The organism is Kitasatospora sp. NPDC088783 (assembly GCF_044750705.1).
Taxonomy (GTDB): Bacteria; Actinomycetota; Actinomycetes; order Streptomycetales; family Streptomycetaceae; genus Kitasatospora; species Kitasatospora fiedleri.
In genome coordinates, this window is sequence record NZ_JBIVKJ010000014.1 from 1 (window position 1) to 57,671 (window position 57,671).

46 protein-coding genes (1 of these 46 running past the window's edge) are annotated in these 57,671 nt (G+C 74.4%); 28 read left to right on the forward strand and 18 right to left on the reverse strand.

All coding sequences use genetic code 11. From position 1 onward, the window contains the following. Positions 1 to 131 precede the first annotated feature (131 nt). The gene (locus tag ACIP60_RS30195; RefSeq protein WP_400690254.1) at positions 132 to 1,010 is read left to right on the forward strand and encodes a phosphatase PAP2 family protein; all 879 of its coding nucleotides are present in this window, start codon (positions 132 to 134) and stop codon (positions 1,008 to 1,010) included. Between the two features lie 9 nt (positions 1,011 to 1,019). Here ACIP60_RS30195 and ACIP60_RS30200 read toward each other — a convergent pair whose 3' ends face one another. The 6 genes from ACIP60_RS30200 to ACIP60_RS30225 form a co-directional block, all read right to left on the reverse strand. Further along, entirely contained in the window at positions 1,020 to 1,877 is an 858-nt protein-coding gene (locus ACIP60_RS30200; RefSeq protein WP_400690257.1) for a winged helix-turn-helix domain-containing protein, read from the reverse strand. Between the two features lie 169 nt (positions 1,878 to 2,046). Further along, entirely contained in the window at positions 2,047 to 3,054 is a 1,008-nt protein-coding gene (locus ACIP60_RS30205; protein WP_400690260.1) for an ABC transporter permease subunit, read from the reverse strand. After that, positions 3,051 to 3,950: an ABC transporter ATP-binding protein gene (locus tag ACIP60_RS30210; RefSeq protein ID WP_400690264.1), complete on the reverse strand. Its 900-nt coding sequence runs from the start codon at positions 3,948 to 3,950 to the stop codon at positions 3,051 to 3,053. The genes ACIP60_RS30205 and ACIP60_RS30210 overlap by 4 nt, the downstream gene beginning before the upstream one ends. After that, complete coding sequence (locus ACIP60_RS30215) at positions 3,947 to 4,336, reverse strand: GntR family transcriptional regulator (protein ID WP_400690267.1); 390 nt, start codon at positions 4,334 to 4,336, stop codon at positions 3,947 to 3,949. The genes ACIP60_RS30210 and ACIP60_RS30215 overlap by 4 nt, the downstream gene beginning before the upstream one ends. A gap of 172 nt (positions 4,337 to 4,508) precedes the next feature. Continuing rightward, a complete protein-coding gene (locus ACIP60_RS30220; protein ID WP_400690269.1) occupies positions 4,509 to 5,063 on the reverse strand; it encodes an acetate uptake transporter in 555 nt (184 codons plus the stop codon). Between the two features lie 303 nt (positions 5,064 to 5,366). Further along, entirely contained in the window at positions 5,367 to 8,024 is a 2,658-nt protein-coding gene (locus ACIP60_RS30225) for a SpoIIE family protein phosphatase (protein WP_400690272.1), read from the reverse strand. A 414-nt stretch (positions 8,025 to 8,438) separates the two neighbouring features. Between ACIP60_RS30225 and ACIP60_RS30230 the strand changes: the two genes are divergently transcribed. The 8 genes from ACIP60_RS30230 to ACIP60_RS30265 all read left to right on the forward strand — a co-directional run bounded on the left by ACIP60_RS30230 (position 8,439) and on the right by ACIP60_RS30265 (position 20,980). Further along, the gene (locus tag ACIP60_RS30230) at positions 8,439 to 12,902 is read left to right on the forward strand and encodes a HAMP domain-containing protein (RefSeq protein ID WP_100840724.1); all 4,464 of its coding nucleotides are present in this window, start codon (positions 8,439 to 8,441) and stop codon (positions 12,900 to 12,902) included. Positions 12,903 to 13,103: 201 nt separating this feature from the next. Continuing rightward, positions 13,104 to 13,739, forward strand: coding sequence for a two-component system response regulator (locus tag ACIP60_RS30235; RefSeq protein ID WP_400690504.1), 636 nt, complete (start codon positions 13,104 to 13,106; stop codon positions 13,737 to 13,739). Positions 13,740 to 13,860: 121 nt separating this feature from the next. After that, positions 13,861 to 16,581, forward strand: a complete 2,721-nt coding sequence (locus ACIP60_RS30240) for a DNA translocase FtsK (RefSeq protein WP_400690274.1) — start codon at positions 13,861 to 13,863, stop codon at positions 16,579 to 16,581. A gap of 157 nt (positions 16,582 to 16,738) precedes the next feature. Then, positions 16,739 to 17,596 (forward strand): helix-turn-helix domain-containing protein, encoded by an 858-nt coding sequence (locus ACIP60_RS30245; protein ID WP_400690277.1) that lies wholly within the window; start codon positions 16,739 to 16,741, stop codon positions 17,594 to 17,596. Positions 17,597 to 17,678: 82 nt separating this feature from the next. Next, the gene (gene rimO / locus ACIP60_RS30250) at positions 17,679 to 19,160 is read left to right on the forward strand and encodes a 30S ribosomal protein S12 methylthiotransferase RimO (RefSeq protein WP_400690280.1); all 1,482 of its coding nucleotides are present in this window, start codon (positions 17,679 to 17,681) and stop codon (positions 19,158 to 19,160) included. Next, the gene (gene pgsA, locus ACIP60_RS30255) at positions 19,157 to 19,789 is read left to right on the forward strand and encodes a CDP-diacylglycerol--glycerol-3-phosphate 3-phosphatidyltransferase (RefSeq protein ID WP_400690283.1); all 633 of its coding nucleotides are present in this window, start codon (positions 19,157 to 19,159) and stop codon (positions 19,787 to 19,789) included. Before rimO ends, pgsA begins: the two co-directional genes overlap by 4 nt. Continuing rightward, positions 19,782 to 20,294 carry a CinA family protein gene (locus ACIP60_RS30260; RefSeq protein WP_400690285.1) on the forward strand — a complete coding sequence of 171 codons (513 nt, stop codon included), beginning with the start codon at positions 19,782 to 19,784 and terminating at the stop codon, positions 20,292 to 20,294. The genes pgsA and ACIP60_RS30260 overlap by 8 nt, the downstream gene beginning before the upstream one ends. A 317-nt stretch (positions 20,295 to 20,611) precedes the next feature. Then, positions 20,612 to 20,980 carry a helix-turn-helix domain-containing protein gene (locus tag ACIP60_RS30265; RefSeq protein WP_030457965.1) on the forward strand — a complete coding sequence of 123 codons (369 nt, stop codon included), beginning with the start codon at positions 20,612 to 20,614 and terminating at the stop codon, positions 20,978 to 20,980. Between the two features lie 334 nt (positions 20,981 to 21,314). Here the strand turns inward: ACIP60_RS30265 and ACIP60_RS30270 are convergent, their stop codons facing one another. Then, positions 21,315 to 25,946, reverse strand: a complete 4,632-nt coding sequence (locus ACIP60_RS30270; RefSeq protein ID WP_400690289.1) for an ATP-dependent helicase — start codon at positions 25,944 to 25,946, stop codon at positions 21,315 to 21,317. Between the two features lie 149 nt (positions 25,947 to 26,095). Between ACIP60_RS30270 and ACIP60_RS30275 the strand changes: the two genes are divergently transcribed. From ACIP60_RS30275 to ACIP60_RS30295, 5 genes are all read left to right on the forward strand, one after another. Continuing rightward, on the forward strand, positions 26,096 to 27,733 hold the full coding sequence (locus ACIP60_RS30275; protein ID WP_400690291.1) for a S8 family serine peptidase: 1,638 nt from the start codon (positions 26,096 to 26,098) through the stop codon (positions 27,731 to 27,733). Positions 27,734 to 27,775: 42 nt separating this feature from the next. Then, positions 27,776 to 27,970, forward strand: coding sequence for a DUF3046 domain-containing protein (locus tag ACIP60_RS30280; protein WP_100840424.1), 195 nt, complete (start codon positions 27,776 to 27,778; stop codon positions 27,968 to 27,970). Positions 27,971 to 28,004: 34 nt separating this feature from the next. Next, entirely contained in the window at positions 28,005 to 29,438 is a 1,434-nt protein-coding gene (locus ACIP60_RS30285) for an AI-2E family transporter (RefSeq protein ID WP_400690295.1), read from the forward strand. A 116-nt stretch (positions 29,439 to 29,554) separates the two neighbouring features. Further along, entirely contained in the window at positions 29,555 to 30,046 is a 492-nt protein-coding gene (locus ACIP60_RS30290) for a SigE family RNA polymerase sigma factor (RefSeq protein WP_400690297.1), read from the forward strand. 651 nt (positions 30,047 to 30,697) lie between these two features. Further along, positions 30,698 to 30,961 carry a hypothetical protein gene (locus tag ACIP60_RS30295; protein WP_400690300.1) on the forward strand — a complete coding sequence of 88 codons (264 nt, stop codon included), beginning with the start codon at positions 30,698 to 30,700 and terminating at the stop codon, positions 30,959 to 30,961. Positions 30,962 to 31,017: 56 nt separating this feature from the next. Here the strand turns inward: ACIP60_RS30295 and ACIP60_RS30300 are convergent, their stop codons facing one another. Further along, positions 31,018 to 32,013 (reverse strand): zinc-binding dehydrogenase, encoded by a 996-nt coding sequence (locus ACIP60_RS30300; RefSeq protein ID WP_400690302.1) that lies wholly within the window; start codon positions 32,011 to 32,013, stop codon positions 31,018 to 31,020. Between the two features lie 49 nt (positions 32,014 to 32,062). On the opposite strand from ACIP60_RS30300, the gene ACIP60_RS30305 reads away from it, so the two are divergent. Next, positions 32,063 to 32,587 (forward strand): MarR family winged helix-turn-helix transcriptional regulator, encoded by a 525-nt coding sequence (locus tag ACIP60_RS30305; protein ID WP_400690305.1) that lies wholly within the window; start codon positions 32,063 to 32,065, stop codon positions 32,585 to 32,587. 169 nt (positions 32,588 to 32,756) lie between these two features. Here ACIP60_RS30305 and ACIP60_RS30310 read toward each other — a convergent pair whose 3' ends face one another. Beyond that, the gene (locus ACIP60_RS30310) at positions 32,757 to 33,200 is read right to left on the reverse strand and encodes a MarR family winged helix-turn-helix transcriptional regulator (RefSeq protein ID WP_400690307.1); all 444 of its coding nucleotides are present in this window, start codon (positions 33,198 to 33,200) and stop codon (positions 32,757 to 32,759) included. 135 nt (positions 33,201 to 33,335) lie between these two features. On the opposite strand from ACIP60_RS30310, the gene ACIP60_RS30315 reads away from it, so the two are divergent. From ACIP60_RS30315 to rny, 4 genes are all read left to right on the forward strand, one after another. Then, a complete protein-coding gene (locus ACIP60_RS30315; protein ID WP_400690309.1) occupies positions 33,336 to 33,728 on the forward strand; it encodes a nuclear transport factor 2 family protein in 393 nt (130 codons plus the stop codon). A 207-nt stretch (positions 33,729 to 33,935) separates the two neighbouring features. Next, on the forward strand, positions 33,936 to 35,051 hold the full coding sequence (recA, locus tag ACIP60_RS30320; RefSeq protein WP_400690312.1) for a recombinase RecA: 1,116 nt from the start codon (positions 33,936 to 33,938) through the stop codon (positions 35,049 to 35,051). A gap of 4 nt (positions 35,052 to 35,055) precedes the next feature. Further along, complete coding sequence (locus ACIP60_RS30325) at positions 35,056 to 36,051, forward strand: regulatory protein RecX (protein WP_400690315.1); 996 nt, start codon at positions 35,056 to 35,058, stop codon at positions 36,049 to 36,051. 193 nt (positions 36,052 to 36,244) lie between these two features. Further along, positions 36,245 to 37,648: a ribonuclease Y gene (rny, locus tag ACIP60_RS30330; RefSeq protein ID WP_400690318.1), complete on the forward strand. Its 1,404-nt coding sequence runs from the start codon at positions 36,245 to 36,247 to the stop codon at positions 37,646 to 37,648. A 64-nt stretch (positions 37,649 to 37,712) separates the two neighbouring features. Here rny and ACIP60_RS30335 read toward each other — a convergent pair whose 3' ends face one another. The 5 genes from ACIP60_RS30335 to ACIP60_RS30355 form a co-directional block, all read right to left on the reverse strand. Then, on the reverse strand, positions 37,713 to 39,386 hold the full coding sequence (locus tag ACIP60_RS30335; protein ID WP_400690321.1) for an FAD-dependent monooxygenase: 1,674 nt from the start codon (positions 39,384 to 39,386) through the stop codon (positions 37,713 to 37,715). A gap of 107 nt (positions 39,387 to 39,493) precedes the next feature. Next, a complete protein-coding gene (locus tag ACIP60_RS30340) occupies positions 39,494 to 40,321 on the reverse strand; it encodes an amino acid ABC transporter permease (RefSeq protein WP_400690324.1) in 828 nt (275 codons plus the stop codon). Next, a complete protein-coding gene (locus ACIP60_RS30345; RefSeq protein ID WP_100840413.1) occupies positions 40,318 to 40,968 on the reverse strand; it encodes an amino acid ABC transporter permease in 651 nt (216 codons plus the stop codon). The genes ACIP60_RS30340 and ACIP60_RS30345 overlap by 4 nt, the downstream gene beginning before the upstream one ends. A gap of 40 nt (positions 40,969 to 41,008) precedes the next feature. Then, complete coding sequence (locus tag ACIP60_RS30350) at positions 41,009 to 41,923, reverse strand: glutamate ABC transporter substrate-binding protein (protein WP_400690328.1); 915 nt, start codon at positions 41,921 to 41,923, stop codon at positions 41,009 to 41,011. A 75-nt stretch (positions 41,924 to 41,998) separates the two neighbouring features. Further along, the gene (locus ACIP60_RS30355) at positions 41,999 to 42,781 is read right to left on the reverse strand and encodes an amino acid ABC transporter ATP-binding protein (RefSeq protein WP_400690331.1); all 783 of its coding nucleotides are present in this window, start codon (positions 42,779 to 42,781) and stop codon (positions 41,999 to 42,001) included. Between the two features lie 416 nt (positions 42,782 to 43,197). Between ACIP60_RS30355 and ACIP60_RS30360 the strand changes: the two genes are divergently transcribed. After that, positions 43,198 to 44,007: a response regulator transcription factor gene (locus tag ACIP60_RS30360; RefSeq protein ID WP_400690334.1), complete on the forward strand. Its 810-nt coding sequence runs from the start codon at positions 43,198 to 43,200 to the stop codon at positions 44,005 to 44,007. A gap of 6 nt (positions 44,008 to 44,013) precedes the next feature. Beyond that, entirely contained in the window at positions 44,014 to 45,438 is a 1,425-nt protein-coding gene (locus tag ACIP60_RS30365) for a HAMP domain-containing sensor histidine kinase (protein ID WP_111555743.1), read from the forward strand. Positions 45,439 to 45,480: 42 nt separating this feature from the next. Here ACIP60_RS30365 and ACIP60_RS30370 read toward each other — a convergent pair whose 3' ends face one another. Continuing rightward, on the reverse strand, positions 45,481 to 46,518 hold the full coding sequence (locus ACIP60_RS30370) for a TAXI family TRAP transporter solute-binding subunit (protein WP_400690337.1): 1,038 nt from the start codon (positions 46,516 to 46,518) through the stop codon (positions 45,481 to 45,483). Between the two features lie 105 nt (positions 46,519 to 46,623). On the opposite strand from ACIP60_RS30370, the gene miaB reads away from it, so the two are divergent. Both miaB and ACIP60_RS30380 read left to right on the forward strand, forming a co-directional pair. Next, positions 46,624 to 48,153 carry a tRNA (N6-isopentenyl adenosine(37)-C2)-methylthiotransferase MiaB gene (gene miaB, locus ACIP60_RS30375; protein WP_111555745.1) on the forward strand — a complete coding sequence of 510 codons (1,530 nt, stop codon included), beginning with the start codon at positions 46,624 to 46,626 and terminating at the stop codon, positions 48,151 to 48,153. Positions 48,154 to 48,384: 231 nt separating this feature from the next. Then, a complete protein-coding gene (locus ACIP60_RS30380; protein ID WP_400690341.1) occupies positions 48,385 to 49,077 on the forward strand; it encodes a hypothetical protein in 693 nt (230 codons plus the stop codon). A 9-nt stretch (positions 49,078 to 49,086) separates the two neighbouring features. On the opposite strand, the gene ACIP60_RS30385 is transcribed toward ACIP60_RS30380, so the two are convergent. Beyond that, the gene (locus ACIP60_RS30385; RefSeq protein ID WP_400690344.1) at positions 49,087 to 49,395 is read right to left on the reverse strand and encodes an antitoxin; all 309 of its coding nucleotides are present in this window, start codon (positions 49,393 to 49,395) and stop codon (positions 49,087 to 49,089) included. A 108-nt stretch (positions 49,396 to 49,503) separates the two neighbouring features. Here ACIP60_RS30385 and miaA point away from each other — a divergent pair, with 108 nt between their 5' ends. The 5 genes from miaA (at position 49,504) to hflX (ending at position 56,201) form a co-directional block, all read left to right on the forward strand. Next, entirely contained in the window at positions 49,504 to 50,481 is a 978-nt protein-coding gene (gene miaA / locus ACIP60_RS30390; RefSeq protein ID WP_400690346.1) for a tRNA (adenosine(37)-N6)-dimethylallyltransferase MiaA, read from the forward strand. 252 nt (positions 50,482 to 50,733) lie between these two features. Next, positions 50,734 to 51,219 (forward strand): hypothetical protein, encoded by a 486-nt coding sequence (locus ACIP60_RS30395; protein ID WP_282202716.1) that lies wholly within the window; start codon positions 50,734 to 50,736, stop codon positions 51,217 to 51,219. Between the two features lie 137 nt (positions 51,220 to 51,356). Next, entirely contained in the window at positions 51,357 to 52,235 is an 879-nt protein-coding gene (gene dapF / locus ACIP60_RS30400) for a diaminopimelate epimerase (protein ID WP_400690349.1), read from the forward strand. A 176-nt stretch (positions 52,236 to 52,411) separates the two neighbouring features. After that, positions 52,412 to 54,700, forward strand: coding sequence for a RelA/SpoT family protein (locus tag ACIP60_RS30405; RefSeq protein ID WP_400690352.1), 2,289 nt, complete (start codon positions 52,412 to 52,414; stop codon positions 54,698 to 54,700). 1 nt (position 54,701) lies between these two features. Next, positions 54,702 to 56,201, forward strand: a complete 1,500-nt coding sequence (gene hflX, locus ACIP60_RS30410) for a GTPase HflX (protein WP_100840403.1) — start codon at positions 54,702 to 54,704, stop codon at positions 56,199 to 56,201. Between the two features lie 92 nt (positions 56,202 to 56,293). Here the strand turns inward: hflX and ACIP60_RS30415 are convergent, their stop codons facing one another. Continuing rightward, complete coding sequence (locus ACIP60_RS30415) at positions 56,294 to 57,439, reverse strand: trypsin-like serine peptidase (RefSeq protein WP_400690356.1); 1,146 nt, start codon at positions 57,437 to 57,439, stop codon at positions 56,294 to 56,296. Positions 57,440 to 57,495: 56 nt separating this feature from the next. Next, positions 57,496 to 57,671: the end of a trypsin-like serine peptidase gene (locus ACIP60_RS30420; protein WP_400690358.1), read on the reverse strand. It continues 982 nt past the right edge of the window; the window shows 176 of its 1,158 coding nt (coding positions 983-1,158); its start codon lies off the right edge, out of view; it ends in the stop codon at positions 57,496 to 57,498.

Here is a 57,671-nt window from a genome sequence, read left to right on the forward strand (position 1 = left end):
CGCCGATGGTACTGCAGGGGGGACCCTGTGGGAGAGTAGGACGCCGCCGAACAATCTTTGTGGGAAAGCCCCCTGACGGGATGTCAGGGGGCTTTTTCGCGTTCCCGGGAACGGGCGGGTAGCCTTCGCCAATGCAGAACCTGACGTTGACGTGGCAAACCTCGGCCGGTGCCTCCGCGGCGCTGTACGCTGCGGCGTTCGCGGTCAGGCAAGGGGTGGCTCGGCGGGCCGACGGGGAGGTGCGGCGGCGTCGGGCGGGGGTGGCGGCGGACGCGCTGCGGGAGGCGGGGACGCTGCTGGCGTTGTTCGCGCTGTGGCAGGTGGTGGGGCACCTGTCGTTGGTGGGCACCGGCCACGCGTTGGAGCGGGCGGAGTGGATCCACCGGACGGAGGGGGAGTTCGGGCTGCCGGACGAGGCGTCGTGGCAGCGGGCGGTGGTGGGGCATCCGTGGCTGGTGCAGGGGGCGAACTACTACTACGCGACGATGCACTTCGGCGTGATGCTGGTGGTGCTGCTCTGGCTGTTCCTGCGGCACCGGGCGCGGTACGCGTGGGTGCGGACCACGGTGGTGGCGACCACGGCGGTGTGCCTGCTGATCCAGTTCATCCCGGTGGCGCCGCCGCGGATGCTGCCGGGCAACGGGTTCGTCGACCTGGCGGAGCAGTACGGGCAGTCGGTGTACGGCAGCGCGGTCGCGGGGGTGGTGGCGGACCAGCTGTCGGCGATGCCCTCGGTGCACGTGGCGTGGTGCGTGATCGCGGCGGTGGCGGTGGTCTCGGCGGCGCGCGGGCCGTGGCGGTGGCTGATGGTGCTGCACCCGGTGGTGACGGTGTGGGTGGTCGTGGTGACGGCGAACCACTTCTGGGCGGACGGCCTGGTGGCGGTGGTGATCCTGCTGACCGTGTACCTGGTGCAGGCGGCGGTCTCGGGGTGGCGCCAGAAGGAGGAGGACGGGCCGCAGGCCGCGACGGCGGGGCCGGGGGAGCGGGAGCCCAGCGCGGCCCGGTAGGGCCGGAGGTCAGCCGGGCTGGGCGGAGAGCAGGGCTTCGGCGAGGGCGGTGCGGTAGTAGCGGCCGGTGGTGGTGCCGGCGATCAGGCGGGCGTCGAGCAGGACGGTGAGGTGGTCGTCGACGGCGGCCGGGCCGAGGCCGGTGAGGGCGGCCAGCTGGGTGGTGTCGCGCGGGCGGTCGAGGCCGGCCAGGAGTTCGGCGCGGGCGCTGCCGAGCAGGCGGCCCAGGCTGGCGGGCGGGGTGCGCGGGCCGGGGACGGGGGCGGCCGAGGTCGGGTAGACGAGGGCGAGCCGGTTGCGCGTCTCGTCCGGGCAGAGCCAGCCGTGGCGGGCGCTGGTGGGGACGAGCAGCAGTTCGGGGGAGGGGTGCGGGGGCGGCGGGAGGTCGGGGGCGGTGAGGCGCAGGCGGCCGTCGGGGAGCCAGCGGTGGTGCGGGCCGGGGTGGGGGAGGGCGGCGGGCCAGCCGTGGCGTTCGGCGCGTTCGCGGCGGGCGGCGAGGTCGGCGCGGAAGGCGCGCAGGCGGGCGGGCCATTCGGGGCGGACGACGTGCTGCCACGTCCAGTCGAGGAGTTCGGTGAGGTCCGGTGGCAGGTCGGCGCCGGTGAGGTCGAGCAGCCGGGGGTCGGCGTCCGGGTCGGGGACGGGCAGGCGCAGTTCGCCGGGCCAGTCGGAGGCTTGGCGGGCGCTGGGCCGGGGGGCGGGCTGCCGGGTGGCCGCGAGGTGGGCCCGGAAGGCGGGTTGGTGGGTGGCGAGCCAGCCGCGGCGCCACGGCTCGGGGCGGATCTCGGCGAGGATGCCGACCGCGGCGACCGTCTCGACCAGGGGTGAGAGCGCGAAACGGCATGCGGCGAGGGACTCCGTGCCCACCAGCCAATGACCCATCCGTTCCCCTCCGCACGCAGACAGTAGCAACCCGAGGTGAACGGGTCAGGCGATTGCGGGAGGTGCGGGGCGGACGGGAGCGGCGGCCGGAGCGGACTGGCCGGTCCGGCCGCCGCGAGTACGGGCGGGCAGGCGGGTGCGGGCGGGTGGTGCGTCAGCCGCGGCGGCGCAGACCCCACGCAGTGAGGGCGGCGAGGGCGGCGGCCAGGACGAGGTACAGCCCGGTCTCGGCGAGTTGGAACGTCCAGTAGCGGTCGGCCGGCTGGTAGTCGACGGCGACGTACAGGTCGGACTTCTTCAGGCATCCGAGGTCCGGGGGGAGGCCGGCGGAGCCCGCGCAGGGCTGGGTGCCGAGGGTGAGGACGCGGCCCGTCGCGTCGCGGACCGGCTGCGGGGCGGCGCCGGTGAGCACCCAGCCGTCGGGGATGTCGAGGACGGCGATCATCCGGGAGTCGGGGGCGAGGGTGGAGCCTTCGAAGCCCGCCATCCGGGCGCTGCCGACCGGGACGGCGCCCAGCGAGGTGAGTACGTGGACGGGCTGCTGGAGGTGCGGGCGGACGGCCAGCGGCACCAGGACCTGGACGGCGGCGAAGACGGCCAGGGTGACGGCCGCCGCGGCGAGGGTGCGGCGCAGGAACAGGCCGGCGCAGGCCCCGAGCGCGACGGCGAACGCGGCGTAGCCGAGCGGGACGAGGCCGCGCAGGTCGAACAGCAGCGGGTGGAAGCGGTCGTGGTCGCGTTGGTCGAAGGGGACGGCGTACCAGGTGACCAGCAGGCTGAGCAGTCCGGTGACGAGGACGGCTGCCGCGGTGGTGATCAGCAGCCTGCCGGCCAGCCAGCGGCCGCGGTGGACGCTCTGGGTCCAGGCCAGCCGGTGGGTGCCGGTCTCCAGTTCGCGGGCGATCAGCGGGGCGCCCCAGAACGCGCCGATCAGCGCGGGGGCGAGCAGGACGAGCGCGCCGGCGGCCAGGTACGCGCTCTGGTGGCTCTGGAGCAGCCGGTCCGCGTCGACGCACCGGCCGTCCGCGCAGCCGACGGGCAGCCCGCGGAGGCCGTCGCGCAGCCGGAGCCCGCTCACCACCAGGTAGCCGGAGGTGACGGCGAGCAGGGCGGCGGCGGTCAGGAACTGGGCGCGGTACTGGCGCCAGGTCAGCCAGGTCATCGTTGCGGCTCCGGGACGGGGCGGGGGGCGGCGGGTTCGGGTTCGGGTTCGGACGGGTGGGACAGCAGGTGCAGGACCAGGTCCTCCAGGCCGAGCGGTTCCATCACCCAGGACGGGTCGTCGACGGGGCTCTCGGCGCGGACGGTGAAGGTGCTCTGGCGCCCGGTGTGTTCGGCCCGCAGGACGTGCATCCCGGCGGGCAGGGTGTCGGCGCCGCGGCGGGTGGTGGTGAGTCGGAAGTGGGTGGCGAGCAGGTCGTCGGTGCCGCCCTCGGCGCGGACCCGGGAGTCGGCGAGCACGACCAGGCGGTCGCAGACCCGTTCCAGGTCGGAGAGCAGGTGGGAGGAGAGCACCACGGTGGTCTGCGGTTCGGACTCGGCGACGAACTCCATCAGACCCTGCAGGAAGACGCGCCGGGCCAGCGGGTCGAGGGCGGCCACCGGTTCGTCCAGGAGCAGGAGTGCGGGCCGCTTGGCGACGGCCAGGGTGAGGGCGAGCTGGGCGCGCCCGCCGCCGGAGAGGCGGCCGGCCTTCTGCGCGGGGTCGAGGCCGAACTGCCGGACGCGGCGGGCGGCGAGGGCGGCGTCCCAGCGGGGGTTGAGCTTCGCGCCCATCCGCAGGTGGTCGGCGACGGAGAGCCCGGCGTACACGGGGGTGTCCTGGGCGACGAAGCCGACCCGGGCGAGTCGGCCGGGCGGGGCGCCGAACACCTCGATGCTGCCGCTGGTGGGGGTGAGCAGGCCGCAGGCGAGTTGCAGCAGGGTGGACTTGCCGGCGCCGTTCGGGCCGACCAGGCCGACGACGCTCCCGGCGGGGACGCTCAGCGTGCAGTCGGTGAGGGCCGGGCGGCGGCCGTAGCGCTTGTGCAGCGCCCGGGCTTCGACGATCGCGGTCATCGTTCCTCTTCGGTGGGGCTTCGGACGGTCTGGCGGAACAGTGCCTCGATGGACTCCTCGTCCAGCCCGGCGGCCCGGGCGGCGGTCAGCCAGCGGCGCAACTCCCTTCGCAACGGATCGTGTTCGGACACGGCGGGGGTGCCGAGGGTGCCGGTGACAAAGGTGCCGACGCCCGGTTTGGGGGAGACCAGTCCTTCGTTCTCCAGCTGGCGGTACGCCTTGAGCACGGTGTTGGGGTTGATCGCGACCTTCGCCGCGACCTCCTTGACCTTGGGCAGCCGGTCCCCCTCGGACAGCAGGCCCAGCCGCAGCGCCTGCCGCACCTGGTGGACCAGTTGCAGGTAGGGGGCGACGCCGGACCGGGGCTCGATGTGGAACTCGATCACCGCAACCTCATTTATCTAGGTTCCTAGCACTATGGAACTGGCGGTCTGTCGGACTGTCAAGTCCTTTCTTCGGAGAGGCAGTTGACCTGCGGACATGCCGGAGCCCGGGCGCCGTGGGGGTGGCGTCCGGGCTCCGGGGTGAACGGCGGTGCGGTGGTGCGCGGTGCGGTGGTTACCTGACCGGGAGGGCGACCCGGCCCCAGCGGCCGTCGGTCAGGGCGGCGGTGGCCGAGTACCAGGCGGCGAGGCCGGCGACGGCGGCGACCCAGCCGCCGACCTTGGCCCAGCCGGAGGCGTCGGCGAAGGCTCCGATGGCGCTGAGCACCAGGGAGACCGTCAGCAGGCCGTACACCGCGCGGGTGAGCAGGCCGGCGCCCCAGGAGGCGGCGGTCAGGGTGAGCGCCAGCAGCGCCCACAGCAGCAGGAACAGGCCCGCGGTGTTCTTGCCGGCCGGGCCGGCGGCGGCCCAGGTCGCCCAGAAGGCGCCCAGGGCGGTGAACGCGGTGCCGCTGAAGCGGTCGCCGCCGCGGAACTGCCAGAGGCCGGCGACGAACAGCGTCACGCCGCCGACCAGGTTGGCCAGCGTGGCGGCGCCGCCGGCCGAGGTGTCGCTGAGGACACCCGTGCCGAGCAGGCCGTACGCCAGCAGGGTCAGACCGAGGGCCAGGTAACCGAGCGGACCCGCGTCAGCGGATCGGATGTTCGCCCCGGGGGCTTCGTTGCTCACCGGAGGCTCCTTTCACTCTGCGCCAGGGCATGGCGGGATCACGGTGAAAAGTGGGGTGTGCGGAAGGTGGTGCCGAGTGCCGGGTCGTGGGCGCACCGAAGAGAGGGTGCGGCGGCTGCGGCGAGTGAGAGAACCGGCGGCCGAGCCGCTGGTCGTGCCCTCCGGGGTGGAAGCCCCCGGTGCTTGCGGTGTACCCGGCCGCCGGGTTCCGTACCCGCGCGCCTCACGCAGGATGAGCAAGTGTGAGCAAACCGTGACCGGTTCTGACACCGGCCCGTAACCGGTTCGAAAACCGGTGATCGGTCAGCTCTGCCGCTGGGTCGGGATGCGCAGGGTCAGGATGGCCATGTCGTCGGACGGCGGCTCGGGCGCGAACCGCTCCACCGCCCGGTGCACCCGGGCCGCGACGGCGCCCGCGGTCAGGCCCGCGCAGCCGGTCAGCACCTCGGCCAGGCCGTCGTCGCCGAGCATCCGGCGGCCCTCCCGGCGCTCGGTCACGCCGTCCGTCACGCACAGCAGCACCTCGCCCGGGGCGAGGATCAACTCCTCGGCGACGAGGTCGAGTTCGTCCATCACGCCGAGCAGCGGCTGCGGCGAGGCGGCCTGGTCGACCTGCCCGTCGGTGCGCAGCCGCAGCGGCAGCGGGTGGCCGGCGCAGACCAGCGACAGGACGGTCGAGCCGTCCTCGCGGGGCGTCAGCTCGCCGTAGAGCAGGGTGAGGAAGCGGGCCCGGCTGCCCTCGTCCAGGATCGCGGCGTTCAGCCGGGTGAGCACCTGCGGGGCGTCGAGGCCCTCGCGGGCCAGCAGGCGCAGCGAGTTGCGGGCCAGGCCGGTGACCGAGGCGGCCTCGGGGCCGGTGCCGCAGACGTCGCCGATGGCGAAGCCGTAGGTGCCCTCGCGGATCGGGAACAGGTCGTAGAAGTCGCCGCCGACCTCGTTGCCCTCGCCCGCGGCCTGGTAGAAGACCTCCACCTCGACGCCGGGGATCTTCGGCAGCTCCGGCGGCAGCAGGGCGCGCTGGAACGCCTGGCTGATCGCGGTGCGCTCCGAGTACAGGCGCGAGTTGTCCAGCGCCAGGGCGGCCCGGCGGGAGAGGTCCTCGCCGAGCTCCAGGATCTCCTGGCGGAACCGGACGCCGTGCCGGGTGCCGAGCACCAGCAGGCCGATCACGCGGTTGCGGGCGGACAGCGGCATCACCACCGTCTCGCCCAGCTCCGGCCCGACCGGGTGGCCGAGGGCCCGGGCGGTCTCGGCGGGCGCGGACCACGGGCGGGCGCCCGGGCTGGGCACCGCCTCCGGGGCGGGGGACTTGTCGAGCAGGGCGCGCAGCGCGTCGATCCGGTCCTCGTCCTCGTGCAGCACGAAGGCGAGTTCGGCGCCGGCCGCGGCGTCCGTGCCGGTGGTGTAGACGGCGCACCAGGAGGAGAGGGTGGGGACGGCCATCTGCGCCATCAGGGCGAGCGTCTGCTCGTGCTCCAGGGTGCCCGCGAGCAGGTCGGAGGCCTCCACCAGGAAGGACAGCGAGCCGCGCCGCAGCCGCTCCAGCTCGCCGAGCCGGGCGCTCTCCAGGGCCAGCGCGATCCGGTCGGCGGCGAACTGCAGGCGCAGTGCGTCCTCGTTGTCGTAGCGGCCGGGGGCGGCCGCGGCCACCCCGAGCGAACCGGTCAGTCGGCCCTCGACCTTGAGCGGGACGGTGATCAGCGAGCGCAGGTCGGTGCCGTCGAGCAGCGGGGCGGCGCCGGTGGGGCGGACCGCGAGGTCCTCGTGGACGGCGGGCAGCCGGGCCGAGTCGAAGCGGCCGGCCCCGGCGTCGATCGGCAGCCGGGAGAAGCGGCGGGCCGGGCCGGCCAGGCCGGTGGCGGCGCGCAGTTCGAACTCGGTCTCGTCCTCGCTGGTGAGCAGCAGGTAGGAGGCGTCGGCGTCGAGCAGGTCGCGGGCCCGCTCGACGATCCGCTGCAGCAGGCTGGACAGGTCGTCGGGGGAGACCGGGCCGACCAGCAGGTCCAGCGGCTCGACGGCGGTGCCGGCGCTCTCCACGGCGGCCCCGGGGGTGCCGGGGCTGCGCAGCACCGCGCGGTCGGCCTCCCGGACCAGCACGCACAGCACGGTCGGGGTGCCCTGGCTGTCGCGCAGCCGCACGTGGGTGCCGTACACCTCCTGCACCGCGCCGTCGCCGCCGCGCACCGCGTACGAGCCCTCCCAGCGGGCCAGCCGCAGGGTGTCGCCAAGGCCGAGGCCGGGGGTCTGCGGCCAGACGGCCAGTTCGGCCCAGGGGCGGCCGAACACGGCGTCCGCCGGCCGGTGGAAGAGCGTCTCGGCGTCGGCGTTCCAGTGCCGGACCCGCCCGTGGTCGTCGAGCTGCACCACGGCGACCCGGACCGGGCCGTCCGTGGTCGGCAGCTCGCCGCCGGGCAGGCTGGGCAGCGCGTACCGGGTGCCGGGCCGCTGCTCGGGCAGGGCGAGCCGGAACCAGACGGTCTTGCGGCCGGCCGCGTACTCCACACCCCAGCTGCTGGACAGCGCCGAGCACATCAGCAGGCCGCGGCCGCCCTCGCCGTCCGGGTCGGCGTAGCGCTGCGAGTTCATCGTCACATTGGCGAAGGAGGGCAGGCCGCGCTCCGGGTGCCGGTCGCTGACCTCGATCCGGACGGTGTCCTCCTCGCGCAGGCAGGCCACCTCGGCGGCCGTCCCGGCGTGCACCACGGCGTTCGTGACCAGCTCGCTGACCAGCACCACGGCGTCGTCCACCACCTCGGGCACGCCCCAGCCGAGCAGGGCGTCCCGGACGAAGCCGCGGGCCGCGGCGGCCGACCGGTCGACCGGTTCGAAGGTGGCGGCTGCGCGCGCGGTGACCACGGCCACGGCTCCTCTGCTGCTGGTCCGGCGGACGGTCCGGGCGGACGGTTCGGGCGGTACTGCGGGCGCGGGGCGGCGTCGCCTCGGCCCGGTGCGGCCCTCCACCCTACTTTCCGGTTGGTACCCAGCGGGGCCGGGGCGTCGAAACAGGCACCTGGGGGTGATTTCGTTCACCACTTTCCCTGCTCGCCGGGAAAACCCCGGGCAACCGGTCCGACACCGGCTGCCGGTGCTGCCACACTGGGGGGTCCGCGTGCCGTCACCGCCGCAGTACGGTCGACAGGGACGGCGCGGGAGCCGACCGGCCGGACGCCGATCCTCCCGCGGCGGTGAACCGAGTCAGGACCTGGGAGGGCCCCGTTGAGTTCGGCGACCAAGGACGTGTCCGGTACGACGACCGCCGCTGCGCGCGGCGCCCGCCCGGTGCCGCCGTCGCGGGCCGGCGGCGGGCGGCGCCCGGGGCCGGGGCGCGGCGCGGAGCCCGCGGAGCTGCGCAAGCTGCTGACCGCGCTGACCGCGATGCGCGACGGCAACTTCCGGCGCCGGCTGACCTTCCCGGGCGACGGCCTGCTGGCCGAGATCGCCGCGGTGTTCAACGAGGTCGCCGAGCGCAACCAGCACCTCACCGGTGAACTGGCCCGGGTGCGGCGGGCGGTGGGCCGCGAGGGCCGGCTCTCGGAGCGGCTGGAGACCGGGGTCGGCGAGGGCGCCTGGATGGCGGCCGTGGACAACTGCAACGCGCTGATCGACGACCTGGCCCGGCCGATGGCCGAGGTCGGCCGGGTGCTGTCCTCGATCGCCGAGGGCGACTTGACCCAGACCATGGAGCTGCGCTCGCTGCACACCACCGGGGCGAGCTACCCGCTGCGCGGCGAGTTCCTGAAGGTCGGCCGGACGGTCAACGGCCTGGTCGACCAGCTGTCGGAGTTCACCGACGAGGTGACCCGGGTGGCGATCGAGGTCGGCACCGAGGGCAAGCTCGGCGGCCAGGCCCGGGTGCGCAGCGTCTCCGGCTCCTGGAAGGACCTGTCGGACTCGGTCAACACCATGGCGGGCCGGCTGACCGCGCAGGTGCGCAACATCGCCGAGGTGACCACCGCGGTGGCCCGCGGCGACCTGTCGCGCAAGGTCACCGTCGACGTCGACGGCGAGATGCTGGAGCTGAAGAACACCGTCAACACCATGGTGGACCAGCTCAACTCGTTCGCCGCGCAGGTCACCACGGTGGCCCGCGACGTGGGCACCGAGGGCCGGCTCGGCGGCCAGGCGCAGGTGTCGGGCGTGGCCGGCGTGTGGCGCGACCTCACCGACTCGGTGAACTTCATGGCCGCCAACCTGACCGCGCAGGTCCGCAACATCGCCGAGGTGACCACCGCGGTCGCCAAGGGCGACCTGTCGCGCAAGATCGAGGTCGACGCCCGGGGCGAGATCCTGGAGCTGAAGAACACCATCAACACGATGGTCGACCAGCTGTCCGGGTTCGCCGAGCAGGTGACCCGGGTGGCGCGCGCGGTGGGCACCGAGGGCATCCTCGGCGGGCAGGCCCAGGTGCCGGGGGTGGCCGGCGTCTGGAAGGACCTGACCGAGAACGTCAACTCGATGGCGAACAACCTGACCAGCCAGGTCCGCAACATCGCGCAGGTCACCACCGCGGTCGCCAGGGGCGACCTGTCGCAGAAGATCCAGGTGGACGCCCGGGGCGAGATCCTGGAGCTGACGAACACCATCAACACCATGGTCGACCAGCTCTCCTCGTTCGCCGACGAGGTGACCCGGGTCGCCCGGGACGTCGGCACCGAGGGCATCCTGGGCGGCCAGGCCAGCGTGCCCGGGGTCTCCGGCACCTGGAAGGACCTCACCAACTCGGTGAACCTGATGGCCAACAACCTGACCAGCCAGGTGCGTTCGATCGCCGAGGTGACCACCGCGGTGGCCCGCGGCGACGTCTCCAAGAAGATCACCGTCGACGCGAAGGGCGAGATCCGCGAGCTCGTCACCACCGTCAACACCATGGTCGAGCAGCTGTCCGCGTTCGCCGACGAGGTCACCCGCGTCGCCCGCGAGGTCGGCACCGACGGCATCCTGGGCGGCCAGGCCCGGGTCTCCGGCGTCTCCGGCATCTGGCGCGACCTGACCGACAACGTCAACCTGATGGCGTCCAACCTGACCAGCCAGGTCCGCAACATCGCCGAGGTCGCCTCCGCGGTGGCCCGCGGCGACCTGTCCAAGAAGATCGCCATCGACGCGGCCGGCGAGGTCGCCGCGCTGGCCGGCACCCTGAACACCATGGTCGACCAGCTGTCGGCCTTCGCCGTCGAAGTCACCCGCGTCGCCCGCGAGGTGGGCACCGACGGCATCCTGGGCGGCCAGGCCGGCGTCCCGGGCGTGGCCGGGATCTGGAAGGACCTGACCGAGAACGTCAACCTGATGGCCAACAACCTCACCGGCCAGGTCCGCAACATCGCCCTGGTGATCACCGCGGTGGCCCGCGGCGACCTCTCGCAGAAGATCGACGTCGACGCCCGCGGCGAGATCCTGGAGCTCAAGACCAGCATCAACACCATGGTCGACCAGCTCGGCGCGTTCGCCGACGAGGTCACCCGGGTGGCCCGCGAGGTCGGCACCGACGGCCGGCTCGGCGGCCAGGCCCGCGTCCCCGGCGTGGCCGGCACCTGGCAGGACCTCACCGAGTCGGTGAACGAGCTGGCCAACAACCTGACCCGGCAGGTGCGCGCGATCGCCCAGGTCGCCACCGCCGTCACCCGGGGCGACCTGTCGCCCCGGATCAACGTGGACGCGTCCGGCGAGCTCGACGAGCTCAAGGACAACATCAACCAGATGATCGCCAACCTGCGCGAGACCACCCGGACCAACAAGGAGCAGGACTGGCTCAAGTCCAACCTGGCCCGGATGTCCGGCCTGCTCCAGGGCCGCCGCGACCTGTCCGCCGTCGCCTCGCTGATCATGAGCGAGCTGACCCCGGTGGTCTCCGCCCAGCACGGCGCCTTCTTCCTCGCCCAGCCCGCCGGGCGCACCGCCGAACTCGTCACCGAGGACGACGACGAGAACGACATCGTGCTGCGCCTGATCGGCTCCTACGGCTACCACCGGCGCACCATGCCCACCACCTTCCGGCTCGGCGAGGGCCTGATCGGGCAGGCCGCCGTGGAGAAGCGGCCGATCGTGCTCAAGGAGACCCCGCCCGGCTACCTGAAGATCTCCTCCGGCCTCGGCGAGTCCTCCCCGGCGCACGTGGTGGTGATGCCGGTGCTGTTCGAGGGCCGGCTGCTCGGCGTGATCGAACTGGCCACCTTCTCCAGCTTCACCACCGTCGCGCTGGACTTCCTGAACCAGATCGCCGACCAGATCGGCGTCACCGTCAACACCATCTCGGTCAACACCAAGACCGAGGGCCTGCTGCTGGAGTCCCAGCGGCTGACCGCCGAACTCTCGATGCGATCCGCCGAGTTGGAGGCCCGCCAAGAGGAACTGGAGCGCACCAACGAGGAGTTGCAGGAGAAGGCCGAGCAACTCGCCCAGCAGAACCGCGACATCGAGATCAAGAACAGCGAGATCGAGGAGGCCCGGCAGATCCTGGAGGAGCGCGCCGAGCAGCTCGCCCTGGCCTCCCGCTACAAGAGCGAGTTCCTCGCCAACATGTCGCACGAGCTGCGCACCCCGCTCAACTCGCTGCTGATCCTGGCCAAGCTGCTCTCCGACAACAACGAGGGCAACCTGTCGGCCAAGCAGGTCGAGTTCGCCGAGACCATCCACGGCGCGGGCAGCGACCTGCTCCAGCTGATCAACGACATCCTCGACCTGTCCAAGGTCGAGGCGGGCAAGATGGACGTCCGCCCGGCCCGGATCGCGCTCGTCCAGCTGGTCGACTACGTGGAGGCCGCGTTCCGGCCGCTGGCCGCCGAGAAGAACCTGGACTTCGCGGTCCGGGTCTCCCCGGACCTGCCGGTCACCCTGCACACCGACGAGCAGCGCCTCCAGCAGGTGCTGCGCAACCTGCTGTCCAACGCGGTGAAGTTCACCGACGCCGGCGCGGTCGAGCTGATGATCCGCCCGGTGGCCGGCCAGGAGATCCCGCAGCACGTGCGCGAGCAGCTGCTGGAGTCCGGCACCATGGCCGACCCGGACGAGCCGCTGATCGCCTTCTCGGTCTCCGACACCGGCATCGGCATCCCCGGCAACAAGCTCCGGGAGATCTTCGAGGCGTTCAAGCAGGCCGACGGCGGCACCAGCCGCAAGTACGGCGGCACCGGCCTGGGCCTGTCGATCAGCCGGGAGATCGCCCGGCTGCTCGGCGGCGAGATCCACGTCGAGAGCGAGCTGGGCCGCGGCTCCGCCTTCACCCTCTACCTGCCGCTGCGCAGCGAGGGCCCCGAGCCGGTCACCCTGGAGCGCGGCGGCGCCCCGCGCGCCCTCGAAGCCCCCCGCACCCCCGCCGAGCAGTGGACCCAGGAGGCTCGCGGCCTGGTCGAGGAGCGCCGCCGCTCCACCGTCGAGCGCCGACGCCCCGCCGACGCCCCCCGCCCCGCCGAGGAGACCGTCCCGCGCCAGGGCGAGCCGTCCCGCCCCGCCGCCGCCCCGCCGCGCTTCGACGGCGAGCGGGTGCTGATCGTCGACGACGACATCCGCAACGTGTTCGCCCTCACCAGCGTGCTGGAGCAGTACGGCCTGACCGTGCTGTACGCCGAGAACGGCCGCGAGGGCATCGAGATGCTGGAGCAGCACGAGGACGTCGCCCTGGTGCTGATGGACATCATGATGCCCGAGCTGGACGGCTACGCGACCACCGAGCAGATCCGCCGGATGCCCCGGTTCTCCGGTCTGCCGATCATCGCGCTGACCGCCAAGGCGATGAAGGGCGACCGCGAGAAGAGCCTCCAGGCGGGCGCCACCGACCACATCACCAAGCCGGTGGAGACCGACCACCTGCTGGCGGTGATGCGCCAGCACCTGCCTGTCAGGTGACCGCCGCCCGCGGGGGCCGCTCCGGCTGGCCCCCGCGGGCGGGAACCCGGTAGGGTCACCCGTCGTTGCCAACAGTGACCGTACGGTGACGCCCGGCACCGGGCCTGTGGCAGGCGAGGGGGTACGGCTAGCATGACCGGGGCAGTGATGGGCGGCACGAAGGTGCCGGCCCACGGGAAACAACCGGCAGGAGGGCGGGTCCTGGTGCAGAAGGCGAAGATCCTCCTGGTCGACGACCGTCCGGAGAACCTGCTCGCCCTGGAGGCGATCCTCTCCGCGCTCGACCAGACCCTGGTGCGCGCCTCCTCCGGCGAGGAAGCGCTCAAAGCTCTGCTCACCGACGACTTCGCGGTGATCCTGCTGGACGTCCAGATGCCCGGCATGGACGGGTTCGAGACCGCGGCGCACATCAAGCGCCGCGAGCGGACCAGGGACATCCCGATCATCTTCCTGACCGCGATCAACCACGGACCGCACCACACCTTCCGGGGCTACGCGGCCGGCGCGGTCGACTACATCTCCAAGCCCTTCGACCCGTGGGTGCTGCGGGCCAAGGTCTCCGTCTTCGTCGACCTGTACCAGAAGAACACCCAGCTCAAGGAGCAGGCCGCGCTGCTGCGCCTGCAACTGGAGGCAGGCGGGGAGCCGGCCATCGGCGGGGCGCTGCTCGGCGAGCTGTCGGCCCGGCTGGCCGCCGTCGAGGAGCAGGCCGAGGCGCTCACCAAGCAGCTCGACGCGGGCCCGGACGGCGGCGCCGCCGCCACCGCCGCGCACCTGGAGCGGAAGATCGCCGGCCTGCGCGGGGCGCTCGACGCGCTGCGCCCCGGCTCCCCCTGACGGGACGTCGGCGTCGCCCGTCCGGGTGGTTCCCGGGCGGCTGACGGCGCGTCGGCGACACAACCCGCCGAAGTGCGCCCGCGCATGTCCCCGGCCCGGGCGCGCCGGTAGGCTGCCCCCCATGGCCACACGAACGCCCGGAAGCGCCGCACGCACCAGCAAGCCCGGGCCGGCCAAGGGCGCGCCGGCCAAGAAGGCGCCCGCCAAGGCCGCCGCGGCCAAGGCGCCCGCCAGGAAGTCCCCGGCGAAGAAGGCCGCCCCGGCCCGGCGGGCCCCGGCCGCGCCGCCGCCCCCGCCGGCCCCGCCGAGGCGGCCGATACTCTTCCGCGCCCTCCGCGCCCTCTGGCTGGGCCTGGCGCACCCGGTGGGCGCGCTGTTCCGCGGCTTCGGCCACGGCGCCCGAAACCTGCACCCCGAGCACCGCAAGGACGGCGTGGCGCTGCTGCTGCTGGCGCTGGCCCTGGTGACCGCCGCCGGGACGTGGTTCAGCCCGCAGGGCTGGCTCGGGGAGGCCGCCACCAACGTGGTCTCCGGCCTGTTCGGCCGGCTCGACGTGCTGGTGCCGTTCCTGTTCGGCGCGCTCGCCGTCCGGCTGATGCGCCACCCCGAGCTCCCCGAGGCCAACGGCCGGATCGCGATCGGCCTGAGCACCCTGGTGGTCGGCGTCCTGGGCCTGGTGCACATCGGCTGCGGCGCGCCCGCGATGGGCGCCGGAGCCACGAGGATCCGGCAGGCCGGCGGGCTGATCGGCTGGGCCGCGTCCACCCCGATGATGGCCGCGGCCGGCCCGCCGCTGGCCGTCCCGCTGCTGCTGCTGGTCGCCTTCTTCGGCCTGCTGGTGGTCACCGCCACGCCCGTCAACCGCATCCCCGAGCGGCTGCGGCTGCTCGGCGTGCGCCTGGGCGTGGTCGAGCCGCTGCCCGGCGACCCGGAGGAGGCCGGGGCGTCCGACGCCGAGCGGGCCTACTCCACCGCCCCGCCCGAGGACGCCGACCCGGACGCGCTGCCGATCACCGTCGAGAGCGACGAGCTCTCCGCCCGCCGCCGGCGCCGCCGCCGCAAGGGCGAGGGCGACGGTGGCCTGGAGCCCACCGAGCCGCTCCCGCTGGAGAAGGACCCGTACCAGACCCGGGACATCGCGGCCGGGGTCGCCGCCGACCTGGACGGCGCGCTGCTGTACGGGGTGCCCGGCTCGCCCGCGGTGGCCAGCATGATCGGCCAGGTCAAGGACAACACCGCGCCCCCGGAGGAGCCCTGGACGCCCGAGGTGCCCGCCGCCCGGGCCGCGGACGCCCCGGCGGCCGCCCCCGGCGCCCCGGCCGCCCCCGAGGGCCACGGCGCCGCCCCGGCCCGGATGGAGCAGCTCCGGCTCTCCGGCGACGTCACCTACGCGCTGCCCCCGCTGGACCTGCTGGAGCGCGGCGCCCCGGCCAAGGCCCGGTCCCAGACCAACGACGACGTGGTGGCCCAACTCAGCGGCGTGTTCGCCGAGTTCAAGGTCGACGCGCGGGTCACCGGCTTCACCCGCGGCCCGACGGTGACCCGCTACGAGGTCGAGCTCGGCCCCGCCGTGAAGGTCGAGCGGATCACCGCGCTGGCGAAGAACATCGCCTACGCGGTGGCCACCCCCGACGTGCGGATCATCTCGCCGATCCCCGGCAAGTCCGCGGTCGGCGTGGAGATCCCGAACCGGGACCGGGAGATGGTCACCCTCGGCGACCTGCTGCGCTCGCGCACCGCCGCCGAGGACACCCACCCGATGGTGGTCGGCATGGGCAAGGACGTCGAGGGCCACACCGTGATGGCCAACCTGGCGAAGATGCCGCACGTCCTGGTGGCCGGCGCCACCGGCGCGGGCAAGTCCTCCTGCATCAACTGCCTGATCACCTCGGTGCTGGTGCGCGCCACCCCCGACGAGGTCCGGATGGTGCTGGTCGACCCCAAGCGGGTCGAGCTGACCGCGTACGAGGGCATCCCGCACCTGATCACGCCGATCATCACCAACCCGAAGAAGGCCGCCGAGGCGCTCCAGTGGGTGGTGCGCGAGATGGACATGCGCTACGACGACCTGGCGGCCTACGGCTTCCGGCACGTCGACGACTTCAACGCCGCCGTCCGGGCCGGCACCGTGCAGCCGCCGCTCGGCAGCGAGCGCGAGCTGTCGCCCTACCCGTACCTGCTGGTGATCGTCGACGAGCTGGCCGACCTGATGATGGTCGCCCCGCGCGACGTCGAGGACTCGGTGGTCCGGATCACCCAGCTCGCCCGCGCCGCCGGCATCCACCTGGTGCTGGCCACCCAGCGCCCCTCGGTGGACGTGGTCACCGGCCTGATCAAGGCCAACGTGCCGTCCCGGCTGGCCTTCGCCACCTCGGCGATGGCCGACTCCCGGGTCATCCTCGACCAGCCCGGCGCGGAGAAGCTGATCGGCAAGGGCGACGCGCTGTTCCTGCCGATGGGCGCCTCCAAGCCGGTCCGGATGCAGGGCGCCTTCGTCACCGAGGCGGAGATCGCCAAGATCGTCCAGCACTGCAAGGACCAGCTGGCCGCCCGCTACCGCGACGACGTGGTGGTCGGCGGCGGCCCCAAGAAGGAGATCGACGAGGAGATCGGCGACGACCTCGACCTGCTGATCCAGGCCGCCGAGCTGGTCGTCACCACCCAGTTCGGCTCGACCTCGATGCTCCAGCGCAAGCTGCGGGTCGGCTTCGCCAAGGCGGGCCGGCTGATGGACCTGATGGAGTCCCGCGGCATCGTCGGCCCCAGCGAGGGCTCCAAGGCCCGCGACGTGCTGGTCAAGCCGGACGAACTGGACGGTGTACTGGTGACCCTCCGGGGGTAGGCGGCGGGCGGCCGCACGACCGGAGACCGCGGTGACCGCCCGTCAAGTTCTGCTGCGAGACTGTGGCACGTTCGGGCCCCCTCCGGTTGAGAAACGTTCCGCCCCCACCCCTAGACTGGTGCTTCAGCAGGTGGCCTCCGCTCGAAAGGCGTGCCCAGTGACCATCGGCAAGTCCCCCCGCAGTTCCGCCCCCGACGCCTCCGCGCCCGCCGCCGCCGAGGAGCCGAGCCGTACCGCCGGCGGGCCGAGCATCGGGCGGCTGCTCGCCAGGGCCCGGATCGACGCGGGCCTGACGGTCGACCAGGTCAGCACCCGGACCAGGATCCGGGTGCCGATCGTGCACGCCATCGAGTCCGACGACTTCGACCGCTGCGGCGGCGCCTTCTACGCCCGCGGCCACCTGCGGCTGCTGGCCCGCGAGGTCGGCCTGGACGGCGAGGCGCTGGTCGCCCGCTACGACGCCGAGCACGGCGGGGCGCCCGCGCCGACCGCCGGCCAGCTGATCGACTCCGGCCCGATCAAGGTCAAGGACCACAACCGGCCGAACTGGACCGCCGCGATGGTGGTGGCGATCCTCGCCGTGGTCATGCTGATCGGCTACAACCTGGTCGGCTCCTCGTCCTCCGCCGGCGACCAGCCCGGCGCGGCCAGCGCCCCGCTGCCCTCCGGCGTCCCCGCCCCGGCCACCGCCTCCCCGTCCGCGCAGCCGCCGGCCCCCGAGAGCAGCGTCGCCGCGATCGCCGCCGCGCCCGCCGACAAGGTCACCGTCAAGCTGGTCGCCGGGTCGGACAAGAGCTGGGTCACCGCCAAGGACGGCAACGGCAAGTCGCTCTACTCCAACAACCTGGAAGCCGGCCAGGACCAGACCTTCACCGACGCCAAGAAGATCACCCTGGTGATCGGCAACGCCGGGGCCGTCCACCTGTTCGTCAACGGCAAGGACCTCGGCCCGGCCGGTCAGGACGGCCAGGTCGTGCACCTCACCTACACCCCGGGCGACCCGCAGGCGGGCTGAACCGGGACGATCCGCCCGCCGAAGCGAACCGCGCGCCCTCCGGAGGGAACTCCACCGGGGGGCGCGCGTTAATCTTGGCGTCATGCCTGAAACCCGCACTGTCGCCCTGGTCACGCTCGGATGCGCCCGCAACGAGGTCGACTCCGAGGAACTCGCCGGGCGACTGGAGGCCGACGGCTGGCGGCTGGTGGACGACGCCAGCGAGGCCGACGTCGCCGTCGTCAACACCTGCGGGTTCGTCGAGGCCGCCAAGAAGGACTCCGTCGACGCCCTGCTGGAGGCCAACGACCTCAAGGGGCACGGCCGCACCCAGGCCGTGGTCGCCGTCGGCTGCATGGCCGAGCGCTACGGCAAGGAACTCGCCGACGCCCTCCCCGAAGCCGACGGCGTGCTCGGCTTCGACGACTACGCCGACATCTCCACCCGCCTGAACACCATCCTCTCCGGCGGCCACGTCGAGGCCCACACCCCCCGCGACCGCCGCAAGCTGCTCCCGCTCACCCCGGTCGAGCGGCAGGCCGCCGCCGCCGAGATCGCGCTGCCCGGCCACGGCGCCCCCGCGGACCTCCCCGACGGCCTGGCCCCCGCCTCCGGCCCGCGCACCCTGCGCAAGCGGCTGGACGACGCCCCGGTCGCCTCGATCAAGCTCGCCTCCGGGTGCGACCGCCGCTGCTCGTTCTGCGCCATCCCGGCCTTCCGCGGCTCCTTCATCTCCCGCCGCCCCGGCGACGTGCTGGGCGAGGCCGTCTGGCTGGCCGGACAGGGCGTGCGCGAGGTGGTCCTGGTCTCCGAGAACAACACCTCCTACGGCAAGGACCTCGGCGACATCCGCCTGCTGGAGACCCTGCTGAGCGAGATCGCCGCCGTCGAGGGCATCGAGCGGGTCCGGGTCAGCTACCTCCAGCCCGCCGAGATGCGCCCCGGCCTGATCGACGTGATGACCGGGACCGACAAGGTCGTGCCCTACTTCGACCTGTCCTTCCAGCACTCCGCGCCCGCCGTGCTGCGCCGGATGCGCCGCTTCGGCTCCACCGAGCAGTTCCTCGGCCTGCTGGAGACGATCCGGGCCAAGGCCCCCGGGGCCGGCGCCCGCTCCAACTTCATCGTGGGCTTCCCCGGCGAGACCGAGGAGGACTTCGCGGAGCTGGAACGGTTCGTCACCCACGCCGGCCTCGACGCCATCGGCGTCTTCGGCTACTCCGACGAGGACGGCACCGAGGCGGCCGGCTACGACGGCAAGCTCGACCAGGACGTCGTCGATGACCGCGTCGCCCGGCTCTCCAAGCTCGCCGAGGAGCTCACCGCGCAGCGCGCCGAACAGCGGGTCGGCAGCGAGGTGACCGTGCTGGTCGAGTCGGTCGAGGACGGGGTGGTCGAGGGCCGGGCCGCCCACCAGGCCCCGGAGACCGACGGCCTGACCACCCTGCTCGGCGTCCAGGACGCGGTGGTCGGCCGGTTCTACCGGGCCACGGTGACCGGCACCGAGGGCGTCGACCTGGTCGCCGAGGCCGCCGAGGCCGTCGGGGCCGTCGAGGTCCAGCAGCTCGCCGGAGCCGACGTATGACGAAGGGGCCGGGCGCCCCGGCCGCCACCCGGCCGACCCCGGCGGCCGTCCCGCCGCAGCCCGGCGTGTGGAACATCGCCAACGTGCTGACCATGTTCCGGCTGGTGCTCGTCCCGGTCTTCGCCGCGCTGCTGTTCGCCGACGGCGGCCACGACCCGAAGTGGCGGGCCCTCGCCTGGGCGGCCTTCGCCATCGCGATGATCACCGACGTCTTCGACGGCGCGCTGGCCCGCAGCAAGGGCCTGGTCACCGACTTCGGCCGGATCGCCGACCCGATCGCCGACAAGGCGATCATGGGCACCGGCCTGATCGGCCTGTCCCTGCTCGGCGACCTGCCCTGGTGGATCACCGTGGTCATCCTGGCCCGGGAGATCGGCATCACCCTGATGCGGTTCTGGGTGATCCGCTACGCCGTCATCCCGGCCAGCCGCGGCGGCAAGGTCAAGACGCTCGCCCAGGGCACCGCGGTCGGCATGTACGTCCTGGTGCTCACCGGGCCGCTGGCCACCGCCCGGGCCGTGATGATGGGCGTCGCGGTCCTCCTCACCCTGGCCACCGGCCTCGACTACCTGCTCCAGGCCGTCCGGCTGCGCCGCGAGGGCATCGCCCGGGAGCGCCGCGGTGGGTGAGCCCGGCACCGCGGTGGGTGAGCCCGGTACCGCGGCGGCGGCCCGGGCGCTGGCCGCGCTGCGGGCCGACGGCGCCACCCTGGCCGTCGCCGAGTCCCTCACCGGCGGGCTGCTGGCCGCCGCCCTGGTCGGCGTCCCCGGGGCCTCCGCGGTCTTCCGGGGCTCGGTCACCGCGTACGCCACCGACCTCAAGTCCGCCCTGCTCGGCGTCGACGAGGGCCTGCTGGACGTGTACGGCCCGGTCCACCCCGTGGTGGCCCGGCAGATGGCCGAGGGCGTCCGCCGGCTGCTCGGCGCCGACTGGGCGCTGGCCACCACCGGCGTGGCCGGGCCCGAGCCGCAGGACGGGCAGCCGGTCGGCACCGTGTACGTGGCCCTGGCCGGACCGCCGGGAACAGAAGCGCTCCCGCTCCGGTTGTCGGGTGGGCGTGACACGATCCGGCAGGGGTCGGTGGACGCCGCGCTGGAGCTGCTGCTGCGGCGCCTGGCGTCCCGCCCCGGCTGAGCTTCGCCGAAAGACCCGGTGCGGCGGGCCGAAAACCCGGGAACCCACCGCACCCGCCGGGGGAACGTGTTACACCGGATGCTCCGGCCGGGCGGGGCCCCGCCGGGAGGCACGTCCGTCGACCCGGCGTCGACCGCGCGTCCGGAGCCGGACATCTGCCCGTCACGGGTGGTTCGACGGCCCCGGCGGGGAAGAAACAGGGAGGGGGCGCCTTGCAGCCCAGAGTGAACACGACCCCGGTCCCGGCACGGGATGCTGGCAAGGCGGTACGGTGGGGTCGTGACATCTCGATCCGCAGTCCGAGGAGGGAGGCACCGATGATTCTGCTCCGTCGCCTGCTGGGCGATGTGCTGCGTCGGCAGCGCCAGCGCCAGGGCCGCACACTCCGCGAGGTGTCGGCAGCCGCCAGGGTTTCGCTCGGGTACCTCTCCGAGGTCGAGCGGGGTCAGAAGGAGGCGTCCTCCGAGCTGCTCTCCGCCATCTGCGACGCGCTCGACGTGCGGATGTCGGAGGTCATGCGGGAGGTCAGCGACGAACTGTCGCTCGCCGAACTTGCGGCGATGGCGACACTCTCGGAGGGTGATCTGCTGAGGCCGGTGCTCGAACCGGTTCCGCTGCCGGCACCCGGCGTCGACCGGTCCGGGTCCATCTCGCCCAAGGCGGCGATGGACGTGGTGGCGGCCTGACCGGACCTCGTCCGCCCCGCCACCGCGGGGCGCCGGGTGAAGGAGGGCCACGATGCGGAGTGCGCGCAGTGCGCTGCTGCTCGGTGCGACGGCACTGGTCGGTCTGGGCCTGATACTGCTGCTGAGGGGCGGCACCGCGATACACGGCGGTGCCGCCCTCGGCATGCTCGCGGCCGGATGGTGGGGGGCCGGGCTGATCCCGGTGCACACCAGACTGGTGCCGGAACCCGGGAAACGGGGGGAGACCCCGGACGCCGGGAACCCCCCGCCGCCGGGGCCGCCCGGGGCGGGGAGCCCTCCCTCGGACGGGTGAACCGCCCGCACCCCGCCCCCGCTACCTGAGCCGGTAGCCCTTCGGGGTGGGGTGGAAACCGGCCGTTTCCAGGTGCCCGCCCAGTGGGCTGGTGAGGGCCGGATGGCCGTTGACGCGCTCGATGGTGAGCGGCCCGGCCAGCCCGGCCAGCGCCGCGGCCAACGCGGGGCCGTCGGCGGACCAGGCGAGCAGGGACTTGCCGCCGCGCTCCAGGTAGAGCACCAGCTCGCCGTCGACCAGGGCGACCAGCGAGCCCGCCTTGCGGCCGGGGCGGTGCGCGGCGGCGGTGTCCGCGGGCGGCTCGGGCCAGGGCAGGGCCGCGCCGTACGCGTTGGCCGGGTCGGCGGCGGCCAGCACCACGGCCTGCGGGGCCTGGTCGGGGGCGGCGGCCGTCCACTCGGTGGCCGCCGCCCGCTCCAGCCGGGAGCTGACCGAGCGCAGCCGGTCGGCGGCGCCGGCCATGGCGAACTGGGCGCCGCCCAGGCCCTCGACGAAGTAGCCGCGGCGGGCCTTGCCGCGCTCCTCGAACGCGGACAGCACCCGGTAGACGCCCGCGAAGCCGCCGGGCACCCGCTCGGCGGCCACGGTGCCGCGGGTCAGCACGCCGTGCCGGTCGAGCAGGGCCTGCGCCCGGGCGGCGGCCCGCACCGTCGGGTCCCCGTCGAGGGCGGGCAGCAGCGACCAGCGGCCCACGGTGGTCGGCGGGCCGGTGCGGGCCGCGGGGCGGGCCGGGCCGCGCCCCGCGCCGCCGTAGCGGCCGCGCGGGGTGGTGCGCGGTGCGCGGTGCGCGGTGGCCCCGGCGGTGCGGCCGGAGCCGAGCAGGCCGCGCAGCGGGGCCAGGGTGTCGTTGGTGACGTACCCGGCCCAGACCAAGTCCCACAGGGCGTCGGCGATCTCGGCGTCCGGGGTGCCGGGGACGCGCTCGGCGAGCTGGCGGAAGAACGCGCCGTAGCCGCCGGTGAGCGCCTCCAGCAGGGCGGTGTGCACCTGGCCCGGGGTGAGCGGCAGCGGCTCGGGGCGCAGCAGGTGGGCGTTCTCCGGCAGGTGCAGGCTGATCCAGCCGTCCTTGCCGGGCAGCGCGCCCGCGCCGGACCAGCCGATCTCGCCGGCCGCCGTCAGCTCGTCCAGCAGGGCGGGGGAGTAGTCGGCGAGCCGGGCGGGCAGCACGAGCTTCTCCAGGGCGGAGGCGGGCAGCGCGGTGCCCTGGAGCTGCTCGACCACCCGGTAGAGGCCGTCGGCGCCGCGCAGCCGGTGGCCGGCCAGGTGCTGCCACTGGGGGAGGAACGCGGCCAGCGCCCTGGCCGGGACGGCCTCCACCTCGTGGCGCAGGGCGGCCAGCGAGCGGCGGCGCAGGCGGCGCAGCACCTCGGTGTCGCACCACTCGGGGGCGGCGGCCGAGCCGTCCGGCCTGAACTCGCCCTGGACCAGGCGGCCGGCGGCGGTGAGGCGGTGCAGGGTGCCGGTGACCACGGCGGTGCCGAGGCCGAAGCGCTCGGCGGCGTCCTGTGCGGTGAACGGGCCGTGGGTGCGGGCGTGCCGGGCCAGCAGGTCGCCCAGCGGGTCCTTGACCGGCTCGGTGAACGCCTCGGGGACGCCGACCGGCAGCGGGGTGCCGAGGGCGTCGCGCAGCCGCCCGGCGTCCTCGATCGCGGCCCAGCGCAGCGCGCCGCCGATCCGGACCTGGATCGCCCGGCGGGCGGCCTCCAGCTCCAGCGCCCACAGCGGTTCGGCGCCGCGCAGGCCCAGTTCGGCCTCGGAGAGCGGGCCGAGCAGGCGCAGCGCGTCGGCGACGCCCTCGGCGTCCTTGATCCGGCGCTCGGGGGTGAGCCGCTGGAGCTCGGCCTCCAGGTCGGCGAGGACCTGCGGGTCGAGCAGTTCGCGCAGCTCGGCCTGGCCGAGCAGCTCGGACAGCAGCCGGGAGTCCAGCGCCAGGGCGGCGGCGCGGCGCTCGGCGATCGGGGAGTCGCCCTCGTACAGGAACTGGGCGACGTAGCCGAACAGCAGGGAGCGGGCGAACGGGGACGGCTCGGGGGTGGTGACCTCGACCAGCCGCACCGCGCGGGACTCCAGGTCTCCCATCAGCTCGACCAGGCCGGGCACGTCGAACACGTCCTGCAGGCACTCGCGGACGGCCTCCAGGACGATCGGGAAGGAGCCGTACTCGGCGGCCACCTCAAGGAGTTGGGAGGCGCGCTGGCGCTGCTGCCACAGCGGGGTGCGCTTGCCGGGGCTGCGGCGGGGCAGCAGCAGGGCGCGGCCGGCGCACTCGCGGAAGCGGGCGGCGAACAGGGCGGAGCCGCCGACCTGGTCGGTGACCAGCTGCTCGATCTCGGCGGCGTCGAAGACCGCGGCGTCGGCGCCGACCGGGGCCTCGTCGGCGGGCGGGGCCGCACCGGGGGGCGGGGTGGCCGAGGGGAAGTCGCCCAGCAGGTCGGCGTCCGGCAGCCGCAGCACGATGCCGTCGTCGGCGTGCATCACCTGCGGGTCCAGGCCGTGCTTCTCGCGCAGCCGGGCGCCGATGGCCAGCGCCCACGGGGCGTGCACCTGGGCGCCGAACGGGGAGTGCACGACGATCCGCCAGTCGCCGAGCTCGTCGCGGAAGCGCTCGACCACGATGGTGCGGTCGTCGGGCAGGTGGCCGCAGGCTTCGCGCTGCTCGGCGAGGTAGGCGAGCAGGTTGGCGGCGGCCCAGTCGTCCAGGCCGGCCGCGCGCAGCCGGGCGGTGGCCGCCGCCGGCTCCAGGGCGCCGAGCTCGCGGACGAACGCGCCCAGGGCGCGGCCGAGTTCGAGCGGGCGGCCGAGGGTGTCGCCCTTCCAGAACGGGAGCCGGCCGGGGACGCCGGGGGCGGGGGTGACCAGCACCTTGTCGTGGGTGATCTCCTGGATGCGCCAGGAGGTGGTGCCCAGGGTGAAGACGTCCCCCACCCGGGACTCGTAGACCATCTCCTCGTCCAGCTCCCCGACCCGGCCGCCGCCCTTCTTGCCCGCCTTCGAATCGGACCCGGCCGCGCCCGCGATGAAGACGCCGAACAGGCCGCGGTCGGGGATGGTGCCGCCGGAGGTGACGGCCAGCCGCTGGGCGCCGGGGCGGCCGGTGACGGTGCCCGCGACGCGGTCCCAGACCAGGCGGGGGCGCAGCTCGGCGAAGGCGTCGGACGGGTAGCGGCCGGCCAGCATGTCCAGGACGCCGTCGAACGCGGACCGCGGGAGGGTGGCGAACGGGGCGGCCCGGCGGCACAGCGCGAGCAGCTCGTCGACGTCCCAGACGTCCAGCGCGGTGATCGCGACCAGCTGCTGGGCCAGCACGTCCAGCGGGTTGCGCGGGACCCGCAGGGCCTCGATGGCGCCCGCCCGCATCCGCTCGGTGACCACGGCGGACTGCACCAGGTCGCCCCGGTACTTGGGGAAGAACACGCCGCTGGAGACCGCGCCGACCTGGTGCCCGGCCCGGCCGACCCGCTGCAGGCCGGAGGCCACCGAGGGCGGGGACTCGACCTGCACCACCAGGTCGACGGCGCCCATGTCGATGCCCAGCTCCAGGCTGGAGGTGGCCACCACGGCGGGCAGCCGGCCGGCCTTCAGCTCCTCCTCCACCAGCGAGCGCTGCTCCTTGGACACCGAGCCGTGGTGGGCCCGGGCCAGCAGCGGCGGGGCGCCCGCGGCCGCCCCCGAGCCGCCCATCAGCTCGGCGGGGGAGTGCGCCTCGGGCAGCGGGGCACCGGTGGCCCGCTCGTAGGCGATCTCGTTCAGCCGGTTGCACAGCCGCTCGGCCAGGCGGCGGGAGTTGGCGAACACGATGGTCGAGCGGTGCGCCTGCACCAGGTCGACGATCCGCTCCTCGACGTGCGGCCAGATCGAGCCCTGCCGCTGCTGGTCGGTCTCCTCGGCCGGGGCGGCGGGCAGGTCGGCCAGGTCCGGGACGGGGACCACCACGGACAGGTCGAAGCGCTTGTCGCCGTCGGGCTGGACGATCGCCGCGCCGCGCTGCGGGCTGAGGTAGCGGGCGACCTCCTCGACCGGGCGGACGGTGGCGGACAGGCCGATCCGGCGGGCCGGGCGCTCCAGCAGCTCGTCCAGGCGCTCCAGGCTGAGCGCCAGGTGCGCGCCGCGCTTGGTGCCGGCCACCGCGTGCACCTCGTCCAGGATCACCGTGTCGACGCCGCGCAGGGCCTCCCGGGCGGCGGAGGTGAGCAGCAGGAACAGCGACTCGGGGGTGGTGATCAGGATGTCCGGCGGCTGGGTGGCGAAGCGGCGGCGGTCGGCGGCCGGGGTGTCGCCGGAGCGGATGCCGACCCGGACCTCGGGCTCGGGCAGGCCGAGCCGGACGCTGGCCTGCCGCAGGCCGGCCAGCGGGGCCCGCAGGTTGCGCTCGACGTCGACCGCGAGTGCCTTCAGCGGGGAGACGTAGAGCACCCGGCAGCGGCGCTTCGGGTCGGCCGGGGGCGGGGTGGCGGCCAGCCGGTCCAGCGCGGAGAGGAAGGCCGCCAGCGTCTTGCCGGAGCCGGTCGGGGCGACCACCAGCACGTCCGTCCCGAGCCCGATCGCCGACCAGGCCCGGGACTGCGCCTCGGTGGGCGCGGCGAACGCTCCCGTGAACCAGGCCCGGGTGGCCGGGGCGAAGCCGTGCAGCGGGTCAGCGTCTGAGGAGGCCATGACCCCATGGTGCCCCGACACGCTGACAGGTCACGGAACGGTCACCGTCTGACCCAACCCCGTGAAGCAAATCGTACAAATCGCTCATATGGTGAGGAACCGGACCCGATCCCGGTGTCCGGCCCTGCCTGACGAGCGGAGAGCGTGCGATGGAGCAGGTGAGCCAGGCCCCCGGCAGCACCCCCGCCCCCCGTCGGCGCCGCAGCGTCCGGGTGCTCGGCGCGACGCTGCTCACCGGACTGCTGCTCGGCGGCGCCGTCCCCTACGTCACCGGCACCGGCGACACCTACCTCAGCTACCTGGTGCTGGACGAGCGCACCGACGCCCGGGGCGCCGAGCACGCCGGCGACCAGGCCCGGGCGGTCGGCGGCAAGGTCGTCCAGGACTACCCGCAGATCGGCGCGGTGCTCGCCTACGCCGGGCCCCGGTTCGCCGAGAAGCTGCGCGGACGGCCCGGGATAGCCGCCGTCGGCGCCACCCGCACCGTCCCGGTGCCCTCCCCGCCCCGGCCGCTGGCCGGCGCCGCCTTCGACACCGGCACCGGCACCGCCGCCGGCGCCCGGCCCGGCGCGCTGCCGCTCGGGGACGCGGAGCGGGCCGCCGCGCGCGGCACGACGGGCCCGGGGGCGGCCGTCGAGACGGTCGAGGGGGCCGACGACTCCACCGCCACCGTGCCCGACCCCGGCGAGCAGTCCGACTGGAACCTCGCCATGATCGGCGCCCTCGACCGCCCCGCCGGGCGGGGCGCCGCCCTGCTGCGCCCGCCGGTCGCCGACCGGGCCGGCCCGGCCTCCGCCGACCGGGCCGGCGCGCTGCCCACCGCCCAGCAGCTGTCCAAGGTCACCGTCGCCGTCCTGGACTCCGGCGTCGACGACACCCACCCCGACCTGCGGGCCGCCGTCGACCCGGCCGCCTCCGCGTCCTGCGCCGACGGCCGCCCCGACTCCCGCAGCGGCGCCTGGCGGCCCGACGACGCGATCAACGAGAGCGGCCACGGCACCCACGTCGCCGGGATCGTCGGCGCCGCCCGCGACGGCCACGGCGTCACCGGCGTCGCCCCCGGCGTGCGGATCGCCGCCGTCCGGCTGCTCGGACCGCTCGGGCAGTACTACACCGAGAACATCGTCTGCGGCATGCTCTGGGCCGCCGACCACGGCGCCCGCGCGATCAACGACAGCTACTTCGCCGACCCGTGGAAGTACAACTGCCCCGAGGACGCCGACCAGGCCGCGCTGGCCGCCGCCGTCGGCCGGGCCGTCGCCTACGCCCAGCGCAAGGGCGCCGTGGTGGTCGCCTCGGCCGGCAACGACGGCCAGGACCTGAACGCCGGACGCACCGACCAGCGCAGCCCCAACGACCGCACCACCGGCCCCCCGGACGACCGGCAGCTCGGCACCGAGTGCATCCGGCTGCCCGGCGAACTGCCCGGCGTGGTCACCGTCACCGCCGTCGACCGCAACGGCCTGCCCGCCGGGTACAGCAACTACGGGCGCGGCAAGGTCTCCGTCGCCGCCCCCGGCGGCGACCCCGACGGCGGCACCCAGGGCGCGATCGTCTCCGACTGGCCCGGCGGCCGGTACGCCGCGCTGGCCGGCACCTCGATGTCCGCCGCGCACGTCACCGGCGCGGTCGCCGTGGTCGCCGCCCAGCACCCCGACTGGAGCCCCGACCGGATCGCCGCCGCGCTGGCCCTGGCCGCCGACCGGGGCTGCACCACGACCCTGCCGCTCGGCTGCCAGGACCGCGACTTCTACGGCGCCGGCCTGCTCACCCTGCCGACGGGCTGACCACCGCCCGGGGCGGGCGGCCGGTGCCCGATACTGGGGCGCATGAGGCTGACCGAGTTCTGGCGACGGATGCACGAGCACTTCGGCGAGGCGTACGCGGAGTCCTTCGCCCAGGACCACGTGATGGGCGAGCTCGGCGGCCGCACCGTCCGGCAGGCGCTGGACGCCGGGTGGGAGGCCAAGGACGTCTGGCGGGTGGTCTGCGCCACGCAGGGGGTGTCGCCGCAACTGAGGTGAGATTATTCGCGCCGGAGTGGGTGAGACTGTCCCGGTGGCGAGCAGCGCAGAGAACCCCGACCCGACCGGCGACCCGGCCCCCGACACCGCGCCCGGCACCACGGCCCGGGCGGCCGACGCGGTGGAAGCCGCCGACACCGCGAGGGCGGGCACCGGGAGCCCGGGCGCCGAGGGGGCGGACACGGTGGCCGCCCGGCTGCTGCGCCGGGCCGAGCTCGGCGGCGGCGCGATGCCCCGCTGGCTGCCCAGGGCACTGCTGCTGGCGCTGCTCGGGGTCGGGCTGTTCCAGCTCGCCGACTGGGCCTTCCACCAGCTGATCGACCTGTTCGTGATGCTGCTGGTGGCGTTCTTCCTGTCGCTGGCGATGGAGCCCGCCGTCGACCGGATGGCCGCCCGGGGGGTGCGCCGGGGCCTCGGCACCTTCCTGGTGTTCATCGGCCTGTTCATCGCCGCCGCCGGCTTCCTGGCCTCGCTCGGCACCCTGCTGGTCGACCAGATCACCCAGATCGCCGGGAAGCTCCCGCAGCTGCTCCAGGACCTGATCAACTGGATCAACCACACCTTCCACACCGACCTGTCGCTCGACCAGCTCCAGCACCAGGTGCTCAAGGACTCCGGGACCATCGAGAAGTACGCCCAGCAGGCCGCCGACAACGTCTGGGGCGTCACCGGCACCGTCATCGGCGGGCTGTTCCAGGCGTTCACCGTCGGCCTGTTCACCTTCTACTTCACCGCCGAGGGCCCCCGGGTGCGGCGCACCGTCTGCTCGCTGCTGCCGCCCTCCAAGCAGGGCGAGGTGCTGCGGGCCTGGGAGATCGCGCTCGCCAAGACCGGCGGCTACCTCTACTCCCGGGCGCTGCTCGCGCTGATCTCCGCGCTCGCGCACTGGGCGTTCTTCGCGATCATCGGGCTGCCGTACGCCGCCGCGCTGGCCGTCTGGGTCGGCGTCATGTCGCAGTTCGTGCCGACCATCGGCACCTACCTGGCCGGCGCGCTGCCGGTCCTGGTCGGGCTGACCGTGCGGCCGGTGGACGCGCTGTGGGTACTGGCCTTCGTGACCGTCTACCAGCAGATCGAGAACTACCTGCTGCACCCGCGGATCACCGCGAAGACGGTCGACGTGCACCCCGCCGTCGCGTTCGGCGCGGTGATCGCCGGGGCCGCGCTGCTCGGCGCGGTCGGCGCGCTGATCGCCATCCCGGTCGCGGCCACCCTGCAGGGCTTCGTCGGGACGTACGTGCGCCGCTACGAGGTCGAGGACGACCCGCGGATCGACCACGGCGAGGAGCGGCGCGAACGGCGGCGGCACACCGTGCGGCGGCTGCGGCGGATGGTGTCGGGCGGCACGGGGCGCTCGGGCGGCTCCGGCGGCGCGGGTGGCTCCGACGGCGCGGGTGGTTCGGGTGCGGACGGTGCCGGTGGGGGCCGGTCGGACGGGGAGCGGCGGGAGGAACCGCCGGGGGAGTGACCGGGCGGGTGAGCGTTTCGCACCTCCTCCGGGCTCCGGACGGGTGAGGAGGTGTTCATGGGAGAAGAGACGCGGAGCGGCCCGGAGCAGGATTTCCGGGCGTTCATCGTGGGGGCGTGGCCCTGGCTGCTGCGGACGGCGTACCTGCTGACCGGCGACCGGCGACCGGCGACCGGCACGCGGCGGAGGACCTCGCGCAGTCCGCCGCGGAGCGGACCTGCGCGGCCTGGACGAAGGTCCGCCGGGCCGAGGACCCGCACAGCCACGTGCGCCGGATCATGGTCAACCAGCACGCCCGCCGCTGGCGCCGCCGGCCCCCGGAGGTGCTGGTGGAGGCCGTGCCGGACACGGCCGGGCCCGAGGACGGGTACGTCAGGTCGGACCAGCGCCGGGAGCTGATGGCGGCCCTCGCGACGCTGCCGACCCGGCAGCGGCAGGCCGTGGTGCTGCGGCACCGGGAGGACCTGAGCGACAGCCAGGCGGCAGCGGCGATGGGGTGCTCGGCCGGGGCCGTGCGCAGCCACGCCGCCAAGGGGACAGCCCGGCTGCGGGAGACCGCGGGCCTGGGGCAGTCGAAGGACATGACACGGATCGGGGGTGCGGTGTGACCGCGGGTGGCGACGGAACGCGGGGGGACGGCGAGATGTGGGTCGAGCTCCGGCTCGCCGGGGCCGCGGCGCAGGTGCCGATCGGGCCGGTCCCGGTCGAGGGCGTCGAGGCCGGGGGACGGCGGATCCGCCGGCGCCGCCGGACCGCGGTCGGCGCGCTCGCGCTGGCCTCGGTGGTGGTCCTGGGCGGCGGCGCGGCGGCCGGACTGCACGCCGGACCGGCCGGTGCGCGCACCCCGCAGTCGACCGGCCCGGCCGGCGCCGGGGGCGACGGCGGCCCGGCCGCCGCGTCCCCGTCGGCCGTGTCCTCGTCCGCGGCCCCCCGGGACCCGCTCACGCCCGTCCGGGCGGTGATCGGGCAGGGCGGTCGTCGACGGCAAGGAGTGGAAGCCCTGGGAGGCGCTCTGGCCGGTCGCCCCGCAGGAGCGGGCGTACGAGCAGGCGGTCGCGGTCTGGCAGGAGCGCAGCGCCGTCGACCCCTCGCTGGACCGGCCCACGGAGGCGTACGTCCAGCAGTACTGGCAGCCGAACGAGGACGTCGTCAACACCTACGCGACCCCGGTCGGGGTCCGGCAGAAGTACGACGAGCAGGGCGGCTACCCGGCCCCCGGGCACCTGGAGCCGGGGACGGGCACGACTTTCAGCGGCGGCATGATGGCGGCCCGGACCAAGGGCGACCACCCCGGGCCGCTGCCGGTCGCGCTCGCCGTGATGGCGTTCGGCCCGGACATCGCCAAGGTGGTGGTGACCTGGGACGACGGCACCGCCTCCGAACCGCCGCTGGTCACCGTCGGGGACTCCCCGTACCGGCGGACGGTGGTGCCGGAGCAGGGCGGGAAGCGGGCCGTGTCCTGGCAGTTCTTCGACAGGTCCGGCACCGAGGTGCCGAACGCCGGGGAGGACATGCTGAGTTGACCCCCCGCGGCCGGTGCCCCGCGGAGGCCGGGCGCCGGCCGTGCGCGGGTGGGCGGTCAGGGCAGCAGGACGGTGCGCACGCCCGGGGCCTCGGGGGCGGTCCACACCGTCTCCACGTCGGCGAGCGGCGCGGTCCGGGCGGGGACGGTGAGTCGGCCGTGGTCGATCTCCTCGATCAGGGAGGGCAGTTCGGCCAGGTAGGCGCGGGTGGAGACGGCGCCCTGGCCGTTGCCCTGGAGGCGCAGGTCGGCCGAGCGCAGCAGGACCGAGGGCAGGTCGAGCGAGGGGCCCGCCACCGAGCCGATCTGCACCCAGTCCAGCGCCCGGCTCCGGTCCGACCTGGCCCGCAGCAGGGCCGACATCGCGGCGGCGGCCGGCTCGCCCCACAGGTAGTCGAGCACCACGTCCACCTCGGCGGCGGCCTCCGCCAGGGCCGCTGCGGTGGCGTCGGCGTCGGCGGTGAGCGCGACGGTCGCGTCCGCCCCCAGGCCGGGCAGGGCCGCCAGCCGCTCCGGATCGCGGCCGGCGCCCACCACCCGGCCGGCCCCGAGGCGCCCGGCGACCTGGACCGCCATCCGCCCGGCGTTGCCGGTCGCGCCCAGCACCAGGACCGACTGCCCCGGTCGGAGCGGGACGCGGCGGCGCAGCGCCACCCAGGACGACATCGCGGGGTTCATCGCGGCCGCGATCCGCACCGGGTCCGTGCCCTCGGGCAGCGGGATGCTGCGGCGGGTGTCGATGACGGTGCGGGTGGCCATCGGGCCGACCAGGTCGTCGTCGGCGACGAAGTACACCGCGGTGCCGTCCGCGCGGCGGCCGACGCCGTCGACGCCGGGGACCAGCGGGAGCCGCCCGGTGCTGGTGTAGTGCCGCCCGGACGCGCCGGTGCGCACCCGGGGGTGCAGGCCGACGGCGAGGACGTCGACCAGCGCGTGGTCCTCGTCGGTCGGCGCCGGGAGGTCGAAGGGGCGGTAGCGGGGCGGGCGGTCGAACGAGTCGACGACGGCGGCGCGGATCTCCACGGGGTTCCTCCAGAGGTTGGTTTGTGCCACGTACCAAAAGTAGTACGTGGAGCAAACCTTTTCAACTATGATCGGGCCCATGACTTCCTCCGAGGCCGCCCGGCCCGACTCCGCCTCCGCCCCTGTTTCCGTTGCCGCCTCCGCCTCCGCCTCCGTGGCGGACCTCGGCCTGGTCGACGGGCTGGCCCAGCTCACCTTCCTCGTCCACGGCGCCCTGGCCGAGATCGCGGCCCGGCAGGAGCTGTCGATGATCCAGGTCCGGCTGCTCGGCGTGCTCCGCGACCGCGAGCCCGCCATGCGGGAGCTGGGCCGGCTGCTGGGTCTGGACAAGTCCTCGGTCACCGGCCTGGTCGACCGGGCGCAGCGCCGCGGCCTGGTGGTCCGCGAGGCCAGCGCCACCGACCGCCGCTCCTACCGGGTCTCCGCCACCCCCGCGGGGCGGGAGCTCGCGGAGCGGGTCGCGGCGGAGTTCGCCGAGCGGATCGACGCCTTCGCGGCGGCGCTGACCGGGGACGAGCGGCGCCTGCTGGCCGGACTGGCCACCCGGGTCGTCGCGGCGGACGCCCACCGGCACGGCGTCGACCTGCGGACCGGGGGGAGCTGAGCGGTCCGGCGGGTGGCGGTGGCGGTGGCGGTGGTGGGGCTCGGGCCTGGGTCAGGGGCTGCGCCTCGGTGGACGTCGAGGCGGGGCCGGGCTCCGGCGGGCGCTGAAGCGGGGCCCGGGGTCGGGCTGTCGGGCGGGGTCCGCGGCCGGGCGGGGGGTGCCGGGCGGGTCAGGCGAAGGGGCCCTCGGTGGTGAAGCGGCGCAGCTGGCGGGCGAAGTCCTCGGCCTCGCCCGGCGGCCAGTCGGCGAGGCCCTCGGTGATGCGTTCGGTCAGGCGGCGGCGGAGTTCCGCGACGGCCCGTTCGCCCTGCGGGGTCAGGACCAGCAGGTGGGCGCGGCGGTCGGCCGGGTCCGGCTCGCGGCGGATCAGGCCCGCCTCCTCCAGGCGGGAGGCCCGGCGGGTGGTGCCGGAGCGGTCCAGCCCGATCTCGGGCGCCAGGTCGGCGGCGCTGTGCGGGCCGGTGCGGGCCAGTGCGCTGAGGACCGGGTAGGTCAGCTCGTCCAGGGCCGGCCCCAGGCCCTCGGTCAGCTGCCGGTGCAGCCGGACCCGGGTGGTGCGGCGGAGCAGGACGCCGAGTGCTTCGGCGATGGCGGTGCCCGTGTCGTTCTCCATGCCCACCAGATTAGCGTGCGCGGCGCACGCTTTTTCGGCCCAGATGCGTGCGCCGCGCACGCATCTGGGCTAGAGTCCTGGAAGAAGCGTGCGCCGCGCACGCATTTCGATCCGCATCGACGGAAGGACCCCGCCATGACCCGCACCGGCATCGAGGCCGCGCTCACCGACCTCCTGCTCGACCGCGACCTCACCGTCGCCGAGGCCGCCGACCGCCACTTCACCCCCGACTACCGCCAGCGCACCGACGGCGAGTGGGCCGACCGCGCGCAGTTCGTCGACCACATCGCGCACCTGCGCGGCGTCGTCGCCGGGGGCCGGTTCGAGGTCCACGAGGAGCTGCGCGACGGCGACCGCTACGCGGACCGGCACACCGCGCACCTGGTCAAGACCGACGGCTCCACCGTGAGCATGGAGGTCTACGTGTTCGCCGACCTGGCGGCGGACGGCCGGTTCCGCCGGATCGAGGAGACCACCCTGCTGCTGGAGGGGGCCGAGGCCGACCGGGGCATGGGCAGCGCCCGCTGAGTCGGTGCGGGTCCGCGCCGCGCCGCACCGGGCGGCGCGGCCCCGGAACGGGCGGGTGAGGTGCGACACTGGAATCGAACAGATGTTCTTTGTACTCTTCGGCGCGGAGTTTTCCACAGGCCGAGCCCGTCCGGGGCCGATTGTCGGTGGGACGCGCTAGCGTCGGTGACGATGAAGCGCACAGGACAGAACCCGAGGGTGGAAGCCATGGCAGGAACGGACCGCGAGAAGGCCCTTGAGGCCGCACTCGCCCAAATCGAGCGACAGTTCGGCAAGGGCTCGGTGATGCGCCTCGGCGAGAAGGCGAACGAGCCGGTCGAGGTGATCTCCACCGGATCCACCGCCCTCGACGTGGCGCTCGGCGTGGGCGGCATCCCGCGCGGCCGGGTGGTCGAGATCTACGGCCCCGAGTCCTCCGGCAAGACCACCCTGACCCTGCACATCGCCGCCAACGCGCAGCGGGCCGGCGGCACCGTCGCCTTCGTCGACGCCGAGCACGCGCTCGACCCCGAGTACGCCAAGAAGCTCGGCGTGGACACCGACGCCCTGCTGGTCAGCCAGCCGGACACCGGCGAGCAGGCGCTGGAGATCACCGACATGCTGATCCGCTCCGGCGCGATCGACCTGGTGATCATCGACTCGGTGGCCGCGCTGGTGCCGCGCGCCGAGATCGAGGGCGAGATGGGCGACTCGCACGTCGGCCTCCAGGCCCGGCTGATGAGCCAGGCGCTGCGGAAGATCGCCGGTGCGCTGAACCAGTCGAACACCACCGCGATCTTCATCAACCAGTTGCGCGAGAAGATCGGCGTGATGTTCGGCTCGCCGGAGACCACCACCGGTGGGCGCGCGCTCAAGTTCTACGCCTCGGTCCGCCTCGACATCCGGCGGATCGAGACCCTGAAGGACGGCACCGACGCGGTCGGCAACCGCACCCGCGTCAAGGTGGTCAAGAACAAGGTCGCCGCGCCGTTCAAGCAGGCCGAGTTCGACATCCTCTACGGCGTCGGCATCAGCCGCGAGGGCGGCCTGATCGACATGGGCGTGGAGCACGGCTTCATCCGGAAGTCCGGCGCCTGGTACACCTACGAGGGCGACCAGCTCGGCCAGGGCAAGGAGAACGCCCGCAACTTCCTGCGCGACAACCCGCAGCTGGCCGACGAGATCGAGGCCAAGATCAAGGGCAAGCTGGGCATCGGCCCGAAGCCGCCCGTCGCCGAGGGCGAGGGCGAGGCTCCCGCGGCGGAGGTCCCGGCCGTGGTCCCGGCCGCGGCGGCCCCCGCGAAGGCCGCGGCCAAGAAGACGGCGGCCGCTGCCAAGAGCTGATCCGTTGACACGCCACCAGCAGCACGACCACCCGGCACCGGGTCCGTCCGAGGACGGGCCCGGTGCGGGCGTTCCCGGGGACGCCGGCGACCACGGGAGCGGGGACGGCCCGCCGGACTGGTTCGCGGCCGTCGCGGGGGAAGAGGAGGAGCCGGCGCCGGAGTCGGACGGCCCGCCGGACTGGTTCGCGGCGGCGGCCGGGGAACCGGCCGCTCCGGTGGGGGAGTTGCCCGGGCTGGTGCGGGCGTCCGAGCTGCCCGGGGGCAGGCGGCGACGGCGCAGCGCGCTGGGGGAGCTGCCGGCCGCGGAGCCGGTGGCGGCGGAGCGGCCGCGGGCCCGGCGGCGCACCAAGGCCGAACGCGGGGAGACCGGGCGCGGCGAGACCGAACGCGCGGAGACCGGGCGCGGGGAGGGCGAACGGACCGGCGGCGACGGGGAGTCGCGGTCGGGACGGCGCGGGCGGGCGCGGGCCGTCGAGCCGGTCGGCGATCCGGCGGACCGGGCCCGGGACATCTGCCTACGGCTGCTCACCGGGGCCGCCAAGTCCCGCAAGCAGCTGGCCGACGCGCTGCGCCGCAAGGAGATCCCGGACGAGGTGGCCGAGCAGGTGCTGTCCCGGTTGGAGGAGGTCGGGCTGATCGACGACGCCGCCTTCGCCGAAGCCTGGGTGGAGTCCCGGCACGCGGTGCGCGGGCTGTCCCGGCGGGCGCTGGCCCAGGAGTTGCGGACCAAGGGCGTCGTCGGGGAGGCCGCCGAGCGGGCCCTGCTCCAGGTGGACGCCGAGGACGAGTCGGAGGCCGCCCGGGCGCTGGTGGCCCGGAAGTTGCGCTCCACCGCCGGGCTGGACCGGGGCGTCCGGACCCGGCGGCTGGTCGGGGTGCTGGCCCGGCGCGGCTACGCCGAGGGCCTGGCGTTCCGGGTGGTCCGGGAGGCGCTGGACGCGGAAGGCGCCGACGGTGCGGAGGAGGGTGCGGAGGACTGGGCGGACGCGGACGACTGACCACGGGCGCGGGGCGCGGGACGCGGGGCGAGATGTGGTGCGGTGCGATGTGATGACCGGTGATCAGATCGCCGGAGCCAATTCTCGATCGCATCTTGACCGTTTCGTAACCTCGGCCTAGCCTCACACTCAGTGGCAGGACGATCGCGGAGGTCGCCTCGGCGGTAGCGTGAGCAGGACGGGGAGTGGCCGGATGGGCATCGCTCAGGGCACCGAAACGGGTTCCTCCCTGCTGCTGGCGGCCGGAGTGCTGATCGGCGCCCTGGTGCTGGTGCTGGCCGCCGGGTTCCTGATGCTCCGGCAGCGCCGGGCCGAACTCGACCGCCGCGAGGAGCGGTTGACCTCCGAACTGCACCGCCTGCACGCGCACGAGGACGAACTCGCCGCCCGCGCCGCCGACGCCGAGCGGGTGCGCGACGAACTCGCCGGCCAGGCGGTGGAGAACCGCCTGCTGCTGGAGCGCACCGCCGGGCTGACCGCCGCCCAGGCCCGCGAGGAGATCGTCCGGGCCGCCGAGTCGGAGGCCCGCCGGGAAGCCGCGCTGAGCGTCCGGGAGATCGAGCGGCGGGCGGTCACCGAGGGCGAGGGCCGGGCCCGGGAGATCATCGCCTCGTCCGTCCAGCGGCTGGCCGCCGAGCACACCGCCGACACCGTGGTCACCACCCTGCGGCTGCCCAGCGAGGACATGAAGGGCCGGGTGATCGGGCGCGAGGGCCGCAACATCCGCGCCTTCGAGGCCGTCACCGGCGTCAACCTGATCGTCGACGACACCCCCGGCCTGGTGCAGCTCTCCTGCTTCGACCCGGTCCGCCGGGAGAGCGCCCGGCTCACCCTGGAGGCGCTGCTGGTCGACGGGCGGATCCACCCGGCGCGGATCGAGGAGGCGCACGAGCGCAGCCGGGTCGAGGTCGAGCGGCTCTGCGTCCGGGCCGGGGAGGACGCGCTGCTCACCGTCGGGATCGGCGCGAGCGGCGAGATGTCGCCCGAACTGGTCCGCACGCTGGGCACGTTGCGCTACCGCACCTCGTACGGGCAGAACGTGCTCGGGCACCTGGTGGAGTCCGCGCACCTGGCCGGGATGATGGCCGCGGAGCTCGGCGTCGACCCCGAACAGGTGCGCCGGGCCGCGCTGCTGCACGACATCGGCAAGGCGCTCAGCCACCGGGTGCCGGGCAGCCACGCCGCGATCGGCGCGGAGTTCGCCCGGCGGCACGGCGAGGCGGAGGAGGTCGTGCACGCGATAGCGGCGCACCACGGCGAGATCGAGGCGAAGACCGTCGAGGCGGTGCTCACCCAGGCCGCCGACGCCTGCTCGGCCGGGCGGCCGGGCGCGCGCAAGGAGTCGGTGGAGGCGTACGTCCGCCGGCTGGAGCGGCTGGAGGAGATCGCCCGGGCGCACGAGGGCGTCACCAAGGTCTACGCGATGCAGGCCGGCCGGGAGGTCCGGGTCATGGTGCAGCCGGAGGCGGTGGACGACCTGCGGGCGCAGGAGATCGCCAAGGAGGTCGCCCGGCAGGTCCGGGAGGAACTGACCTACCCGGGGCAGATCCGGATCACGGTGGTGCGGGAGTCGCGGGCGACCGAGGTCGCCCGCTAGGACCCGTCTTCGAACCCCCCGTCTTCGAACCCCCGCGGTCGGACCCCGGCGCGGGGGAGGCCGGTCAGCCCTTGGTCGGTTCCTGCTCCAGGCCCGGCTTGGGGGTGAGCGGGGCGGTCAGGGCGTGCAGGGTCTCGGGCTGGAGGCCGGGGGTGGTGCCCAGCAGGTGGCCGTCGGGGCGGATCAGCAGGACGGTGTGCGGGGTGGCGCCGGGGTAGCCGTCGGTGACCAGGACCTCGGTGGGGACGGGGAGGGCGGCGGCGAGTTCGGCCAGGCGGGGCATCAGGCCGGCGCCGAGCCAGTGCTCGGCGGACCAGACGGTGGTGCCGGGGGCGACCAGGACCAGCAGGAACGGGCCGCCGAGGCGGGCCCGGAGGGTGTCCGCGGCGCCGTCGGCGGTGACCACCGGGAGGTCGGGGACCAGGACGCCGGGGGCGGTGGCCGGGAGCTGCTCGGTGAGCGCGGTGCCGCGGCCGGCGCCGCGCTGCTCGGGGACGCGGGGGGCGACGCCGGAGGGCGCGGCCGGGTAGGCGGGGGCGCCGCCGAAGCGGCCGGTGCCGAGCTGGCCGTCGGCGAGCAGCGGAGCGTGCTTGCGGAAGGAGCCGGAGATCAGCGCGCGCCGGGTCTCGGCCCAGCCGCGCAGCGGGCGCAGCAGCGGCATGCTCTGGTCGACGGCGCGCAGCCGGGCGCCGACCGCGCCGCGGCGCTCGGCCTCGTAGCCGTCCAGCAGGGCGCGGTCGGCGCGCTCGGTGCCGGGGGGCAGGTGCCAGGCGAGGGCGAGCCGCCAGGCGAGGTTGTCGGCGTCGCGCAGGCCGTCGGCGAGGTTCTGCATGCCGAGGGCGCCGTGCAGGTGGGCGGCGTCGCCGGCGAGGAAGCAGCGGCCGGTGCGGAACCGGCCGGCCAGCCGCTGCTGGTAGGTGTGGTCGGCGGCGGCCAGCAGCTGGTGGGGCGGGAGTTCGCCGCACCAGCCGGTGAGCGCGGCGGTGACCCGGGTGAGCAGGGTGTCGCCGGTGACGATGCCGGGCCAGGTGGCGTGCGGGTCGACGGGCTCGGTGGGCTGGGGGCGGCCGGGGGGCAGCCGCCAGTCGAGCCGCCACAGGCCGTCGGGCAGCGGGCGGGCGGAGGCCTCGCGGTCGCCGCGCCACGGGGGTTCGCGGTGCAGCCGGGCCTCGCCGGGGAAGGGCAGGTCGACCCGGACGGTGGCGACGGCGTGCCGGTCGACGGCGGGCCGGCCGGGGAAGCGGACCTTGAGCAGCTTGCGGACGGTGGAGCGGGCGCCGTCGCAGCCGACCAGGTGGCTGCCGTGCCACCAGGCCTCCTCCCCGGCGGAGGTGGTGCGGACCGTCACCCCGTCGCGGTCCTGGGCGAGTTCGACCACCCGGTGGCGCGGCAGCAGGCGGATCAGCGGGGTGGCGGCGACGGCGTCGCGCAGGCCGCGCTGGAGGCGGTGCTGGGCGAGGTGCAGCACGGGTTCGGCGTCCAGCGGCAGGCGCAGCACCTCGGCGCGGCGGCGCCAGACGGTGAAGGCGTCCCAGCGGGCGGCGTCGGAGACCACCCGGGTGTAGCCGATCCGGGCCAGGAAGGCGGCGGTGTCGCCGCCGAGCACGACGGTGCGGGGGCTCTCCGGGCTCACGCCGGTGCCCTCGTCCAGGACGGTGCTGGGCACGTCGTTGCGGGCCAGGGCGAGGGCCAGGGCGAGACCGACCGGCCCGGCCCCGACGATGATCACCGCGTCCATGTCGGGGCCTTCGGGCGGGCGGCCGCGGCCGCCGGTGCGTCATATGCCGGGTGGGAGGTCCCAGGTGGTGTCACGAAGAGCAATGCAACAGATCACCTGGGTGTCCGTCAAGCAGCGGACGTGCGGCGGGGCTTCGCGCCGCGACGGCCGCGGGACTCGATCCAGCGGGCCAGGCCGCCGAGGGCGAGGCACATGGCGATGTAGATCGGGGTGATCACCAGGACGACCGGGATGTACGGGTAGCCGTCGGAGTTGGAGGCGATCAGCTTGCCCACGTACAGCAGCTCGGGGTAGGTGATGATGTAGCCGAGCGAGGTGTCCTTGAGGGTGACGACCAGCTGGCCGATGATCGCGGGCAGCATGGTCCGGACCGCCTGCGGGACGAGCACCAGGCTCATCACCTGGGTCTTGCGCAGGCCCAGGGCGTGGGCCGCCTCGGACTGGCCGCGCGGGACGGCGTTGATGCCGGAGCGGATGATCTCGGCCTGCACGGCGCCGTTGTAGAGGACCAGGCCGATGACCAGGCCCCACATCGGCCGGGCGGTGAACACCGCCTGGTAGAGCGCGAAGATCATGATCACCAGCGGCATGGCCCGGAAGAACTGGACCACCGCGGTGCACACCGCCCGCACCGGGCGGTGGTCGGACAGCCGCCCGACCGCGAGCAGGGAGCCGAGCACCAGCGAGCCGACCGCGGCCAGGCCGAAGGCCTTCAGGGTGGCCAGGACGCCGTCGAGGATGCGCTGCTGGACGGCGGTGTACTGGAAGGAGTCCCACAGCCAGCCGTCGAACTGGCCCTGGTCGGCCAGGGTGGAGACGACCCACCAGAGCAGGGCGGCGATGCCGAGCGCGCCGAGCGCGCCGAGCAGCAGGTAGCGCCGCCGGGCCCGCGGGCCGGGGACGTCGTACAGGACGGAGGCGGTGCGGGTGCTCATCGGGTCACCGCCGTGCGCCGCTCCAGGGCGGAGACGACCGTGCCGATCGCGAAGCTGATCACCAGGTAGGCCAGGGCCACCCAGAAGAAGATGGCGAAGATGGCGTACCCCTTCTCGGTCAGGGTCTTCTGCACGCTGAACAGCTCGAACACGTTGAAGGCGCCGGCGATGGCCGAGTTGCGGGGCAGCGCGATGAACACCGAGCCCATCGGCGCGGTCACCGCCCGGGCCGCCTGCGGCAGCACCACCAGGCCGAGGGTCTGGCCGAAGCCCATGCCCAGCGAGCGGGCGGCCTCGGCCTGGCCCAGCGGCACCGTGTTGATGCCCGCGCGCAGCACCTCGCAGACGAAGCTGCCGGTGTAGACGCTGAGCGCGGCCACGGCGGCGGTGAAGCTGCTGATGTGCACGTCCAGCCGCGGCAGCACGAAGGTCACCGCGAAGAACAGCAGGGTCAGCGGGGTGTTGCGGAAGATCGTCACCCAGGTGCCGCCGAAGGCCCGCAGCACCGGGACCGGCGAGACGCGGAAGGCCGCCAGCATGAAGCCCAGCAGCAGGGCGAACAGGGCACTGAGCGCGCTCAGTTCGAGCGTTCCCAGGAACCCGCGGACGAACAGCGAGAAGTTGCCGTCCTCGAACGGTATGCCCATGCCGGCGGCCCTCCTTTCTCGGTATCGGTCGGGTCGGGCGTCAGGCGGTCGGGTCCAGCGCGGGGACGGACGGCGCGGCCGAGCCGGACAGGCCCAGGGTGGCGTCGTACGCCTTCTTCCAGTCGCCGTTGTCCTCGTGCTTCTTGAGGGCGTCGTTGATCGCCTTCTGCAGCACCGCGTCGCCCTTCTTCAGGCCGACGCCGTAGCGCTCGGTGGAGAACGGCTCGCCGACGACCTTGAGCTTGCCCTGGTTCTTCGCGGCGTAGCCCTTGAGGATCGCGTCGTCGGTGGTGACCGCGTCGACCTCCTTGGTGAGCAGCTTCTCCACGCAGAGCGAGTAGCTCTCGAAGGTGGTGACCTTGGCGCCGTACTTGTTGATGTTGTCGACCGAGGTCGAACCGGTGACGGTGCAGACCGCCTTGCCGCTGGTCGACTTCGCGTCGGTGATGGAGGTGTCGTCCTTGTTCACCAGCAGCGACTGGCCGGCGATGTAGTACGGGCCGGCGAAGTCGATCTGCTTCTTGCGGTTGTCGTTGATCGAGTAGGTGCCGACGTAGTAGTCGATCTGGTCGCCGGCGATCGAGGTCTCGCGGGCGCTGGAGTTGATCGTGGTGAACTCGACCTGGTCCGCGGAGAAGCCGAGGTCGGCGGCGATCATCTTGGCGATCTCGATGTCGAAGCCGTTGCGCTTGCCGGTCTGCACGTCCTCGAAGCCGAGGAACGGCTGGTCCGACTTGGCGCCGATGCGGAGCTTGCCGCTCGCCTTGGCCTTGGTCCACACCGGCGAGCCGTCCAGCTTGGCGTCGGCGTTCACCTGGTAGGTCGGCAGCTGGGGGGCGGCCGAGCCGCCCTTCCCGCCGGCGTCCGAGTTCGGGGTGCCGTCCTTGCCGCAGGCCGCGACCGCGGTCAGGGCGAGCACGGACAGGGCGGCGGCTACGGTACGACGGGCCTTCATGCGGTCGTTCTCTCCTCGGTAGGGGCCATCGCTGGCTCCGGGCAAATGCGAACTGACGCTAGATCAATGTCGGACTCAGTGGTGCAGGATCTTCGAGAGGAAGTCCTTGGCGCGGTCGCTGCGCGGCGCGGTGAAGAACGCCTCCGGGGTGTTCTCCTCCACGATCCGGCCGTCCGCCATGAACAGGACGCGGTTGGCGGCCGAGCGCGCGAAGCCCATCTCGTGGGTCACCACCACCATGGTCATGCCCTTGGCGGCGAGCGAACGCATCACCTCCAGCACCTCGTTGACCATCTCCGGGTCGAGGGCCGAGGTCGGCTCGTCGAACAGCATCACCTTCGGGTCCATCGCCAGCGCGCGGGCGATCGCCACCCGCTGCTGCTGGCCGCCGGACAGCTGGGCGGGGTACTTGTCGGCCTGCGCGCCGACGCCGACCCGCTCCAGCAGCTCGCGGGCGGTCCGCTCGGCCTGCGCCTTCGGCACCCGGCCGACCTTCACCTGGGCGAGCACCACGTTCTGCAGCACCGTCTTGTGCGCGAACAGGTTGAAGGACTGGAACACCATGCCGACCTGGGCGCGCAGCCGGGCCAGCTCGCGGCCCTCGGCGGGCAGCGGGCGGCCGTCCACCTCGATCGTGCCGGAGTCGATGGTCTCCAGCCGGTTGATGGTGCGGCACAGCGTGGACTTGCCGGAACCGGACGGGCCGATCAGCACCACGACCTCGCCCTGGGCGATCTCCAGGTCGACGTCCTGCAGCACGTGCAGCGCGCCGAAGTGCTTGTTCACCCCGCGCAGCGCCACCAGCGGGGCGGCCCCGCCGCCTTCCGGCTCGGGCAGCCCGGCACTGTTCTCGGTCATCGCGGCTCGCTCCCTCGTCCTCCGAACCCGGGCCAACTCGCAAGGGCCGCAGAGCCGGTGATGGTCCGTCTGATGTCCGGGGGCCGGAGCCGGCGGAGCCCACGACCCCCGGACGGGGTGACTTTAGGCAGGTACACGACCCCTCGTCAGCCGATCTGAGCTGAACTTGAGGATCACGGTTCGGCTACGCCGGGTAGTCGACGGGTAGCGGATACCGGCTGGGTAACGGACCGGGCAACCCGGTTGACCGGGTGACGCCGGATGGGCATGGATGCCAGGATGGCCCGGTCCCGCCGCGGGCCCGGCCATGACAACGCGCTGCCGCGGGCCGTGCCCCGACCCGGGCGCGGGCCGCGGCACCGAACGCCCGCACGTGTCCGAACCAGCCCGAACGAACCCCACGGAAAGGAAACCCGATGCGCCTGCTCCTGGTCGAGGACGACGACCGCGTGGCTTCCGCCCTGGTGGCGGTGCTCGGCCGGCACGGCTTCCAGGTCCGGCACGCCCGCAGCGGCCACGAGGCGCTGGACGCGCTCGTCCCGGACGGCAGCGACCCCTACCGGGTGGTGCTGCTCGACCTCGGCCTGCCCGACCGCGACGGCTTCGAGGTGTGCAGCCGGATCCGGGCCGGCAGCGGCGTCCCGGTGATCATGGTGACCGCGCGGGCCGACATCCGCTCCCGAATCCACGGCCTCAACCTCGGCGCCGACGACTACGTGGTCAAGCCCTACGACATGGGCGAGCTGCTGGCCCGGATCCACGCCGTGGCCCGCCGCGGCACCCCCCGCAGCACCGAGGAGAACGGCCCCGAGCCGTCCGGGCCGCTGGCCTCCCGCGGCGTCGAGATCGACCGCGAGCGCCGCCGGGTCTCCGTCGAGGGCCGCGACGTCCCGCTCACCCGCAAGGAGTTCGACCTGCTGGCGCTGCTCGCCCAGAGCCCCGGCGTGGTCTACCGCCGCGAACAGATCTTCAGCGAGGTCTGGCGCTCCGGCTGGGAGGGCAACGGCCGCACCCTGGAGGTGCACATCGGCTCGCTGCGCACCAAGCTCGGCCTGCCCGGCCTGGTCGAGGCCGTCCGCGGGGTCGGCTACCGGCTGATCCCCGACCAGCCCGACAGCGGCCCCGAGCAGCCCGACAGCGGCCCCGGGCACGGCACCACCGGTCCCGGGCACGGCCCCGGCTCCCAGGACGGCACCGGCTCCCGCGACGGCGCGGCGGGGCGCTGACCGCACGTGCGCAACCGCCTGCTCGGCATCCTGATCGCCCTGATGGCCTGCGTGCTGGCCGCGCTCGGGGTGCCCCTGGCCTACCTGATCGCCGCCTCCGAGCAGTCCAAGGTGGTCGTCGACCGGATCGACGACGCCGCCCGCTTCGCCCAGGACCTGCCCACCCAGGGCCGCCTCACCACCGCCGTCAAGGGCGACCCGCAGCCCGGCCCCGGCGACAACGGCCGACTGCACGCCCTGGCCACCGAGGCCGACCGCTACCAGGAGCTGTACGGCGCCCGGATCGGCCTCTTCCAGCGCGACGGCAGCGCCATCGCGGTCTCCCCCGGCGGCTGGCGGCCCCCCGCCGCCGGGCCCGGCCGGCAGGCGTACCAGGAGGCCCTGGCCGGCCGCCGCAGCCACAACCCGCCGCAGGTCTGGCCCTGGACCCCCGACCGCACCCTGGCCGTCGCCCTGCCGGTGGTCCGGGACGGCGACGTGATCGCCGTGGTGCTCACCGAGTCGCCCACCGACGGGCTGCGCTCGCGCGTCCTGCACCGCTGGATGGTGCTGGCCGGCGGCGAGGCGCTCGCCATGATCGTCGCCATCCTGCTCGCCGTCCGGCTCACCGGCTGGGTGCTGCGCCCCGTCCGCACCCTGGACCGGGCCACCCACGACATCGCCACCGGACGGCTCGGCGCCCGGGTCGCCCCCAGCGGCGGACCGCCCGAACTGCGCCGGCTGGCCCGCTCCTTCAACGACATGGCCGACCACGTGGTGCTCGCCATCGACCAGCAGCGGGCCTTCGTCGCCGACGCCTCCCACCAGCTGCGCAACCCGCTCGCCGCGCTGCTGCTGCGGGTCGAGCTGATCGGCCTGGACCTGCCCGAGGGCCACGAGGAGGAACTCGTCGCGGTCCGCGAGGAGGGCGCCCGGCTGGCCCGGGTCCTGGACGACCTGCTCGGCCTGGCCACCGCCGAGGGCTCCCGGCCCGAACCCGAGCCGGTCGACCTGGTCGACCTGGTCCGCACCCGGGCCGACGCCTGGCGCCCGCTCGCCGAGCAGCGCGGCGTCGCCCTGCACTGGGAGGGTCCGCCGATGGCGCACGCCTGGGCCGACCCGATCGGCTTCGGCAGCGCGCTGGACGCCGTGCTGGACAACGCGCTGAAGTTCACCCCGGCCGGCAGCACCGTCCGGGTCGGCCTGCTGATCGGCAAGGACGAGGTCACCGCCACCGTCACCGACGCCGGACCGGGCCTCACCGAGGAGGAGCTGGACCGGGTCGGCGACCGGTTCTGGCGCTCCTCCCGGCACCAGAACATCGACGGCTCCGGCCTCGGCCTGTCCATCGCCCGCACCCTGCTGCTGGCCGGCGGCGGCGGCCTCGGCTTCGAGCCCGCCGAGCCGCACGGCCTGACCGTGCGGCTCAGCGTGCCCCGGCGGCGGCGCTGACCGGCCCGCGCCGGGCTCCGCGGCGGCGGCCGGGGCGGCGGCTCAGGGCTTGACGGACTGGTAGTAGCGCCGGGCGCCCTCGTGCAGCGGCAGCGGGTCGGTGTACACCGCGGTGCGCAGGTCCACCAGCTGGGCGGCGTGCACCTGGCGGCCGATGTCGTCCCGGCTGTCGATCACCGCCCGGGTCAGCGCCTCCACCAGCGCCGGGTCCACGTCCGCCCGGGTCACCAGCAGGTTCGGCACCGCGACCGTCGGCACCGCCGTCCGCTCCGGCTCCACGTCCGGGTAGGCGTCCGCCGGGATGGTCGCCGCCCGGTACGCGTCCATGCCGGGGCCCGCCAGCTGGTGCAGCGGGTCGGACAGGTCGCCCATCGGGACGATCCGGATCGGGGTCCGCTCCGACAGGTCGGACAGCGCCGCGGTCGGCAGGCCGCCCGACCAGAAGAACGCGTCCAGCCGGTCGCGCTGCAGCTCGTCCGCGGCCTGGACGACGCTGACCGGCGACGGCCGCACGTCCCGGTCCGGGTTCAGGCCCGCCGCCTCCAGCAGCCGCCGGGTCACCAGGTTCACGCCCGACTTCGCCTGCCCCACCCCGACCCGCAGCCCGCGCAGGTCCGCCACCGAGTGCACCGGCGAGTCGGCCGGCACCACCAGCTGCATGTAGTCGTCGTACAGCCGGGCGATCGCCCGCAGCCCCGGCTTGTCCGGACTGCCGAAGCTGGCCACCGCGTCCGCCGTGGCCACCGCGAAGTCGTCCTGGTGCGTCACCAGCCGCTCCAGGTTGTCCAGCGAGCCCTCGGAGTTGTCCAGCTGCACCTTCAGCCCCGGCATGTGGTCGCCCAGGTACTGCTGCAGCAGCACCCCGTAGCGGTCGTACACCCCGCCGTCCACCCCGGTGGCGAACGCCACCCGCCCGTGCGGGCCGGACGAGGAGCGCGCCGAGGACACCCACCAGCCGCCCGCGCCCCCCGCCACCAGCAGCAGCACCGCGGCGACCCGCACCAGCCGGCCGCGCAGCACGGAACGGGCCGCGGACCGCAGCGCGGCGCCGGGGCGGAGGAGCGGGTTCGCAGCAGCCATGCCGTGGATACTGCCAGCCCCCACCGCCCGGCGGGAGCCCCCTCCCCGCCGCCCGCACCCCGGCGGGAGGCCCGCGCCGCTGCCCTTACCCTTGGCTCTGTGGGTATGGAGGAGAGCTTGCGAACTTACAAGGTCGTCACGTACGGCTGCCAGATGAACGTCCACGACTCCGAGCGCCTGTCCGGGCTGCTGGAGGAGGCCGGCTACGCCAAGGCGGCCGGCGACGGCGACCCCGACCTGGTGGTCTTCAACACCTGCGCGGTCCGCGAGAACGCCGACAACAAGCTGTACGGCAACCTCGGCCGGCTCGCCCCCGCCAAGCAGGCCAACCGCGGCATGCAGATCGCCGTCGGCGGCTGCCTGGCGCAGAAGGACCGCGAGACCATCGTCCGCAAGGCCCCCTGGGTCGACGTGGTCTTCGGCACCCACAACATCGGCCACCTGCCCGCCCTGCTGGAGCGCGCCGCCGTCGAGCGCAAGGCCCAGGTCGAGATCCTCGAATCGCTGGAGACCTTCCCCTCCACCCTGCCCACCCGGCGCGAGTCCGCGTACGCCGCCTGGGTCGCGATCTCGGTCGGCTGCAACAACACCTGCACCTTCTGCATCGTCCCCGCCCTGCGCGGCAAGGAGGAGGACCGCCGGCCCGGCGACGTCCTCGCCGAGGTCGAGGCGCTGGTCGCCGAGGGCGTCGTCGAGGTCACCCTGCTCGGGCAGAACGTCAACGCGTACGGTTCCGACCTCGGCGACCGGGAGGCGTTCGGCAAGCTGCTGCGCGCCTGCGGCCAGGTCGAGGGCCTGGAGCGGGTCCGGTTCACCTCCCCGCACCCGCGCGACTTCACCGACGACGTCATCGCCGCGATGGCCGAGACGCCCAACGTGATGCACCAGCTGCACATGCCGCTGCAGTCCGGCTCCGACACCGTCCTCAAGGCGATGCGGCGCTCCTACCGGCAGGAACGCTTCCTCGGCATCATCGAGAAGGTCCGGGCCGCGATGCCGGACGCGGCGATCTCCACCGACATCATCGTCGGCTTCCCCGGCGAGACGGACGAGGACTTCGAGCAGACCCTGCACGTGGTGCGCGAGGCCCGGTTCGCCAACGCCTTCACCTTCCAGTACTCCAAGCGCCCGGGGACGCCGGCCGCCGACATGGCGGACCAGGTGCCCAAGGCCGTGGTGCAGGAGCGCTACGACCGGCTGATCGCCCTCCAGGAGGAGATCTCCTGGGAGGAGAACAAGAAGCAGGTCGGCCGCACGCTGGAGATCCTGGTCGCCGAGGGCGAGGGCAAGAAGGACGACCGCACCGACCGGCTCTCCGGCCGCGCCCCCGACAACCGGCTGGTCCACTTCTCCCGGAGCTTGCGAGGGGAGAACGAAGAGCACGGCACGCGGCCCGAGGGCGGCGTGCGGCCCGGCGACATGGTCACCGTCGAGATCACCTACGCCGCCCCGCACCACCTCCTCGCGGAGGGCCCCGCGCTCGCCGTCCGCCGCACCAGGGCGGGCGACGCCTGGGAGAAGCGGCAGGCGGCCCCGCCGACCGCGAAGCCGGCCGGCGTGATGCTGGGGCTGCCGACGATCGGCGCGCCCAAGCAGCCGGCGACCGCGCCGAGCGGCGACGGGTGCGGCTGCTAGCGGAGGCGGACGCGCATCCGGGGGCGCGGGGAACCGCGCGCGGCGAGAGTCGCACGTCGGTGGGGTCGCGGGAGGGTGCGAGGCGCTGTCCTGCGTCGCGATCCGCCGGTGCGCGCCCGCTGGGCCGCGCAGTTCCCCGCGCCCCTGTCCGCAACCGTCTGCCACGCCCGGCGCAGCGGTTCGCCCAGCGTCCCCGGTTCCGTCCGGTCGGTGGCGCGTAGAGTGATCGACATGCTTGCTGCCGCCGCCGTGTGCCCCTGCCCGCCGTTGCTCGTGCCGGAGGTGGCGGCGGGGGCCGCCGGTGAGGTGGCGGGGCTGCGGGAGGCGTGCCTGGCGGCGGTGGGGGAGCTGGCCGGGGTCGATCTGGTGGTGGTGGTCGGGACCGGTGAGCGGGCCGGGGTGTGGACGGAGGGCGGCGCGGGGTCGCTGCGCCGGTACGGGGTGGCGAAGGCGGTGCGGCTGCCGCTGGGCGGGGTGGACGGTCCGGAGCTGTCGCCCGCGTTGACGGTGGGGGCGTGGCTGCTGGAGGAGGCGGGCGTGCGGGTGCCGACGCACGCCGTCGCGGTGCGGCCGGACACGGTGCCGGAGCGGCTGCTGGGCCTGGGCCGGGGGCTGGCCGAACTCGCGGACCGGGTGGGCCTGTTGGTGCTGGGGGACGGCAGCGCCCGGCGCTCGGTGAAGGCTCCCGGGTACCTGGACGGGCGGGCCGAGGGGTACGACCGCGCGGTGGCGCTCGCGCTGGCCGGGGCGGACGCGGCGGCGCTGGCCGGGCTGGACGCGGAGCTGTCGGCGGAGCTGATGGCCGAGGGGCGTGCCCCGTGGCAGGTGCTGGCGGGCGCCGCGGAGGGCGCCGCGCTCGGCGGTGAACTGCGCTACGAGGACGCCCCGTACGGCGTCGGCTACCTGGTGGCCTCCTGGCGCTGACGCGCCGGTTCAGCCGTTGGCGGGCGGGACCGGCGGGGTCGGGCCGGTCGGCGGCGTCGGGCCGCCTGCGGGCGTCGGGCCGGTCGCGGTCGGCGGCAGGTCGTCCGTGGGCTTGGCCGCGAAGTCGTCCCGGGCGTGCTTGGTCGCCGAGGTGCCCTTCACGATCTTGTCGGAGTACTTGTGCTTGGTGGCCTTGTCGATCGTCTCACCGGCCTTGTCCACCATGCCGTCGATCTTGTCGCCGTGCTTCCCGGCCAGCTCGCTGGCCTTCTCCTTCAGTTCCTCGGCCTTGCCCTTGAGGTTGTCCATCAGGCCCATGGGTGCACTCCTCGCATTTCGGGTCATTCCCGCACCAGACATAGCTGATCCTCCCCGGTCAACGACGCAGTGACACGGGAGGTGCTCGGCTTTTGCGAGACTGGTGGGGTGAGCGGTTCCTCTTCTTCCCCTTCCACGCGTCCCGACACCCCGCCCCGGGTGGTCTCGGTGGTCGGCCCGACGGCGGCCGGCAAGTCCGACCTGGCGGTGGCGATCGCCCGCGAGCTCGGCGGGGAGGTGGTGAACACCGACTCGATGCAGCTGTACCGGGGCATGGACATCGGCACCGCCAAGCTGACGGCGGCGGAGCGCGGCGGCGTCCCGCACCACCTGCTGGACGTGTGGGAGGTGACCGAGGCCGCCTCGGTGGCCGAGTACCAGGGCCTGGCGCGGGCGGAGATGGACCGGCAGCTGGCGGCCGGGCAGGTGCCGGTGCTGGTCGGCGGCTCGGGCCTGTACGTGCGGGCGGCGATCGACGAGATGGAGTTCCCCGGGACGGACCCGGCGGTCCGGGCCCGGCTGGAGGAGGAGCTGGAGCGGGTCGGCCCCGGCGCCCTGCACCGGCGCCTCGCGGAGCTGGACCCGGCGGCGGCGGAGGCGATCCTGACCAGCAACGGGCGGCGGATCGTCCGGGCGCTGGAGGTCATCGAGATCACCGGCCGGCCGTTCACGGCCAGCCTGCCGACCCAGCGGGCGGTGTACCCGGCGGTGCAGATCGGCGTCCGGGTGCCGCGCCCGGAGCTGGACCGGCGGATCGAGCTGCGGGTGGACCGGATGTGGGAGGCCGGGCTGCTGGACGAGGTGCGGGAGTTGGAGGAGGCCGGGCTGCGCGAGGGGCTGACCGCGAGCCGGGCGCTCGGTTACCAGCAGGTGCTGGCGTTCTTCGCGGGGGAGTGCACCGAGGACGAGGCGCGGGCGGAGACCGTGCGGGCCACCCGGCGGTTCGCCCGGCGCCAGGAGTCCTGGTTCCGCCGGGACCCGCGGATCCACTGGCTGGAGCGGCCGGAGGGCGCCGATCCGGTCGAGCTGCTGGGCCGCGCACTGGAACTGATCCACCGTCCGGAAGCGTCCCACCGGGCGGGCTGACCGGCGGTTTCCGGCTGCCCGGCGGAGGTATTCGGCCAGGCTCGCGGCGTCTGCACCGGCAGACGCAGGTGCAGGAGGTACCGGCGGTCACGGCGGGATCACGTCCTGGCATCGGATCACCCGATCAAGCCGTGCGACCCCCTGCGGGCGTGTTGGTACGTGCCATCATCGGTACCACCGAGGCCCGGCACGCGGGCCGGCCTCACCGCCCGCGAGCTCCGGAGCTCGTGTCGAGCCGTCAGGGGAGGCCGCGTGTCAACGGGTACCGGCCCCGAAACCGATGAGCTGCTCGGCGACGTCTCCGACGGGTCCGAGACCCTCCCCGAGCTCGCCGTCCCCACCACCTCGTACGCGGTGGCACTGCCCGCGATCGACGACCTGGCCGCCGCGCCGGGCGTGGTCCACGAGCGGGACATCCGGCCGCGCCGCCGGCTGCGCTGGTGGCAGATCCTGCCGATCGCCGCGACCGTGATGTTCGGCTCGCTGATGTTCGCCTTCCCGCTGGCCTTCGGCAGCGAGGGCGCGACCGCGATGATCGGCATGCTCGGCCTGCTGATCACCGCCGCCTCGGTCGGCTGGGGCGCGATGGCCGCCCGCCGGGCCGGGTACAAGTGGCCGGGCGTGCCGCGCCGCGGCAGCACCGAGCGGGCCGGGTGGAAGGCCATCGTGCTGTACACCCTGCTGGCCGCCGTGGCCGTGGCCCTCGCCGTCTGGCGGGTCGTCCACCTGCGCGGCTAGGCCCCGCCCGGCAGGATCGGCCGGACAGGGGCCAGGCCCCGTCCGCCGGGTCCGTCCCGTCTCACGGGCCGTCCGCCCCCGTCTCACGGGCCGTCCGCCCGAGGTCGGAGCGGCCCGGTTTCGTTACCATCGGCGGTGTGAGCGAGCGCAGCGGTACCAGCGGAACGGCCTTCCTCAAGGGGCACGGCACCCAGAACGACTTCGTGATCCTCCCCGACCCGGACGGCCGGATCGACCTGTCGGCGGCCACCGTCGCCGAGCTGTGCGACCGGCGGGCCGGGATCGGCGCGGACGGCGTGCTGCGGGTGGTCCGCTCGGCGGCCGAGCCCGCGGCGGCGGGGGCGGCCGGGCAGGCCGAGTGGTTCATGGACTACCGCAACGCGGACGGCTCGATCGCCGAGATGTGCGGCAACGGGGTGCGGGTGTTCGCCCGCTACCTGGTGCACGCCGGGCACGCCAAGCCGGGCGAGCTGGCGGTGGCCACCCGCGGCGGGGTCAAGCGGGTGCGGATCGCCGAGGACGGCCCGGACGGCACCCCGGGCGAGGTCACCGTGGACATGGGCCGCGCCGTGCTGCCCGGCCCGGACGGCATCACCGTCACCGTGGACGGGCGCAGCTGGCCCGCGCTGAACGTCAACATGGGCAACCCGCACGCCGTCGCCTTCGTCGAGGACCTGGCGCACGCGGGCACCCTGCTGGACGCCCCGGCCACCGCCCCCGCGGACGCGTACCCGCAGGGCGTGAACGTGGAGTTCGTGGTGGACCGCGGCGAGCGGCACGTGGCGATGCGGGTGCACGAGCGCGGCTCCGGCGAGACCCGCTCCTGCGGCACCGGCGCCTGCGCCGTCGCGGTGGCGGCGATCCGGCGGGACGGCGCCGACCCGGCGGTCACCGGCGAGGCGGTGCGCTACACCGTGGACGTGCCCGGCGGGCGGCTGGTGATCGAGGAGTTCCCGGACGGCCGGATCGAGATGACCGGCCCCGCGGTGATCGTCGCCGAGGGCGTCCTGGTCTGACCGCAGGTCAGCGCGACGGAGCGTCAGCTCCCGCTTCCCACCCGGCCCTCCGGCTAATCCGCCCGTTCGAGTGATCCGAGTGACAGAGGGGAAGCGGGGGCTCGCGGAACGTGCTCTGCTCGGTAGCATGGACCACCGGGTCGGCCGTCGCTCCGGTGTTGCTGCCGGAGGTGCAGATGACCATCCGCTCCGAGTTGGCGGGTTCGCCGTCCAAGCAGCAGGCGAGCCGGTTCAGCCGCGCGGCACTCGGCCGGGCCGGCCGGGCGGCGCTGCTCGCCACCGGGCGGACGCCCGTCCCCGACGCCATCGAGCCGATCGTCCAGGCCCACCGGGTGCACCACCCGCAGGCCGACGTACCGCTGCTGACCAGGGCGTACCGGGTCGCCGAGGAGAGCCACCGCGGGCAGACCCGCAAGAGCGGCGAGCCCTACATCACCCACCCGCTCGCGGTGACGATGATCCTCGCCCAGCTCGGCGCGGACACCACCGCGCTGGTCGCCTCGCTGCTGCACGACACCGTCGAGGACACCGAGGTGACGCTCGATCAGGTCGCCGAGGACTTCGGGCCCGAGGTGGCGTACCTGGTCGACGGCGTCACCAAGCTGGAGAAGGTCGACTTCGGGGCCGCCGCCGAGCCGGAGACCTTCCGCAAGATGCTGGTCGCCACCGGCGACGACGTCCGGGTGATGGTGATCAAGCTCGCCGACCGGCTGCACAACATGCGCACCATCCGGCACATGAAGCCCGCCAGCCGGGTGCGGATCGCCAAGGTCACCCGGGACGTGCTGATCCCGCTGGCCGAACGGCTCGGCATCCAGGTGGTCAAGGCGGAGCTGGAGGACATCGTCTTCGCCACCCTGCACCCCGAGGAGTACGAGCGCACCGGCGCGGTGGCCGAGGGCTGGGCGGACGGCGTGCTCGCCCCGTTCGCCGCCGAGCTCGGCCGCCAGCTCGGCGAGGCCGGCATCCCCGCCGCGGTCACCGTCCGCCCCCGGCACCTGGTCTCGCTGCACCGGGTGATGATCAAGCGCGGGGCCGGGCCGGACGGCGCCGGACTGCGGCCCGCCGACTTCGGGCGGCTGCTGGTGGTGGTCGAGGAGAACGCCGACTGCTACGCCGTGCTCGGCGAGCTGCACACCTGCTGGACGCCGCTGCCCGGCGAGTTCAAGGACTTCGTCGCCGCCCCCAAGTTCAACCTGTACCAGTCGCTGCACACCGCCGTCGCGCTGCCCGGCGGCGAGGTGGTCGAGGTGCTGGTCCGCACCCGGCGGATGCACGAGGTCGCCGAGACCGGCGTGGTCGCCCTCGGCGACCCGCGCACCGCGCAGCAGGGCGCCGCCGACGACCCCGAGGACCGCACCGACCCGGCCCGCCCCGGCTGGCTGGCCCGGCTGCTCGACTGGCAGCAGGACACCCCCGACCCGGACGCCTTCTGGTCCGCGCTCACCGCCGACCTGCGCGACGACCGCGAGATCACCGCCGTCACCGAGGACGGCGCCACCCTGCACCTGCCCGCCGGGTCCAGCTGCCTGGACGCCGCCTACCTGCTCGGCGAGGAGACCGGCCACCGATGTATCGGCGCGCGGGTCAACGGCCGGCTCGCCGCGCTCTCCACCGAACTGCGCGACGGCGACATGCTCGGCCTGCTGCTCGCCCCCGACGGCGAGGACAGCGGGCCCGACCCGCAGTGGCTGGAGTACGTCCGCACCCCCGGCGCCCGGCTCGCCGTCGAACGCCGGCTGGCCGCCCGTCCGGCCGCCCCCGCCGCCGAGGTGCCCGAGCAGACCGGGGCCCCGGCCGTCCCCGCCGCCGGGGCCCCGGTCGCGCCGCCCGCCGCCGTCGCCCCGGCCGAGGTGCCCGGCCTGCCCGGCGCCGCCGTCCGGCTGGCCCGCTGCTGCACGCCCGTCCCGCCCGACGAGGTGACCGGCATCGTGCTGCGCGGCGGGGCCGTCGCGGTGCACCGGGCGGGCTGCCCGACCGGCACCCGGATGCTGCACGGCGGCCGCCGCCCGGTCGAGGTCCGCTGGCTGCCCGGCGGCGCCCCGCAGTGGGGCTACCGGGCCACCCTGCACGCCGAGGCGCTCAACCGCCCCCGGCTGCTCGCCGACCTCACCGCGGCGATCTCCGGCGAGGGCGTCTCCATCTTCTCCGCCGAGGTCGAGCCGCCCCGCCAGCTGCGGGTCCGGCACAGCTACACCCTGGAGCTGCCCGACGCCGCCGCGCTGCCCGCCGTGATGCGCGCGGTGCTCCGGGTCTCCGGCGTGTACGACGTCTACCGGCCCGGCGGTCCCGAGACGGCGGCGGACGGGGCGGCGGGGGACGGGACGGCGGGGGCGGGTGCCGACCCGGACGGGGCGGCTGGTAAAAGGGATGACTCGGGCACGGCGGACGTGCAACCATCGTGGGGAATTCACGGCGGCTCCGCCGTGTTGTCCGAGAGCACGATCCGATCAACCCAAGGATGAAATGACCTCCACGTTCGACAGCCGCACCCGATCGAGCGAGTCCGCCAGCCGGCTCGCCGACCTCAAGGCGGAAGCCCTGATGGACGAGGACCTCGCGGCGATCGACGAGGGCCTCGGCAACTACGACGGAGAGCAGTACGACCGCTCCGAGCGCGCCGCGCTCCGGCGCGTGGCCGGCCTCTCCACCGAACTGCAGGACGTCACCGAAGTCGAGTACCGCCAGCTCCGCCTGGAGCGCGTGGTGCTCGTCGGCGTGTGGACGGACGGCACGCTGGAGGAGGCGGAGAACTCGATGGCCGAGCTCGCCGCCCTCGCCGAGACGGCCGGCTCCGAAGTCCTGGACGGCGTGATCCAGCGCCGCGACAAGCCCGACGCGGCCACCTACATCGGCTCCGGCAAGGCCAAGGAGCTGCGCGACATCGTCGCCTCCACCGGCGCCGACACCGTGGTCTGCGACGGCGAGCTGACGCCCGGCCAGCTGATCCACCTGGAGGACGTGGTCAAGGTCAAGGTGGTCGACCGCACCGCCCTGATCCTGGACATCTTCGCCCAGCACGCCAAGTCCCGGGAGGGCAAGGCGCAGGTCTCGCTCGCCCAGATGCAGTACATGCTGCCGCGGCTGCGCGGCTGGGGCCAGTCGCTGTCCCGGCAGATGGGTGGCGGTGGCTCCGGCTCCTCGGGCGGCGGCATGGCCACCCGCGGTCCCGGTGAGACCAAGATCGAGACCGACCGGCGGCGGATCCGCGAGAAGATGGCGAAGCTCCGCAAGGAGATCGTCGAGATGAAGAAGGGCCGCGACACCAAGCGGCAGGAGCGGCGGCGCAACCACGTCCCCTCGGTGGCCATCGCCGGGTACACCAACGCGGGCAAGTCCTCGCTGCTCAACCGGCTCACCGGCGCCGGCGTCCTGGTGGAGAACGCCCTGTTCGCCACCCTGGACCCGACGGTCCGCCGGGCCGAGACCCCGAGCGGCCGGCTCTACACCCTGGCCGACACCGTCGGCTTCGTCCGGCACCTGCCGCACCACCTGGTCGAGGCGTTCCGCTCCACCATGGAGGAGGTCGCCGACGCCGACCTCATCCTGCACGTGGTGGACGGCTCGCACCCCGAGCCGGAGACCCAGCTCGCCGCCGTCCGCGAGGTGATCGTCTCGGTCGACGCGCAGAACGTGCCGGAGATCGTGGTGATCAACAAGGCCGACGCGGCGGACCCGCTGGTCCTCCAGCGCCTGCTGCGCCGCGAGCCGCACGCCCTGGTGGTGTCGGCCCGCAGCGGTCAGGGCATCGAGGAGCTGCTCGCCCTGATCGACCAGGAACTGCCCCGCCCCGCGGTGGAGGTCAGGGCCCTGGTCCCCTACACCCGCGGCGACCTGGTCTCCCGGGTGCACGCGGAGGGCGAGCTGATCTCCACCGAGCACACCGCGGACGGCACCCTGCTGCACGCCAAGGTGGCGACGGCGCTGGCCGCCGAGCTGGAGCGGTACGCGGTCGTCACGGCCTGACCGACCCGGCACCGGCACCGGCCGTCCCGGCGGCGGAGGAACGGGCGGGTGGCGCACCCCGGGGTGCGCCACCCGCCCGTTCGTCGTCGCGGCTACTTCACCAGGAAGGCGTCGAACATCTTCTTGGCGTCCGGGCCGAGGGTCGGCCCGGCCTGCCAGCGGTTGGCGTTGTCGCCGATCGAGACGTTGGAGAACAGCATCGTCCGGCCGCCCTGCTTGGTCAGCCAGCCGCCGCCGGAGGAGCCGCCGGTCATGGTGCAGCCGATGGCCAGCATCGGCGGGCGCGAGCGGTCGAAGACGAACGGGGTCAGCTTGGCGCCGGAGTCGCAGTGCTCCAACTCCTCGCCGTCGTAGGGCTTGCCGGCCGGGTAGCCGTACGCCCTGGGCGCGGTGATGTCCTCCGGCTCGGCGTTGAACAGGATCGGCACCGAACCGCCGACGGTCTCCTCCAGCGAGACGTCCGAGCCGTCCAGCGAGGCCACCCGGATCACCGCGAAGTCGAACTGGTTGGCCGCGGTGCCCACCATGCTGCCCTCCTGGGTCCACTGCGGCATCACCAGCATGCCGGTGGCCAGCCAGCGGCCCAGCGGGGCGACCTGCTCCCAGGTGGCGTCCCGGCCCTTGCCGTTGCTGGTGACGCCGGTGCGGTTGTAGCCGGGCGCGAACATCACCTTGGTGAAGTAGCCCTTGCCCTTGCCCCCGTGGGCGCAGTGCGCGGCCGTCCAGACCAGGTTGCTCTTCCCCGGGTTGTTCGGGTCGGAGACCACGGTGCCCGAGCAGACCGCCTGGCCCTCGTCCGTCTCGAAGAAGATCTTGCCGATCACGGCGGTGTCCGCGGCGTACGGGTGCGGCTGGGCCTTGGCCGGTACGGTCGGCGGGAAGACCACGTCCCGGATGCTGGGGGCCTTCTCGTCCGGCGTGATCACGGTGGTCTTCTTGGGGTCTGAGGGCTTCTTGGTGTCCCAGAAGCTCCTGATCGCCTCGATGTCCTCCGGCTTGAAGCCGTTCTTGGAGGCCCACTCCTTCCAGTCGTCGGAGCTCCAGTTCGGCACCCGGGACAGGAAGTTCTGCAGTGCGCCGATGTCGACGGCCTCCTTCGACGCGGAGGAGGACTCGGCGGGCGGCGGCGAGGGGAGCGCCTTCTGGGTGCAGCCGGCGGTGGTGACGGCGAGTACCGTCACCAGGGCGGCCGCGGCCGCGTTCCGGACTCGGCGCGCTGTGCGGTGCTGGTCGGTCATTGGGTGTTCCCCCGGGGTCGGGTCGGGTCGGATCGGGCGGAGGCGACGGGCGGTCGTCACTTCCGGGAGATGTAGTCGAGCGCCTGGCGGGCCACGTCCTCCAGGTAGGGGCCGTTGAGCGCGGTGTGCGCCTGGGTGCCGATCGAGGTGTTGCTGACCAGCCGCTGGCGGCCGTCCGGGCCGTCGGCGAACCAGCCGCCGCCCGACGCGCCGGCCGTCATGGTGCAGCCGA

Excerpts from the sequence above, each read along its gene's own strand:
- ACIP60_RS30195 (WP_400690254.1), top strand. The coding sequence starts at position 132 with ATGCAGAACCTGACGTTGACGTGGCAAACCTCGGCCGGTGCCTCCGCG.
- ACIP60_RS30205 (WP_400690260.1), bottom strand. The coding sequence starts at position 3,054 with ATGACCTGGCTGACCTGGCGCCAGTACCGCGCCCAGTTCCTGACCGCC.
- ACIP60_RS30210 (WP_400690264.1), bottom strand. The coding sequence starts at position 3,950 with ATGACCGCGATCGTCGAAGCCCGGGCGCTGCACAAGCGCTACGGCCGC.
- ACIP60_RS30230 (WP_100840724.1), top strand. The coding sequence starts at position 8,439 with ATGCGCGACGGCAACTTCCGGCGCCGGCTGACCTTCCCGGGCGACGGC.
- ACIP60_RS30240 (WP_400690274.1), top strand. The coding sequence starts at position 13,861 with ATGGCCACACGAACGCCCGGAAGCGCCGCACGCACCAGCAAGCCCGGG.
- rimO (WP_400690280.1), top strand. The coding sequence starts at position 17,679 with ATGCCTGAAACCCGCACTGTCGCCCTGGTCACGCTCGGATGCGCCCGC.
- pgsA (WP_400690283.1), top strand. The coding sequence starts at position 19,157 with ATGACGAAGGGGCCGGGCGCCCCGGCCGCCACCCGGCCGACCCCGGCG.
- ACIP60_RS30265 (WP_030457965.1), top strand. The coding sequence starts at position 20,612 with ATGATTCTGCTCCGTCGCCTGCTGGGCGATGTGCTGCGTCGGCAGCGC.
- ACIP60_RS30270 (WP_400690289.1), bottom strand. The coding sequence starts at position 25,946 with ATGGCCTCCTCAGACGCTGACCCGCTGCACGGCTTCGCCCCGGCCACC.
- ACIP60_RS30275 (WP_400690291.1), top strand. The coding sequence starts at position 26,096 with ATGGAGCAGGTGAGCCAGGCCCCCGGCAGCACCCCCGCCCCCCGTCGG.
- ACIP60_RS30280 (WP_100840424.1), top strand. The coding sequence starts at position 27,776 with ATGAGGCTGACCGAGTTCTGGCGACGGATGCACGAGCACTTCGGCGAG.
- ACIP60_RS30295 (WP_400690300.1), top strand. The coding sequence starts at position 30,698 with ATGATGGCGGCCCGGACCAAGGGCGACCACCCCGGGCCGCTGCCGGTC.
- ACIP60_RS30305 (WP_400690305.1), top strand. The coding sequence starts at position 32,063 with ATGACTTCCTCCGAGGCCGCCCGGCCCGACTCCGCCTCCGCCCCTGTT.
- ACIP60_RS30310 (WP_400690307.1), bottom strand. The coding sequence starts at position 33,200 with ATGGAGAACGACACGGGCACCGCCATCGCCGAAGCACTCGGCGTCCTG.
- ACIP60_RS30315 (WP_400690309.1), top strand. The coding sequence starts at position 33,336 with ATGACCCGCACCGGCATCGAGGCCGCGCTCACCGACCTCCTGCTCGAC.
- recA (WP_400690312.1), top strand. The coding sequence starts at position 33,936 with ATGGCAGGAACGGACCGCGAGAAGGCCCTTGAGGCCGCACTCGCCCAA.
- rny (WP_400690318.1), top strand. The coding sequence starts at position 36,245 with ATGGGCATCGCTCAGGGCACCGAAACGGGTTCCTCCCTGCTGCTGGCG.
- ACIP60_RS30335 (WP_400690321.1), bottom strand. The coding sequence starts at position 39,386 with ATGGACGCGGTGATCATCGTCGGGGCCGGGCCGGTCGGTCTCGCCCTG.
- ACIP60_RS30340 (WP_400690324.1), bottom strand. The coding sequence starts at position 40,321 with ATGAGCACCCGCACCGCCTCCGTCCTGTACGACGTCCCCGGCCCGCGG.
- ACIP60_RS30345 (WP_100840413.1), bottom strand. The coding sequence starts at position 40,968 with ATGGGCATACCGTTCGAGGACGGCAACTTCTCGCTGTTCGTCCGCGGG.
- ACIP60_RS30350 (WP_400690328.1), bottom strand. The coding sequence starts at position 41,923 with ATGAAGGCCCGTCGTACCGTAGCCGCCGCCCTGTCCGTGCTCGCCCTG.
- ACIP60_RS30355 (WP_400690331.1), bottom strand. The coding sequence starts at position 42,781 with ATGACCGAGAACAGTGCCGGGCTGCCCGAGCCGGAAGGCGGCGGGGCC.
- ACIP60_RS30360 (WP_400690334.1), top strand. The coding sequence starts at position 43,198 with ATGCGCCTGCTCCTGGTCGAGGACGACGACCGCGTGGCTTCCGCCCTG.
- ACIP60_RS30370 (WP_400690337.1), bottom strand. The coding sequence starts at position 46,518 with ATGGCTGCTGCGAACCCGCTCCTCCGCCCCGGCGCCGCGCTGCGGTCC.
- miaB (WP_111555745.1), top strand. The coding sequence starts at position 46,624 with ATGGAGGAGAGCTTGCGAACTTACAAGGTCGTCACGTACGGCTGCCAG.
- ACIP60_RS30380 (WP_400690341.1), top strand. The coding sequence starts at position 48,385 with ATGCTTGCTGCCGCCGCCGTGTGCCCCTGCCCGCCGTTGCTCGTGCCG.
- ACIP60_RS30385 (WP_400690344.1), bottom strand. The coding sequence starts at position 49,395 with ATGGGCCTGATGGACAACCTCAAGGGCAAGGCCGAGGAACTGAAGGAG.
- ACIP60_RS30405 (WP_400690352.1), top strand. The coding sequence starts at position 52,412 with ATGACCATCCGCTCCGAGTTGGCGGGTTCGCCGTCCAAGCAGCAGGCG.
- hflX (WP_100840403.1), top strand. The coding sequence starts at position 54,702 with ATGACCTCCACGTTCGACAGCCGCACCCGATCGAGCGAGTCCGCCAGC.
- ACIP60_RS30415 (WP_400690356.1), bottom strand. The coding sequence starts at position 57,439 with ATGACCGACCAGCACCGCACAGCGCGCCGAGTCCGGAACGCGGCCGCG.